General features: G+C 63.6%; 54 protein-coding genes (2 of these 54 only partly in view). 25 read left to right on the top strand and 29 right to left on the bottom strand.

Features of this window, described 5'->3' with window-relative positions; all coding sequences use genetic code 11:
* The 7 genes from NKJ77_RS12275 to NKJ77_RS12245 all read right to left on the bottom strand — a co-directional run.
* Positions 1 to 479: the 5' portion of a DUF1045 domain-containing protein gene (locus tag NKJ77_RS12275; RefSeq protein WP_352535270.1), read on the bottom strand. Its footprint begins 229 nt before the window's first position; only the first 479 of its 708 coding nucleotides appear in the window; it begins with the start codon at positions 477 to 479; its stop codon lies off the left edge, out of view.
* Between the two features lie 154 nt (positions 480 to 633).
* Entirely contained in the window at positions 634 to 1,446 is an 813-nt protein-coding gene (iolB, locus tag NKJ77_RS12270; RefSeq protein ID WP_352535269.1) for a 5-deoxy-glucuronate isomerase, read from the bottom strand.
* A 191-nt stretch (positions 1,447 to 1,637) separates the two neighbouring features.
* Complete coding sequence (locus NKJ77_RS12265; protein ID WP_023728866.1) at positions 1,638 to 1,886, bottom strand: hypothetical protein; 249 nt, start codon at positions 1,884 to 1,886, stop codon at positions 1,638 to 1,640.
* Between the two features lie 9 nt (positions 1,887 to 1,895).
* A complete protein-coding gene (gene iolE / locus NKJ77_RS12260; protein ID WP_023728865.1) occupies positions 1,896 to 2,813 on the bottom strand; it encodes a myo-inosose-2 dehydratase in 918 nt (305 codons plus the stop codon).
* Positions 2,814 to 2,957: 144 nt separating this feature from the next.
* Positions 2,958 to 4,808: a 3D-(3,5/4)-trihydroxycyclohexane-1,2-dione acylhydrolase (decyclizing) gene (gene iolD / locus NKJ77_RS12255; protein ID WP_352535268.1), complete on the bottom strand. Its 1,851-nt coding sequence runs from the start codon at positions 4,806 to 4,808 to the stop codon at positions 2,958 to 2,960.
* 33 nt (positions 4,809 to 4,841) lie between these two features.
* On the bottom strand, positions 4,842 to 6,776 hold the full coding sequence (locus tag NKJ77_RS12250; RefSeq protein WP_352535267.1) for a bifunctional 5-dehydro-2-deoxygluconokinase/5-dehydro-2-deoxyphosphogluconate aldolase: 1,935 nt from the start codon (positions 6,774 to 6,776) through the stop codon (positions 4,842 to 4,844).
* Between the two features lie 152 nt (positions 6,777 to 6,928).
* A complete protein-coding gene (locus NKJ77_RS12245) occupies positions 6,929 to 7,774 on the bottom strand; it encodes a MurR/RpiR family transcriptional regulator (protein WP_023672343.1) in 846 nt (281 codons plus the stop codon).
* A gap of 212 nt (positions 7,775 to 7,986) precedes the next feature.
* Between NKJ77_RS12245 and NKJ77_RS12240 the strand changes: the two genes are divergently transcribed.
* Positions 7,987 to 9,096 carry a Gfo/Idh/MocA family protein gene (locus tag NKJ77_RS12240; protein ID WP_023687403.1) on the top strand — a complete coding sequence of 370 codons (1,110 nt, stop codon included), beginning with the start codon at positions 7,987 to 7,989 and terminating at the stop codon, positions 9,094 to 9,096.
* A gap of 11 nt (positions 9,097 to 9,107) precedes the next feature.
* On the opposite strand, the gene NKJ77_RS12235 is transcribed toward NKJ77_RS12240, so the two are convergent.
* The gene (locus NKJ77_RS12235) at positions 9,108 to 9,806 is read right to left on the bottom strand and encodes a helix-turn-helix transcriptional regulator (protein ID WP_352535266.1); all 699 of its coding nucleotides are present in this window, start codon (positions 9,804 to 9,806) and stop codon (positions 9,108 to 9,110) included.
* A gap of 126 nt (positions 9,807 to 9,932) precedes the next feature.
* Between NKJ77_RS12235 and NKJ77_RS12230 the strand changes: the two genes are divergently transcribed.
* Positions 9,933 to 10,562, top strand: a complete 630-nt coding sequence (locus NKJ77_RS12230) for a LysE family translocator (RefSeq protein ID WP_023832673.1) — start codon at positions 9,933 to 9,935, stop codon at positions 10,560 to 10,562.
* A gap of 115 nt (positions 10,563 to 10,677) precedes the next feature.
* Here the strand turns inward: NKJ77_RS12230 and NKJ77_RS12225 are convergent, their stop codons facing one another.
* The 11 genes from NKJ77_RS12225 to NKJ77_RS12175 form a co-directional block, all read right to left on the bottom strand.
* Positions 10,678 to 11,193 carry an SRPBCC domain-containing protein gene (locus NKJ77_RS12225; RefSeq protein WP_023672339.1) on the bottom strand — a complete coding sequence of 172 codons (516 nt, stop codon included), beginning with the start codon at positions 11,191 to 11,193 and terminating at the stop codon, positions 10,678 to 10,680.
* Positions 11,171 to 11,530, bottom strand: a complete 360-nt coding sequence (locus NKJ77_RS12220) for an ArsR/SmtB family transcription factor (protein ID WP_352535265.1) — start codon at positions 11,528 to 11,530, stop codon at positions 11,171 to 11,173. Before NKJ77_RS12220 ends, NKJ77_RS12225 begins: the two co-directional genes overlap by 23 nt.
* A 73-nt stretch (positions 11,531 to 11,603) precedes the next feature.
* Positions 11,604 to 12,695 (bottom strand): 3-deoxy-7-phosphoheptulonate synthase, encoded by a 1,092-nt coding sequence (locus NKJ77_RS12215; protein WP_023732717.1) that lies wholly within the window; start codon positions 12,693 to 12,695, stop codon positions 11,604 to 11,606.
* 473 nt (positions 12,696 to 13,168) lie between these two features.
* Complete coding sequence (locus tag NKJ77_RS12210; RefSeq protein WP_352535264.1) at positions 13,169 to 13,591, bottom strand: type II toxin-antitoxin system VapC family toxin; 423 nt, start codon at positions 13,589 to 13,591, stop codon at positions 13,169 to 13,171.
* On the bottom strand, positions 13,588 to 13,851 hold the full coding sequence (locus NKJ77_RS12205) for a type II toxin-antitoxin system Phd/YefM family antitoxin (protein ID WP_023741275.1): 264 nt from the start codon (positions 13,849 to 13,851) through the stop codon (positions 13,588 to 13,590). Before NKJ77_RS12205 ends, NKJ77_RS12210 begins: the two co-directional genes overlap by 4 nt.
* Positions 13,852 to 13,923: 72 nt before the next feature.
* Positions 13,924 to 14,718 (bottom strand): SDR family oxidoreductase, encoded by a 795-nt coding sequence (locus NKJ77_RS12200; RefSeq protein ID WP_023752322.1) that lies wholly within the window; start codon positions 14,716 to 14,718, stop codon positions 13,924 to 13,926.
* Positions 14,719 to 14,748: 30 nt separating this feature from the next.
* A complete protein-coding gene (gene iolG / locus NKJ77_RS12195; RefSeq protein ID WP_023832667.1) occupies positions 14,749 to 15,744 on the bottom strand; it encodes an inositol 2-dehydrogenase in 996 nt (331 codons plus the stop codon).
* Between the two features lie 111 nt (positions 15,745 to 15,855).
* Positions 15,856 to 16,638 (bottom strand): ATP-binding cassette domain-containing protein, encoded by a 783-nt coding sequence (locus NKJ77_RS12190; protein WP_027049093.1) that lies wholly within the window; start codon positions 16,636 to 16,638, stop codon positions 15,856 to 15,858.
* 2 nt (positions 16,639 to 16,640) lie between these two features.
* A complete protein-coding gene (locus tag NKJ77_RS12185) occupies positions 16,641 to 17,717 on the bottom strand; it encodes an ABC transporter permease (protein WP_023684064.1) in 1,077 nt (358 codons plus the stop codon).
* 160 nt (positions 17,718 to 17,877) lie between these two features.
* A complete protein-coding gene (locus NKJ77_RS12180) occupies positions 17,878 to 18,819 on the bottom strand; it encodes a sugar ABC transporter substrate-binding protein (RefSeq protein ID WP_023832666.1) in 942 nt (313 codons plus the stop codon).
* Between the two features lie 372 nt (positions 18,820 to 19,191).
* Positions 19,192 to 20,223 (bottom strand): LacI family DNA-binding transcriptional regulator, encoded by a 1,032-nt coding sequence (locus tag NKJ77_RS12175; protein WP_023684066.1) that lies wholly within the window; start codon positions 20,221 to 20,223, stop codon positions 19,192 to 19,194.
* 174 nt (positions 20,224 to 20,397) lie between these two features.
* Between NKJ77_RS12175 and NKJ77_RS12170 the strand changes: the two genes are divergently transcribed.
* The 3 genes from NKJ77_RS12170 (at position 20,398) to NKJ77_RS12160 (ending at position 23,135) form a co-directional block, all read left to right on the top strand.
* On the top strand, positions 20,398 to 21,501 hold the full coding sequence (locus tag NKJ77_RS12170) for a fatty acid desaturase family protein (RefSeq protein WP_031195833.1): 1,104 nt from the start codon (positions 20,398 to 20,400) through the stop codon (positions 21,499 to 21,501).
* 85 nt (positions 21,502 to 21,586) lie between these two features.
* Positions 21,587 to 21,901 carry a MocE family 2Fe-2S type ferredoxin gene (locus NKJ77_RS12165; RefSeq protein WP_023672328.1) on the top strand — a complete coding sequence of 105 codons (315 nt, stop codon included), beginning with the start codon at positions 21,587 to 21,589 and terminating at the stop codon, positions 21,899 to 21,901.
* Positions 21,902 to 21,905: 4 nt separating this feature from the next.
* Positions 21,906 to 23,135 carry an NAD(P)/FAD-dependent oxidoreductase gene (locus NKJ77_RS12160; RefSeq protein ID WP_031195831.1) on the top strand — a complete coding sequence of 410 codons (1,230 nt, stop codon included), beginning with the start codon at positions 21,906 to 21,908 and terminating at the stop codon, positions 23,133 to 23,135.
* Positions 23,136 to 23,256: 121 nt separating this feature from the next.
* On the opposite strand, the gene NKJ77_RS12155 is transcribed toward NKJ77_RS12160, so the two are convergent.
* From NKJ77_RS12155 to hslV, 5 genes are all read right to left on the bottom strand, one after another.
* Positions 23,257 to 24,213, bottom strand: a complete 957-nt coding sequence (locus NKJ77_RS12155) for a DUF1402 family protein (protein ID WP_023739746.1) — start codon at positions 24,211 to 24,213, stop codon at positions 23,257 to 23,259.
* Positions 24,214 to 24,489: 276 nt separating this feature from the next.
* Positions 24,490 to 25,803, bottom strand: a complete 1,314-nt coding sequence (gene hslU, locus NKJ77_RS12150; RefSeq protein ID WP_023672325.1) for an ATP-dependent protease ATPase subunit HslU — start codon at positions 25,801 to 25,803, stop codon at positions 24,490 to 24,492.
* A 4-nt stretch (positions 25,804 to 25,807) separates the two neighbouring features.
* The gene (locus tag NKJ77_RS12145) at positions 25,808 to 26,407 is read right to left on the bottom strand and encodes a DUF2585 domain-containing protein (protein WP_023695986.1); all 600 of its coding nucleotides are present in this window, start codon (positions 26,405 to 26,407) and stop codon (positions 25,808 to 25,810) included.
* 4 nt (positions 26,408 to 26,411) lie between these two features.
* Positions 26,412 to 26,939, bottom strand: a complete 528-nt coding sequence (locus NKJ77_RS12140; protein WP_023832663.1) for a GNAT family N-acetyltransferase — start codon at positions 26,937 to 26,939, stop codon at positions 26,412 to 26,414.
* Positions 26,929 to 27,480 carry an ATP-dependent protease subunit HslV gene (gene hslV, locus NKJ77_RS12135; protein ID WP_023672322.1) on the bottom strand — a complete coding sequence of 184 codons (552 nt, stop codon included), beginning with the start codon at positions 27,478 to 27,480 and terminating at the stop codon, positions 26,929 to 26,931. The genes NKJ77_RS12140 and hslV overlap by 11 nt, the downstream gene beginning before the upstream one ends.
* 237 nt (positions 27,481 to 27,717) lie before the next feature.
* Between hslV and hisB the strand changes: the two genes are divergently transcribed.
* The 9 genes from hisB (at position 27,718) to coaA (ending at position 33,552) form a co-directional block, all read left to right on the top strand.
* Positions 27,718 to 28,317: an imidazoleglycerol-phosphate dehydratase HisB gene (gene hisB, locus NKJ77_RS12130; protein ID WP_023832661.1), complete on the top strand. Its 600-nt coding sequence runs from the start codon at positions 27,718 to 27,720 to the stop codon at positions 28,315 to 28,317.
* 4 nt (positions 28,318 to 28,321) lie between these two features.
* A complete protein-coding gene (locus NKJ77_RS12125; protein WP_023710437.1) occupies positions 28,322 to 28,798 on the top strand; it encodes a DUF2628 domain-containing protein in 477 nt (158 codons plus the stop codon).
* Position 28,799: 1 nt separating this feature from the next.
* Complete coding sequence (hisH, locus tag NKJ77_RS12120) at positions 28,800 to 29,450, top strand: imidazole glycerol phosphate synthase subunit HisH (protein ID WP_023832660.1); 651 nt, start codon at positions 28,800 to 28,802, stop codon at positions 29,448 to 29,450.
* A 1-nt stretch (position 29,451) separates the two neighbouring features.
* A complete protein-coding gene (locus NKJ77_RS12115) occupies positions 29,452 to 29,742 on the top strand; it encodes a DUF1330 domain-containing protein (RefSeq protein WP_023672318.1) in 291 nt (96 codons plus the stop codon).
* Between the two features lie 3 nt (positions 29,743 to 29,745).
* Positions 29,746 to 30,492 carry a 1-(5-phosphoribosyl)-5-[(5-phosphoribosylamino)methylideneamino]imidazole-4-carboxamide isomerase gene (gene hisA / locus NKJ77_RS12110; RefSeq protein WP_023832659.1) on the top strand — a complete coding sequence of 249 codons (747 nt, stop codon included), beginning with the start codon at positions 29,746 to 29,748 and terminating at the stop codon, positions 30,490 to 30,492.
* A complete protein-coding gene (locus NKJ77_RS12105) occupies positions 30,489 to 31,325 on the top strand; it encodes an arginase family protein (protein WP_352535263.1) in 837 nt (278 codons plus the stop codon). Before hisA ends, NKJ77_RS12105 begins: the two co-directional genes overlap by 4 nt.
* A complete protein-coding gene (hisF, locus tag NKJ77_RS12100) occupies positions 31,322 to 32,128 on the top strand; it encodes an imidazole glycerol phosphate synthase subunit HisF (protein WP_031195830.1) in 807 nt (268 codons plus the stop codon). The genes NKJ77_RS12105 and hisF overlap by 4 nt, the downstream gene beginning before the upstream one ends.
* Positions 32,129 to 32,136: 8 nt before the next feature.
* Entirely contained in the window at positions 32,137 to 32,460 is a 324-nt protein-coding gene (locus NKJ77_RS12095) for a phosphoribosyl-ATP diphosphatase (RefSeq protein ID WP_023681408.1), read from the top strand.
* A 132-nt stretch (positions 32,461 to 32,592) separates the two neighbouring features.
* Positions 32,593 to 33,552 carry a type I pantothenate kinase gene (gene coaA, locus NKJ77_RS12090; RefSeq protein WP_023672313.1) on the top strand — a complete coding sequence of 320 codons (960 nt, stop codon included), beginning with the start codon at positions 32,593 to 32,595 and terminating at the stop codon, positions 33,550 to 33,552.
* Here coaA and NKJ77_RS12085 read toward each other — a convergent pair.
* The 5 genes from NKJ77_RS12085 to NKJ77_RS12065 all read right to left on the bottom strand — a co-directional run bounded on the left by NKJ77_RS12085 (position 33,539) and on the right by NKJ77_RS12065 (position 38,830).
* Positions 33,539 to 34,678, bottom strand: coding sequence for a phosphatase PAP2 family protein (locus tag NKJ77_RS12085; RefSeq protein ID WP_023694619.1), 1,140 nt, complete (start codon positions 34,676 to 34,678; stop codon positions 33,539 to 33,541). The two genes, coaA and NKJ77_RS12085, sit on opposite strands and share 14 nt — an antisense overlap.
* Before the next feature lie 58 nt (positions 34,679 to 34,736).
* Complete coding sequence (locus NKJ77_RS12080; RefSeq protein WP_081730953.1) at positions 34,737 to 35,825, bottom strand: phosphatase PAP2 family protein; 1,089 nt, start codon at positions 35,823 to 35,825, stop codon at positions 34,737 to 34,739.
* Between the two features lie 79 nt (positions 35,826 to 35,904).
* Positions 35,905 to 36,543, bottom strand: coding sequence for an alpha-ketoglutarate-dependent dioxygenase AlkB family protein (locus NKJ77_RS12075; protein ID WP_031195824.1), 639 nt, complete (start codon positions 36,541 to 36,543; stop codon positions 35,905 to 35,907).
* 158 nt (positions 36,544 to 36,701) lie between these two features.
* Positions 36,702 to 37,136 (bottom strand): alternative ribosome rescue aminoacyl-tRNA hydrolase ArfB, encoded by a 435-nt coding sequence (gene arfB, locus NKJ77_RS12070; protein ID WP_023832656.1) that lies wholly within the window; start codon positions 37,134 to 37,136, stop codon positions 36,702 to 36,704.
* A gap of 86 nt (positions 37,137 to 37,222) precedes the next feature.
* On the bottom strand, positions 37,223 to 38,830 hold the full coding sequence (locus tag NKJ77_RS12065; protein WP_352535262.1) for a phosphoenolpyruvate carboxykinase: 1,608 nt from the start codon (positions 38,828 to 38,830) through the stop codon (positions 37,223 to 37,225).
* A gap of 346 nt (positions 38,831 to 39,176) precedes the next feature.
* Here NKJ77_RS12065 and NKJ77_RS12060 point away from each other — a divergent pair, with 346 nt between their 5' ends.
* The 11 genes from NKJ77_RS12060 to addA all read left to right on the top strand — a co-directional run.
* Entirely contained in the window at positions 39,177 to 39,878 is a 702-nt protein-coding gene (locus tag NKJ77_RS12060) for a response regulator transcription factor (protein ID WP_010912942.1), read from the top strand.
* An 85-nt stretch (positions 39,879 to 39,963) separates the two neighbouring features.
* Positions 39,964 to 41,745: a sensor histidine kinase gene (locus NKJ77_RS12055; protein ID WP_023672307.1), complete on the top strand. Its 1,782-nt coding sequence runs from the start codon at positions 39,964 to 39,966 to the stop codon at positions 41,743 to 41,745.
* A gap of 12 nt (positions 41,746 to 41,757) precedes the next feature.
* A complete protein-coding gene (locus tag NKJ77_RS12050; protein ID WP_023832654.1) occupies positions 41,758 to 42,219 on the top strand; it encodes an HPr kinase/phosphorylase in 462 nt (153 codons plus the stop codon).
* 164 nt (positions 42,220 to 42,383) lie between these two features.
* Entirely contained in the window at positions 42,384 to 42,785 is a 402-nt protein-coding gene (locus NKJ77_RS12045; protein ID WP_023672304.1) for a PTS sugar transporter subunit IIA, read from the top strand.
* A complete protein-coding gene (locus tag NKJ77_RS12040; protein ID WP_023672303.1) occupies positions 42,782 to 43,072 on the top strand; it encodes an HPr family phosphocarrier protein in 291 nt (96 codons plus the stop codon). The genes NKJ77_RS12045 and NKJ77_RS12040 overlap by 4 nt, the downstream gene beginning before the upstream one ends.
* Before the next feature lie 206 nt (positions 43,073 to 43,278).
* Positions 43,279 to 44,679 (top strand): adenosylhomocysteinase, encoded by a 1,401-nt coding sequence (gene ahcY / locus NKJ77_RS12035; protein WP_023681401.1) that lies wholly within the window; start codon positions 43,279 to 43,281, stop codon positions 44,677 to 44,679.
* Positions 44,680 to 44,987: 308 nt separating this feature from the next.
* Positions 44,988 to 47,552, top strand: coding sequence for a sensor histidine kinase (locus tag NKJ77_RS12030; protein ID WP_352535261.1), 2,565 nt, complete (start codon positions 44,988 to 44,990; stop codon positions 47,550 to 47,552).
* 8 nt (positions 47,553 to 47,560) lie between these two features.
* On the top strand, positions 47,561 to 49,072 hold the full coding sequence (tsaE, locus tag NKJ77_RS12025) for a tRNA (adenosine(37)-N6)-threonylcarbamoyltransferase complex ATPase subunit type 1 TsaE (RefSeq protein WP_023702076.1): 1,512 nt from the start codon (positions 47,561 to 47,563) through the stop codon (positions 49,070 to 49,072).
* Positions 49,073 to 49,086: 14 nt separating this feature from the next.
* Positions 49,087 to 49,791: a nucleotidyltransferase family protein gene (locus NKJ77_RS12020; RefSeq protein ID WP_352535275.1), complete on the top strand. Its 705-nt coding sequence runs from the start codon at positions 49,087 to 49,089 to the stop codon at positions 49,789 to 49,791.
* The gene (gene addB, locus NKJ77_RS12015) at positions 49,788 to 52,925 is read left to right on the top strand and encodes a double-strand break repair protein AddB (RefSeq protein WP_352535260.1); all 3,138 of its coding nucleotides are present in this window, start codon (positions 49,788 to 49,790) and stop codon (positions 52,923 to 52,925) included. The genes NKJ77_RS12020 and addB overlap by 4 nt, the downstream gene beginning before the upstream one ends.
* A protein-coding gene (gene addA / locus NKJ77_RS12010) for a double-strand break repair helicase AddA (protein WP_352535259.1) crosses the window boundary here: on the top strand, positions 52,922 to 55,953 show its 5' portion. Its footprint extends 490 nt past the window's final position; 3,032 of the gene's 3,522 nt are visible here — the first part of the coding sequence; the start codon lies at positions 52,922 to 52,924; its stop codon lies off the right edge, out of view. The genes addB and addA overlap by 4 nt, the downstream gene beginning before the upstream one ends.

The following is a 55,953-nucleotide window of genomic DNA, read 5'->3' as shown; positions in this document are numbered from 1 at the left end:
TAGCCCCACTGACAGAGATTGCGGAACTCGGCCGCCTTCAGCGAATCCGGGCTGCGCCGTTCGATTTCCGCTTCGGTGAGCGGCGCGCGAAAACGGTCGAAGCTAAGCACGACATCATCGGCGAAACGGTTGAGCGGCGGCAGCGGGCCTTCCGGCACCAAAGCGAAGAAACCATCGATCTGGCTGACGACCAGGCGCGGGATGGTGATGGTCGGCGTTGCTTCGGCAAAGGCGTCCAGCGCCGCGCGCAGCGAGCTTTCGGTTTCGTTGACCGCCAACCGGAAGGGCGCTTTCAGCGTCGCATGAAAACCGTAGCGCCGCGCCGATGCGGTGTGAAAGGCGACTTCGGCCGCCGAGAGCTCGCCCACCGCCTCGACGGGTCTGGCGGCGGCACCAAAGGGGTCGCGGCCCAGCCAGTTGGCGGCGATCCGCGCCAACGGCTCGTCCTGCCTTGGGGTGAAATAGATGGCGTAGCGCATCGAAAAAAATCCTCGTCAGCCCGCTGCCATAGGTGATTTCCATGACGGATTGACGAAGCTTATGCGGGTTTTCGAAGGCAAATCGACCCCATGGATCGTTAGCCGACGATTTTTTGCTGCTGGACCAACCGCTTCCGGCGCAAGCGAAGGCCGATCAGGCCTTCGTCAGCCACTCGTGCTCGGGCGCGTTGTGGAACTTCCACGTCCGCTTCGGCCCGGCCATGACGTTGAGGTAATAGAGGTCGTAGCCGTGGCAGGCGGCGCAGGGGTGATAGCCCTTGGGCACCAGCACAACATCGCCGTCCTCGATCGCCATGGCTTCGTCCAACTCGCGGGCGCCGGTCTTGTCGGCGTCGGTGTAGACGCGCTGGAAGGCAAAACCCTGCGGCGGGTTGAGGCGGTGGTAGTAGGTTTCCTCGAGATAGGATTCGGCAGGCAGATTGTCCTGGTCGTGCTTGTGCGGCGGGTAGCTCGATGTGTGGCCGCCGGGCGTGATGACCTCGACCACCAGCAGCGAGTCGGCCGGCTTACCCTCGGGCAATATGTTGGTGACGTAGCGCGTGTTGGTGCCTTTGCCCCGAGTCTCCTGGCCGAGGTCGTCGGGTGCGATGACGCGAACGGGCAAGCCGCCGCCCAGGCCCGGCGCCGAGCAAACCGCGAGCTCGAGATCGGTGTCGGCGGTGACCGACCAGTCCGAACCCTCCGGAATATAGACCGACCACGGCTTGCCCTCGAAGGGCGACATGCGCTCGCCGAGCAGGCCGAGTTCCTGGCCGCCCGCCTTTGCCGTGCCCTTGCCGGTGACGAACACCAGGCAGACTTCGCGATCCCGCGTCTTGCCGGATGCGGTCGCGCCCGGCTTCAGCCGGTGCAGGTCGAAGCCGACATAGGTCCATCCGGCGCTTTTGGGCGTGACATGGGCGACGCGGCCATGGCCCTTGTCGGCTTTGACGAGCAGTTTCGACATGTTTTGTCTCTCCTATCGCATGTCTTCGAGGTCGGCCTCTCAACTTCGTCATCCTAGGGCGAAGCAGGAGCGAAGCTCCGTCGCGAAGACCCTAGGATGACGAAGCGAGGGACGTTCCGGCCAATCATCGACGTAGGCGATACGCCAGGTGTCCAGTGTCCGACCCGCAAGCCTTCCGAGCCACGGCCGCTTCATTCCTTCGGTCCGGCGTCCGCCTTCGCTTCGCCGGTCTTCGGTCGATCAGGCGCAGCCTTGCTCTCCTCCACCGGCTTGTAAAGATAGAAGAACTGCCACACCGCGTAGGCGGCAAAGCCGAGCGCAATGATGCCCCAGAATGGGGTGCCGGAGGCGAATTCTATTCCGGCCCAGATCACGCAGACGGCGACGACGGCAACGCGCCGCCACAGCGGCCGGAAGAACGGGTGCTCGTAATCCTTCATCGGATCGCCTCAGGCATTGGGAAAACCCTGCGTTTCCACCGTGTAGCCGGCCGCCGTCATCACCCGCATCAATTCCTTGTGGCCGACCTGCGCCATCTTGAGCGGCGGGTTCTTCTTCGGGTCCTGCTCGGCCTCGACGACGAACCAGCCTTCATAGCCATGGTCGGCGAAGCGCTGCACGATGGCGCCGAAATCGAGCGAACCGTCGCCAGGCACCGTGAAGGCACCGAGCGCCACGGCGTCGAGAAAGGACTGCTTCGTGCGGTCGAGCCCGTCGATCACGCCCATGCGCACATCCTTCACATGGACATGGCTGATGCGCTTGTGGTGGTTGTCGATGGCGCGCAGCACGTCGCCACCGGCAAAGGCGAGATGCCCTGCATCGAGCAGCAACGGAATGCCTTCGCCGGAATGGCGCACGAAGGCATCGAGCTCCGGCTCGGTCTCGACCACCGCCGCCATGTGATGGTGATAGGACAGCGGCATGCCTTGCTCTGCGCACCATTCGCCGAACTCGGTGAGGCGCCTGGCATAGGCCCTCATCTCGTCGTTCGACAATTTCGGCTTGGTGGCGAGAGGCCTGGAGCGATCACCCTGGATCGAGCGGCCGACCTCGCCATAGACGATGCAAGGCGCATTCACCGCCTTGAACAGGTCGATCATCGGCTGGATGCGATCCTTGTTCTTGCCCATATCCTCATCGACCAGCGTGCCGGAGAACCAGCCGCCGCACAGCGTCACGTCGGCCTGCTTCAGGATCGGGAGCATGATTTCGGGGTCGTTTGGGAAACGCCGGCCCATTTCCATGCCGGTGAAGCCGGCAGAGCGCGACTGGCGCAGGCACTCTTCCAGCGAGACGTCGTCGCTGAGTTCGGCAAGATCATCGTTCCACCACGCAATGGGGGACATGCCCAGTTTGGCTTTCAAGTTTTAGCTCCGGTTTCTTGTTCACCCTCCCCCTTGTGGGGAGGGTCGCTGCGAAGCAGCGGGGTGGGGTGCGGCGCCAGCCCCCACCCGGACCTTCGGTCCGACCTCCCCACAAGGGGGAGGTAGGGGGCGGGTGCATGTACATCAATCACCGATTGTCTGCATCTGCCGCTTTTCGTCATAGGCCTTGCGGGCTGCGTTGACCTGCGGCCGTGCGGAGACTTCCGGCACCGCGACATCCCACCAATGGCCGCCGGCATCGGTGGAAATCAGCGGGTCGGTGTCGATGACCAGCACGGTGGTGCGGTCGTTGGTTTTCGACTTTTGCAGCGCGGTCTCCAGGCCGGTGATCGACGGCACCTTCTCGGCAATAGCGCCCATGCTCGCCGCATGCGCGGCGAAGTCGATGTCGGGCAGGATCTCGTGGCGCGCGTCCTTCAGGAGGTTGTTGAAGTTGGCGCCGCCGGTGGCCATCTGCAGCCGGTTGATGCAGCCATAACCCCTGTTGTCGAGCACCACGATGGTCAGCTTCAAGCCGAGCATCACCGACGTGGCGATTTCGGAATTCATCATGAGGTAGGAGCCGTCGCCGACCATGACGACGACCTCCTGGTCGGGCTTGGCCATCTTGGCGCCGAGCCCGCCGGCAATCTCGTAGCCCATGGTCGAGAAGCCATATTCGCCATGGTACGAGCCGGGCGCGCCTGCCTGCCAGAGCTTGTGCAACTCGCCCGGCAGGCCGCCCGACGCGTTCAGCAAGGTCACGCCGGATCCCAGCGCGCGCTGCACGGCGCCGATCACCTGCGCGTCCGACGGGAAGGCGGCGTTGGTCGACGCCGTCACCTTGGAGGCTTCGGCCTGCCAAGCCTTCTTGCCTTGGGTCGCATTGTCGGTCCATGTCGCCGGTGCTTTCCAGTTCCCCAGCGCAGCACCGAGTTCGGCGAGCCCTTCGGCCGCGTCGGCGACCAGCGGCAGCGCGCGGTGCTTGCCGGCGTCGAAAGGCTGCACGTTGAGGCCGATGATGGTCTTGCCGGAATTCTTGAACAGCGCCCACGAACCGGTGGTGAAATCCTGCAGGCGGGTGCCGATCGCCAGCACGACATCGGCTTCCTCGGCCAGCCGGTTGGCGGCCGACGTGCCGGTGACGCCGACCGCCGCCATGTTGAGCGGATGCGTGTCCGGCAGCGAGGATTTGCCGCCTTGCGTCTCGCAGACCGGAATGCCGGCGCTCTCGGCGAATTTCGCCAGTTCATCCGAAGCCTGCGAATACAGCACGCCGCCGCCGGCGATGATCAGCGGTTTTTTCGCACCCTTCAGTGCGGTGACCGCCGCCGCCAATTCATGGCGGTCCGGGCGCGGACGGCGCTGGTGCCAGACACGTTCGGCGAAAAAGCTCTCGGGATAGTCATAGGCCTCGGCCTGCACGTCCTGGCAGAGCGACAGCGTCACCGGGCCGCATTCCGCCGGATCGGTCAGCACCTGCATGGTCCGCGCCAATGCCGGGATGATCTGCTCGGGACGGGTGATGCGGTCGAAATAGCGCGACACCGGACGGAAGCAGTCATTGACCGTCGCGGTGCCGTCGGAAAAGTCCTCGGCCTGCTGCAGCACCGGATCGGGGATGCGGTTGGCGAAGACATCGCCCGGCAAAAACAGGACGGGCAACCTGTTTACGTGGGCGAGCGCCGCCGCCGTCACCATGTTGAGCGCACCGGGGCCGATCGAAGAGGTCGCGGCCATGAAGCGGCGGCGGAAATTGGCCTTGCCATAGGCGATCGCCGCATGCGCCATCGCCTGCTCATTGTGGGCGCGGAAGGTCGGCAATTCGTCGCGCAGCTGGTACATCGCCTCGCCGATGCCGGCGACATTGCCGTGACCGAAGATCGCCCAGACACCGCCGAAGATGGGCACTCGTCTGCCGTCGATCTCGGTCATCTGCTTGCTGAGAAAGCGGGTCAGCGCCTGCGCCATCGTCAGGCGGATTGTCTTGCTCATGGTGTTTTCCTCCGCAGTCCTCTTGCCGCGCCTTTATGCTGCTTTACGGCCACGCGCGGCAAGCCACGCTTCGGTCAACTGTTCGAAGCGCGCGGCCATGTCGGCGATAGCCTCGTCATCCGTCATCTTGCCCGCCAGCCATTGTTCGGCGGCGTGGACGAAGATGGTGCGGCCGACAGCAAAACCCTTGACGATCGGCGCCTTGGCGGTGGCGGCAAAGGCCGCTTCCAGTTCGTCCTGCGGCGCTTCGAGACCCAGCAGCACGACGCCACGACACCAGGGATCGTGCTTCAAGATCACCGCTTCGATCTTGGCCCAGGCGCCGGCCGACGCCTGCGGTTCGAGCTTCCACCAGTCCGGCTTGATGCCAAGCGCATAGAGTTCTTCCAGGGCGCGCGGGATGGTCGTTTCGTCGAGCTTGCCGTGCTTGCCGGCGATGATCTCGACCAGAAGCTCCCGGCCGACCTTCCGCGCGGCTTCGAACAGCGAGCGCAGCTTCTGCTGCTGCTCTTCCTTGAGCGCTGCCGGATCGTCGGGGTGATAGAAGCACAGGCATTTGATGCAGTGGTCGACCGGCCATTCCACCAGTTGCGAGCCGATGTCCTGCGAGAACTCGAAGCGCAGCGGCCGCGAGCCCGGCAGTTCGACGGGACGGCCGAGCCAGGCAAAGGGGTGGCGGGCGAATTCGAACATCGCTTCGCGGCCATGCTTCTCATCGATCAGCATGCCATAGCCGTCGCGGCCGGCGGCGACTTTTACCGCGGCCTTGACCGCCAGCACCTTGAAGTCGCGGATGCGCGCCGGGTCGGCGCCGGTCCTGGCGGCGACGTCCTCGAGCTGCACACGGTGGTCGCAGGCGAGCGCCATCATGGAGGGGATGTCGCGGCGGCGGGTCGTCGCCCAATGGATGTGGCTGATCGCCTCGTCCTTGCGCAAAGCGAGGTGCTTGCTGCCGTTCCTGAGGAAGAACTGCAGCTCCTCGAAGGTCGGATATTCCGGCGCGCAGAGCAGCCGCGACACGGCGAAGGCGCCGCAGGCATTGGCCCAGGTCGCCGCCGTTGCCAGGTTTTCGCCACCGAGCCAGCCGCGCAGAAAACCGGACATGAAGGCATCACCCGCGCCGAGCACATTGTAGATCTCGATCGGAAAGCCCTTGCCGACGATACCGTCTTCCAGATCGTCGCTGACCGGCCCGTCATAGACGATGCAGCCCATGGCGCCGCGCTTCAGTACGATGGTTGCCTTGGACAGCGCGCGGATCGTCTTCAGCGCGCTCAGGCAATCGTCGGCGCCCGAGGCGATCATGATCTCTTCCTCGGTGCCGACGATGAGGTCGCAATCGGGCAGCACCGTCTTCAGCTGGGCTGAGACGCGGTCGGATTTGACATAGCGCTCAAAACCTTCGGCATGGCCGGCGAGGCCCCAGAGGTTGGGGCGGTAGTCGATGTCGAACACCACCTTGCCGCCCCTGGCCTTGATGATGCGGATCGCCTTGCGCTGGGCGGCGTCGCTGTTGGGCCGGGAAAAATGCGTGCCGGTGACGACGATGGAACGGGCCGAGGCGATGAAGGCTTCATCGATGTCTTCTTCGGCGAGCGCCATGTCGGCGCAGTCGCTGCGATAAAAGATCATTGGCGAGACGCCTTCGCTCTCGACCGAAAGCAGCACCAGGGCCGTCAGCCGTTCCTGGTCGGTCTTGAGCCCATCGACATTGACGCCTTCGCGCCTGAGCTGCTCGCGGATGAAGCGGCCCATCTGCTCGTCGCCGACGCGGGTGAGCAGCGCCGAGCGCAGGCCTAGTCTCGCCGTGCCAACCGAGATGTTGGCCGGGCAGCCGCCGACCGATTTGGCGAAGGAGGTGATGTCCTCCAGCCGCGAGCCGATCTGCTGGCCGTAAAGGTCGACGGAAGCGCGACCGATGGTGATGACATCGAGCGTCGCCTGTTTGGCGTCCATGGCTTCGCTCATTGGAACCTCCCGTCGGTCTTGTTGTCTTGAGCAACGTAGTTGGGGGACACGCGCGAGCGGCAGCGTGGCGCCGGGAATATGAAATAATAATTCCAATCCATAGTCAATATGGAATGAGCATTCCTCCGCGAATTCGAGCGCCGGGCGCCGGCCTAGGCTTTGCGCTTCTTGCCCGTGCTGCGCCGCTTCTCGCCGACGCCGACGGTGAGCGCCATGGCCAGCGCCATGGTGGCCGACAGCGAGCGGAAGCCGGCGAAATCGGCCTCGGCGACTTCGAACCAAACCTTGGCGAACTGCGCTAGTGGCGAAAACGAACTGTCGGTGATGGCGACGATCGGCACGCCCTGTTCGGAAATGGTGCGGGCCTCCTCGATGGTGGCCGGCGCATAGGGCGAGAAACTGATGGCGATGACGGCGTCCGCCGGCGTGGCGAAGGCGACCATCTCGGCATTGAGGCCGGCGGCGGATTCGATCAGCTGGTTGCGGATCTTCAGTTTGCCCAGCGCATAGGCGATGTAGCTCGCCACCGGATAGGAGCGGCGCTTGGCCAGGACATAGATGGTCTCGGCCTTGGCCAGCAGCGCAATTGCGTCTTCCAGATGGGCCTCGTCCAGCGAGCGTGAGATGTCGTTGAGCGAAGTGCTGGCGGCGGCGACGAAGCCGTCGAAGATGGCGCGGTGTCCAGCACCCGCATCGGCCTTGGCGCGCAGCGCCTGAAGGCGTTCGTCATAAGAGGAATTGCGCTCGCGCAGCCGCTCGCGAAACACCTGCTGCAAGCTGGTGAAGCCGTCGAAGCCTAGTTGCTGGGCAAAGCGGATCAGGGTGGACGGCTGCACGCCCGCCGAAGCAGCGATGCTGGCGGCGGTGCCGAAGGCGATGTCATCGGGATTGTCGAGCGCATAGGCGGCGATCTGGGCGATGCGCTTGGGCAAGGTTTCACGGCGATCGAGGATCGTGGCGCGCAGCGTCTCGAAGTCGCGAGGTACCCGTTCGTCCATCGTCGCCCCGTCCAAGCTCATCTAGAACATGATGCCGAAAAGTGTGCAGCGGTTTTCGGACACATCATGCTCTCTTTAACTCAAGTGACGTCCTCTCTGCCCCATCATAGCGAGCCTGCGCAAGAAGGCCATAAAAAATGAGGCAGACATTCCATTCGGAGAAGAAATGGACTAATTCATCCATCGATCGCTTCAGGTATTGGGAGAAAGAAATGGTCGGCGTTGGTCTTATCGGCACGGGTTTCATGGGCAAATGCCACGCCATTGCGTGGAGCGCCGTCGGCGCCGTCTTTCCCGATGTCGCCAAGCCGAAGCTGGTCCATCTCGGCGAGGTCAACGAGGAGCTGGCCAAGCGCAAGGCCGGTGAGTTCGGCTTCGCCAAGGCGTCGGGCGACTGGCGTGCCGTCGTCAACGACCCCGAGGTCGATATCGTCTCGCTGACCACGCCCAATCAGTTCCATCCGGAGATGGCCATCGCTATTCTTGAAGCCGGCAAGCATCTGTGGTGCGAGAAGCCGATGGCGCCGAGCTTTGCCGAAGCAGCGGCGATGGCGGCCGCGGCGAAGAAGTCCGGCAAGGTCGCAGCGCTTGGCTACAACTACATACAGAGCCCGGCCATCCGCCACATCGGCGCGCTGCTCGAGGAAAAGATCATCGGCGAGGTCAACCATCTGCGCATCGAGATGGACGAGGACTTCATGGCCGACCCCGAAGCGCTGTTCTTCTGGAAGCATGAGGCCGCATCCGGCTATGGCGCGCTCGACGATTTCGCCGTGCATCCGCTGTCGCTGGTCTCGACGCTGTTCGGCCGCGTCGCAAAAGTCATCTGCGACATGGCCAAACCCTATGTCGACCGCAAGCTGGCCAGCGGCGGCCGCCGTGCGGTGGAGACCTACGACATCGCCAGCGTTTTGATGCATCTGGAAAACGGCATTGCCGGCACGCTGCTGGTCAACCGCTCGGCCTGGGGCCGCAAGGGCCGCATCGCCATACAGATTTTCGGCTCCAAGGGATCGATCCTGTTCGACCAGGAGCGGATGAACGAAATCCAGCTCTACGTCACCGCCGATCGCCCGACCGAACAGGGCTACCGCACCATATTGGTGGCGCCGCACCACAAGCCTTACGACGCCTTCCTCCCGGCGCCGGGCCATGGGCTCGGTTTCAACGACCTCAAGATCATCGAGTGCCACGAATTGCTGACGCGGCTTGCCGGCAAGCCGGCACGGGTCATCGAATTTGCCGAAGGGCTGGAGATCGAGCGCACCGTGCACGCGATGGCGAGGTCGTTCGAGGAAGAGCGCTGGGTGGATGTGCGGTAAACCCGCTCGCTTCAGCGGCCAGCGACAGCGTTCGCCTTCCAGCCACTGACCCAGACCTGGCGCAGGCGATCGCCTTCGCCTTTGAAGCGCAGCCCGGTCGCCCGGCAATCGGCGATGCGGTCGCTGCGGAAATTGCGGATCGCCTGGCGCAGTTCACACCAGGCGACGATGTTGGCGGTTTCTGAATAATAGATCAGCGCGATTGGACGGATCAGCCGCTCGGAGGCGCGGCCGATTTCGTCGCGATAGGACAGGTCGAGCTTTTCCTCGTCACGGATGGCGCGGCGCACAAGCGCCAGATCGATGGTGCCGATTGCCGGTGCAGCGAACCCCCAGACATGCAGTGCGTTGGCGTCGAACGCCTGGCGTAGTGGCGGCGGCACGGCGCCGGCGATCTTGGCGCTGACGCGCTTGGCCGCCTGCTTGAGTTCGCTGTCTCCCGTGCGCTCCAGCAGGGCGAGCGACAGGACGATCGCCTCCATCTCCTCGATTGAGAACATCAGCGGTGGCAGGTCGAAGCCGGGCCGCAATATATAGCCGATGCCACGCCCGCCTTCGATCGGCACGCGCATCGCCTGCAGTGCGGCGATGTCGCGATAGATCGAACGCATCGTGACTTCCAGCTGCCCGGCGATCATGGCCGCCGTCACCGGCTGCCGCGCCAGCCGCAGGATCTGGATAATCTCGAACAGCCGCGACGCCTTGCGCATTTCCTCTCCCTGATGAACGCTACTGACACATCCCCGTCAGTTGGGATGATTTATTGGACTGCCTATCGGGTTGAAAATCAACAAATTCCTCCACGGCACCCCAGCAGGAAGCGACAGGCAACTGACATGAGCTACGCGGAAAATCTCTGGCTGTTCTTTATCCTGCTGTCCGGCATCATCATCGTACCCGGGATGGACATGCTGTTCGTGCTTGCCAATGCGCTCACCGGCGGCCGCGACCGGGGCCTCGCCGCCACCGGTGGCATCATGGTCGGCGGCATCGTGCACACGCTGAACGGCGCCATCGGCGTCGGCCTGCTGATGCATTTCGTACCGATCCTGTACAAGCCGATAGCCGGCGCCGCCTACATGGCCTTCATCGGCATCTCGCTGATGCGCAGTTCCATCACCGTCGGCCACGACGGGCCCGCCGGCAGCCGTACGGCCTGGAAGGCCTTTCGCCAGGGACTGGTGACCTGCCTGATCAACCCGAAGGCCTATCTCTTCATATTTGCCGTCTATCCGCAGTTCCTGAAGCCGGATTACGGCCCGATCTGGATGCAGGCGACGGTCATGGGCTTGCTGACGATGCTGACGCAGGCCGCCATCTATGGCGGGCTCGCCATCACCGCCGGCCGCAGCCGCAATCTGCTGGTGGCCAATCCGCGGGCGACCGCTTTTGCGGGCCGGGCGGCCGGACTGCTGCTGTTTGCGGTCTCGGTGTTTACGGCATGGGAAGGGTTGAGGGCAGCGTGATCCCGATCAAGCGATGACGCCGCGTTTCTTCGCCTCGGTGCGGCGCTTGCGGATCACTGTCCCGGTCTTTTCGTCGTCGAGGGCGGCAGCTACCCCGTCCGCGAGACCGATGACGTCATGACCGCCTCACGCCCTCGCCCAAGACGACGAGAAGCTCGTCCAATTGCTCGAACGTCTCGCCCATCGCATCCGCCGCCCCGGTACCGGCCGCGTCGAGAGCCTCCTTCGAGGGATAGAGTTCGTGCATGACCAGCAGCGTCTTGCCACCCTTTTCCTCGAAGGTCAGCGTGGTGACGGGTCCACCGTCACCACCTTCCTCATTGGTCCAGACGAGGCGTGAGTGGGGTGTCACTTCGATATACCTGCCGAAGAATTCGTGAAGGTCCGAGGCGTCGTGGCCGAACACCAGGCGGTACGTGCCTCCGGTACGAGCATCCATCTCGCATGAACGCAGGAACATGCCCATCGACTTCGGCACCCACCACTGCTTGAACAGCTCGGGCTTGGTCCACGCCTCGAACACGATGCGCGCCGGACCGTTGACTGTTCGCGTGACGACCAGCTCCCGTTCGGACTTCCGTTCGACCGTGGTGCGGCTGTTCGTGGGCTCACTCTCGGTTCTTTGGCGCATCGGCTTTCTCCTTCCGTTTCAATTCCTCGACAACCTTGTCCAACTCGTTGAAGCGTGCGTCCCAGAGCAGGCGGTGCCGCTCGATCCAGGCCGCCTCTTCCGCCAGTCCGCGCAGGCCGAGCTTGCAGGTCCGCACGCGGCCAACCTTCTGCGTGGTGACGAGCCCCGCCTGCTCCAGGACGCCGACGTGCTTCTTCATGCCCGTGAGGGTCATGTGGAACTTTCCGGCAAGCTCGGTGATCGAAGCGTCTGCGCGTCCGAGCTGCTCCAGAACGCCACGCCGGGTGGCGTCCGAGAGCGCGGCGAACGAGGCATCCAAGTCGGCATACTGAACCATATGGTTCAGTATCTAGCAGACCGGTTGCCGGTGTGCAAGGGGAGCCGCAGCGCCCTTCCCGCATCGCCTCGTATCAGGCGGCGCCCGGCCGGTTCTCCATCATGGCGCGGCGGGCTGAGCGGCGCCATTCTACGGCGCCGGCGAGGCCGTGCAGCACCGTCTCTGTGGTCGCCCAGTCGATGCAGCCATCTGTGATGCTCTGGCCATAGACGAGCGGCTTGCCGGGCACGACATCCTGACGGCCGGCAACGAGATTGCTCTCGATCATGAGGCCGATGATGCGTTCGTCGCCCGCCGCGACCTGACCGGCGACATCCGCCGCCACCTTGGGCTGGTTCTCCGGCTTCTTGGCCGAGTTGGCGTGGCTGACGTCGATCATCAGCCGGGGTGCAACGCCGATGCGGGCGAGTTCGGCCGAGGCTGCCTCGACGCTCGCCGCATCGTAATTCGGCTGAACGCCGCCGCGCAGGATGACGTGGCAGTCCTCATTGCCGGTAGTAGTCGCAATGCCGCTGCGTCCGCCCTTGGTCACCGCCATGAAATGATGCGGCTGGGCGGCGGATTTCACCGCCTCGGCGGCGATCCTGAGATTGCCGTCGGTGCCGTTCTTGAAGCCGACCGGGCAGGACAGGCCGGAAGCCAGTTCGCGGTGGATCTGGCTCTCGGTGGTGCGCGCGCCGATGGCGCCCCAGGCGACGAGGTCGGCAATGTATTGCGGCGTCGTCATGTCGAGAAATTCGGTGGCCGAGGGCAGGCCGAGATTGTTGACCGCCGACAGCACGTTGCGCGCCATCCGCAGCCCCTTGTCGATGTTGAAGCTGCCGTCGAGATCGGGATCGTTGATAAGGCCCTTCCAGCCGACAGTCGTGCGCGGCTTTTCGAAATAGACCCGCATGACGATCTCCAACCGGTCGGACAGGGTCTCGCGCAGCGCCACTAGCCGGCTGGCATAGTCAACGGCCGCGACCGGGTCGTGGATCGAACACGGGCCGACGATGACAAGCAGCCGGTCGTCGGTGCCGTTCAAGATGGCATGGGTGGCGTTGCGTGATGCGCTCACGGTGCGCGTTGCCGTCAGCGTGCGCGGGATCTCCCGCATCACCTCGTCCGGCGTACTCAATTCTCGGATTTCCTTGACCCGAAGATCGTCTGTGGTGGTCAACACGGCTTTCTGCTCCTGTTTTTAGGAGACCTGCCGGCTGATACAAAAAAGCCGCCAGGTCTGGCGGCTGTTCGGACTTGTTGCTGCAATCTTCAGATCGAGCGCAATCCTCCCGCCGCCAGCGAGCTGCTAAAGTACCAATAGGTGGCGGTCAGGTTGATCATCAGGCGTCATATAGTCGATGCCGAGGCGCTTGTCACGTGGGGTATGCGGAGACAATTCGGGATGGGCCGAATCCTCGCGATTTCGTCATCCCTGGGCGGAGCAGGAGCGAAGCTCCGTCGCGGAGACCCTAGAATCATTCCGTGACATCGGTCGTGGAGTGCAGCGGTAGCGAATTCTGGACCATAGCAACGCTCTGGAGTCGCGGCATGGATCCTCGGGTCTGTGCTGCGTCGCTACGCTCCTTGCTCCGCCGGTGGATGACGAAGTGCCGGCGGTTTCGCCAATCGCCAACACGTATAACGCGGAGCGGCTCATGCGGTCCAGGGATCGAAGAGTTCAAGCCCTAAGCCTTCGAAATCTTTCGTATTGCGCGTTGCTAAGGTGAGCTCGTGCGCAATCGCAGTGGCTGCGATCAGGCCGTCCATCGACGATAGACCACGACCGCGGCGCTTGCCAAGACCCATCAGGTCGCCCCAGGCCAAGGCAACCGCATCGTTCACCGGCAAAACCCGCTGTTCGAAGCGCTGGGGCAGGTCCCGGGCGAGCCATTCGGCCAGCGCCTCGCGTTTGCGGCCCTCATCCATCAGAGAGACGCCGCGCCGGATCTCGGCGATCGACACTACGCTGATGAAGGAGCGGTCCTCATCAAGCTCGTCCAGCCAGCCCAGGACACGTGCGTCAGGCGCTGGCCTCGTCACCTCGGACAGGACATTCGTGTCGAGCAGCAGTCTCACAGCGGCAGGTCACGCGGTTCGTCGCGCTGACGTTCAAGCTCGAGATCGGCGCCGCGCAGCGGCGAGTCCAGCAGGAACTCGGCAAGCGTACCCTTGCGTGCGATCTTGCGCTGCCATTCCTCGGCCGAGACGACAACCACGCTTGGTTTGCCGTTCTTGGTGATCGTCTGCGGCGAGGACTGTGCGCGCTCGATGACCTCGGAGAGCCGGGCTTTTGCCCCGGCAACCGTCCAGTTGGTGTCTTTGGATGACGTTAGCATCGCATCCCTCGTGACTAGCCTGACTATCATGACTATGTGGGAATGGCGATGTTGCTACAACAGGGCTTGAAGCTACTCCGGCGAGGTCCCCGCGACGTTCTGGTCATAGTCGACCAGCGAGCCGGTCATGACGCCGGATTGCGGGCTGGCCATGTAGCTGATCAGCCGCGCCAGTTGGTCGGGCTTGACCAGTTGGCCCATCGGCTGGCCGGCCTCTGCCTTTGCCAGCCAGTCGTCGGAGGCGCCGTGCCATTTCTTCTGCACGATGTCCTCGCCCTCGGTGTCCATCCAGCCCGGCAGCACGGCGTTGCAGCGGACGCGGTTGAAACGATAGGCGTTGGCGACGTTCTTGGTCAGCGTCGCCAGCGCACCCTTGCTCGAGGAATAGGGCGCCAGGAAGGACTGGCCGCAATGCGCCGACATAGACAGCACGTTGACGATCGAGCCCGGCGCCTTCTTGTCCAGGAGATGGGCCACCACGCCCTGCATCAGGAAGAACGGGCCGCGCACGTTGGTCTGGAAAATCTGGTCGAAGGTCTCCTCGGAGGTTTCGACCAGCGACCCGCGCGCGGAGGTGGCTGCGGCGTTGACCAGCGCGTTGATGGTGCCGAAATGCGAGACGGCGGTGGCGACGGCGCGCTTGCAGTCGGCCACTTTCGAGACGTCGGCGCTGATGAAGATCGCGTCGACGCCGGCCTTGTTGAAGTGGGCGACCGCCTTGTCGCCCTTCTCCTGCGAACGGCCGATGAGCGCCAGCGCCTTGCAGCCCTCGTCGGCCAGCGCTTCGGCGACGGCAAAGCCGATGCCTTGCGCGCCGCCGGTGACGATGGCGCGCGTGTTCGAATTGCGATCGGCTGATGTGCTCATCGCTCTGCTCCTGTGCCTTGGTTCCGGTTCTTACTTGTCGAGGCGGACGGTCTTGCCCGATGTCGCCGACTTCAGCGCCGCATCGGCCAGTTTTAGCGCAACGAGGCCGTCGGCGCCGCTCGGCGATGCCTTTTTGCCCGACGTCGCGGCAGCGATGAAGGCGGCGATCTCGAGGGCGTAGGCGTCGAGATAGCGGGTCATGAAGAAATCGTGCAGCGGCGGGCGGGTATAGCCCTTCTCATTGGCGACCTCTATCGACACCGGCCGCTGGTTCTCGGCGGCGACCATGCCCTTGGAGCCATGCACCTCGATGCGCTGGTCGTAGCCATAGGTGGCGCGGCGCGAATTGGAGATGACGGCCTGCTTGCCGGACGCGGTTTCGAGGATGACGCTGACCGAATCGAAATCGCCGGCCTCACCGATCTTCTTGTCGACCAGAACCGAGGCATGGGCGCTGACCGCGACCACCTCTTCGCCGAGCAGGAAGCGCGCCATGTCGAAATCGTGGATGGTCATGTCGCGAAAAATGCCGCCCGAGCGCTTGATGTAGTCGACCGGCGGCGCGCCCGGGTCGCGCGAGGTGATGGTGACCATCTCGACCTTGCCGATGGCGCCGTCGTCGATCGCCTTGCGTACGGCGGCGAAGTGCGGATCGAAGCGGCGGTTGAAACCGACCATCAGCGTCGCCTTGGCCTTGTCGACCACGGCCAGGCATTTCTCGACGCGCTTGACGTCGAGGTCGATCGGCTTCTCGCAGAAGATCGCCTTGCCGGCCTTGGCGAAACGCTCAATCAGATCGGCATGGGTGTCGGTCGGCGTGCAGATGACCACGGCGTCGATGTCGTTGGCCTTCTCGATCGCGTCGATGGTGCGCTCTTCGGCGCCATAGGCGGTTGCCAACTCGGTCGCCGCCTTTTCAAAAGCGTCAGCAACGGCCACCAGTCTGGCCTGCGGGTTGGAGCCGACGGCGCGGGCATGGACCTTGCCGATGCGGCCGGCACCGAGGAGGGCGAAACGAACAGTCATGGGGTTTTCCTCTAGGGGGATGGGTTCGAGAGAGTTGTGTCTCCACCTTCCTTTTGAGAAAGGTGGCAAGATAATTTTCGAGCACGCCAGAAAACAGGATGACCATCCTGTTCAGGCCGCGAGTTCCGCCTCCCCGGTCTTGGCGCCGGTGATGTAGGAGACGATGTCGTTGCCGTCGGTGTTTTCCTTGCGCAGGTTGGCGACGATGCGGCCGCGCCGGAAGACGACGATACGGTCGCACAGGTCGAACACCTGGCGCATGTTGTGGCTGATCAGGATCAGCGGTTCGCCATTGTCCTTCAGCGTGCGGATGATGTTTTCGACCTGCGCGGTCTCCTGCACGCCAAGGGCTGCCGTCGGCTCGTCCATGATGATCAGCTTGGAGGCGAAGGTCGCCGTCCTGGCGATGGCAACGCACTGGCGCTGGCCGCCCGACATGTGGCGGATGGTGTTGGAGAGGTTGGGGATTTTCACTGCCGTGCGGATCAGCGCCGCCTCGGTCGCCTTGCGCATGTATTTGCGGTCGAGGATCGAGAACGGCCCGAGATTGAACAGCACCTTTTCGCGGCCGAGGAACAGGTTCGACGGCACGTCGAGATCGTCGGCCAGCGCCAGATTCTGGAACACGGTCTCGATGCCCGCCGTGCGCGCTTCGATCGGCCCGGCGAAATTCACTTCCCTGCCGTCGAACCAGATCTGGCCGCTGGTGCGCTGCTCGACGGCGGTGATCTGGCGCACGAAGGTGGATTTGCCGGCGCCATTGTCGCCCATGATGGCGACATGCTCGCCCTTGCGCAGCTCGAAATTCGCGCCTTCCAGCGCATGGACGCCGCCATAGCGTTTGGTCAGGTTTTCGGTCTTCAGGACGATGTCTGTCGTGGAGATATCTGGCATGGTCAAGCCCTCAATGCCCGCATGCGCTGGCGCCATTGGTCGAGAACGACCGCGCCGACGATGATCACGCCCTTGACCATCTCCTGATAGTAGGCGTCGAGGCGCAGGAAGGTGAAGCCGGAAATGATGACGCCGAAGATCAGCGAGCCGATCACGGTGCCGACGATCGAGCCGCGGCCGCCCGACAAAGAGACGCCGCCGATGACCGCCATGGCGATGGCGTCGAGCTCGTACATGACGCCCATGCCGGACTGCGCCGTCAGGTTCTTGGAGGAGAGCACGACGGCGGCCAGCGCGGCGAGGATGCCGGCAATGACATAGACGAGGATCTTGTGGTTGGCGATCTTGATACCGGACATGCGCGCGGCATCCTCGTTGGAGCCGATGGCGTAGCAATGCTTGCCGTAGCGTGTGTAGGTCATGATCAGCTGGAACAGCACCGCCAGCGACAGGAAGATGATGACCGGCATCAGCCCCTTGCCGATACCAGCGAAACTTTCGGTCGGAAACGAGATCGGCTGACCCTTGGACCACCATTTGGCGATGCCGCGCGCGGTCACCATCATGCCGAGCGTCGCGATAAACGGCGGAATGCGCGTGTATGCAATCAAGGAGCCGTTGACGAGACCGGCGAGCAGACCGCAGCCGATGGCGACCAGTACCGGCACGATCACCGGCAGGTCGGTCCAGCCTTGCGCCAGGAACATCGCCTTGGGGTTAGGGTTACCGTTGACCGTCGCCACCTGGGCAAAACTCATGGCGATCATGGCGGTGGCGCCGACGATCGAGCCCGAGGACAAGTCGATGCCGCCGCAAATGATCACCTGCGTGACGCCGATGGCGATGATGCCGACGATCGACACCTGCAGGATGATGATCTGCAGGCGGGCCTCATTGAAGATCCCGGCGACGTTGTCGCGCGTGTTGAACAGGAAGCTGTCGCCAAGAAAGATGCGGCCGATCAGTTCGAAGATGACGACCAGAATGACCAGCGCCAGGAAGACGTTGAATTCGGCCGGCCATGTCCGCCTCTTCGCGTCATAGCTGACCCCGCCGACGCCATGAGATGTCTGTGACATGCCTTGTCCTCCGTGAGGCCGCATTTGCCCTTCCGCCCCTCAGGGCGGTGGGGAAACGGGAGCGGCGCGGTTGCGCCGCTCTCTTGTTTGTTTGTCGCAATTCCGGACGGAAAACCGCTTCACATTTTTTCCTGGAATTGCTTACGCGTGAGTTGCCGGCTCAGTTCTTCTTCAGGAACTTGTCGATGTTGGCCGGCGTAACCAGCTGGAAGGGCACGTAGACCTTGTGCTCGACCTTCTCGCCCTTGGCGAGCTTCAGTGCCGCGTCGAGCGCGCCGGCGCCCTGGCCGGCCGCATCCTGGAACACGGTGGCATCGAGGTCGCCGGCCTGCATGGCGGCAAGCGCGTCCTGCGTGGCGTCGACCCCACCGACGACAACCGTCTTCATGTCGATGTTGGCGGCCTTCATCGCCTGGATGGCGCCGATGGCGCTTTCGTCATTGTTGGCGATGACGCCGTCGAACGGCTTGCCGGTCGACAGCCAGTTGGTCATCAGGTTCTGCGCTTCGTCGCGGTTCCAGTTCGAAGTCTGCTTGTCGATGATCTTGATGAAGCTGCACTCCGGCGTGGCGATCACCTCTTCGATGTCCTTGGTGCGCTGCACGGCGGCCTGGTTGGAAAGCTCGCCCATGATGACATAGACATTGGCTTCCTTCTTGCCGGCCTCGGTGAACAGGCGGCAGACTTCCTTGGTCTCGAGCGTGCCGGAATCGGCCTCGTTCGACGCGACGAAGGCCTGGTTGTCCGGCAGCGTGTCGACATTGACCGGCTGGCGGTTGACATAGACCAACGGGATCTTGGCGGCTGCGGCGGCGTCCGACATCGCCTGCGTGGCCGAGGTGTCGACCGGGTTGACGATGATGGCGTCGACGCCCGAGGCGGCGAAGTTCTTGATCTGGTCGAGCTGCTTGGCGACGTCGTTCTGCGCGTCCTCGACCTGCAGTTCCACGCCGCTCATGGCCTTGGCCTGCTCGATCATGCCGTTGCGCAGCACGGTGAGGAAGTTGTCGTCGAACTTGGCCATCGACACGCCGACCTTGGCGGCAAAAGCGGACGAACTCATCAGCGCCGCAAAGGCGACGCCCAAAATCAGTTTCTTCATTGTGTTTCTCCTCCACATTGGTGTCCGGCTGCACCGATCTACCCGGAATCCCCGATAGCCCGAGGAATCTCTCCCTGATGCCTTCCTGTTCCGTATGGCGTTTTGTCCAAGGGATGGAACGCCAGGCTCCCAGTTTGAAACAGATGTTCCGGAACGAAAGAACCAAAATACCAATCTGATGAAATATTTATTCCATTTTTTCGCGAGACGTCAAGAGCGATTCCTAAGTCGGAAAGCGGATTTTCGGTCGCCGCGCCGCAATTTCACGTCGAATCGAGGCCGACAGCGGCCCAGGCCGAGTCTGAAGGCAGAATCTGATAGATTCTATCATCGCCGGAGAGCCCGCGCCGAACGGGTCGGCGCGGCAACGCGTTAGATATTTTCCGGCAGATAGATGTCGAAGGGCAGAAAGGTCTGGCCCGGCGCGTTGGCGGCGCCGGCCTCGATGGAATGCGCCATCAGGTCGACAAGCTCGCGGCACAAGGCGGCGAGCGGCGTCGAGATCACCATTGTCAGGATGTTGTCGGCGAGTGCCGCGCGCGATTCGGCGTTGATCTCGTTGCAGACGACCACCGGCATGTTTGCGGGCTTCGCTGCGCGCAGCGCCGACACCGCGCCTTCCATGCCGCCGCCGGCGACATAGCAGCCGGCAAGATCCGGATACCGCACCAGGAGATCGATCATCGCATCGTGGGTGACCTGGTTGGCTTCCAGATTGACCAGCGTTTCCATCACCGTGAAGTCCGGCGCATGTTCGCGGAAGAAGGAGCGGAATCCGATCTCGCGCAGTTCATGGCCGTGGAAGCGATGACTGCCGACGAAAAGGGCGACCTTGCCGGGGTTCTTTGCCGCCCTGGCGATCATCCAGGCCGCGGTGCGACCGACCTTGCGATTGTCGAGGCCGACATATCCCTCACGGATGCCAGCGGCAAAGTCGGACAGCAGCGAGAAGACAGGTTGCCCCCTCGCTTTCAGCGACTCCACGACCGCCGTCAGCGTCGGATGGTCCGGACCGACAACGGCGATTGCTCTGGATTTCGCTGCCAGCTTGCGCATCTGGGCGGCGATCTCGTCGGCGGCTAGCGAGCTGGCGAAATCGATGGTGGCGACGCCGCGGAAGCGCTGCGATTGCGAGACCGCCATTTCTAGCTCCCTCGCGAAATCGCCGTAAAAAACATCATTGCCCCGCAGCAGCAGAAAGCCGAGGCGGTATTCCGGCAATTCCTGGCGCATGCGCCGCTTGATCAGCCCGGCGGCGTGGTAGCCGATGCCGGTCGCCGCCTCATAGACGCGGCGCGCGGTTTCCTCGCGCACCGGCAGCCGGTTGTTCAGCACCCTGTCGACAGTGGCGACGCTAACGCCGGAGATGCGCGCCAGATCGGTGATGGTTGGCCGTTTTGCCATGACTGTCCCGCATGAGTGCCTGCAACTGCTTACATCGTTCTGATGGAAAATGATAGAAACTATCTTTGTGATATTGAGACTATCACCGCATGGCGCTATTTTGCGCTCGGACACAAGCGCCTGTAATGGACATATCCGTCCTGACGGATGCTGTGGCCGACGGAGGCAGCCCCTATGGAAGCGACACTATCCACACCACCGTTTCGGCGCGACTACAGCCTGATGGGCCGCGATTCCAAGCTCGCCGTCGAGACCGGGCTGGCGGCGGCCGAGTGGTATCACACCGATATTCCTCGCAAGCAGATGAAGGAGCTGATGCAGCGCTCCGACGGGCCGGCGATCCGCGACACCGCGATCTGGCTGGCCGCGCTGATCCTGAGTGCCGCCGGCGGCGCCTGGTTCTGGGGCAGCTGGTGGTGCGTGCCGTTCTTCTTCGTCTATGGCGTGCTCTACGGCTCCTCCACCGACTCACGCTGGCACGAATGCGGCCACGGCACCGCCTTCCGCACCCAGTGGATGAACGACGCGGTTTACCAGATCGCCTGCTTCATGATCATGCGCAATCCGGTGACCTGGCGCTGGAGCCACACCCGCCACCACACCGACACCATCATCGTCGGCCGCGACCCGGAAATCTCCGTCATGCGGCCGCCGGATCTGTTCCGGGTCGCGCTTGGCTTTATCGGCGTGCTGGATGCCTGGCATGCGATGTCGGACATGCTGCGCAATGCCGCCGGCAATATCAGCGCGGCGGAAAAGACTTTTATCCCCGAACAGGAGCAGCCTAAGGCCATTCGCATCGCCCGCATCTGGACGGCGATCTATGCCGTGACGATCGCGCTGGCGCTTTATTTCGGTTCATGGCTGCCGCTGATGCTGGTCGGGCTGCCCCGGCTCTACGGCGCCTGGCATCATGTCATGGTCGGCCTGCTGCAGCATGGCGGGCTGGCGGAAAATGTCATCGACCACCGGCTGAACAGCCGCACCGTCTACATGAACCCGGTCAGCCGCTTCATCTACTGGAACATGAACTATCACGTCGAACACCACATGTTCCCGATGGTGCCCTATCATGCGCTGCCTAAACTGCATGCGCTGATCAAGCACGATCTGCCGGCGCCGACGCCGTCGATCCTGGCCGGCTACCGCGAGATGATCCCGGCCTTTTTGCGCCAGCTGCGCAACGAGGACTATTTCCTCAAGCGCGAACTGCCGCCAACGGCGCGGCCCTATCGCGAGGAACTCCACAACGACGCCGTCGCCGCCGCGGCGGAATGATCGCGCGATTAAGCTTTTGTTTTGTCGCAACTCCGAACGGAAAACCGCAACGCACTTTTCCTGGAATTGCTTTTGGGAGGAACACATGAGCGACTGGATCGAGGCCTGCGCCGCCGGCGACATCGACGAAGAAGATGTGATGCGCTTCGACCATGGCGGCCGCACCTTCGCCATCTATCGCAGCCCTGACGACGATTATTTCGCCACGGATGGCCTATGCACGCACGAAAAGGTGCATCTGGCCGACGGGCTGGTGATGGACGACATCATCGAGTGCCCCAAGCACAATGGCCGCTTCAATTACAAGACGGGGGCGGCACGGGGCGCGCCGGTTTGCGTCAATCTCGCCACCTATCCGGTAAAGGTCGAGGCCGGCAAAGTGCTGATCCAGATCGGATAGGACCATGCAGGCGGGAATGGTCATCATTGGCGCCGGCGAGTGCGGCGGGCGGGCAGCGCTGACACTGCGCGAGCTGGGCTATGACGGGCCGGTGACGCTGGTGGGTGACGAACCCCATCTGCCCTATGAGCGGCCGCCCCTGTCCAAGGACGCAATGACGAGCGACGCGGCCGAGATCAAGACGATCGCCAGCGACGAAATTCTGGCCGAGAAATCGATCCGGCATATCCATTCCGTTCAAGCGGTGGCGATCGACCGCCCGGCGCATATGGTGCGGCTGTCGGACGGTTCGGCCCTGCCCTACGACAAGCTGTTGCTGGCGACCGGCTCGACACCGCGCAAGCTGCCGATGCCGGGATTGGGGTCGCGCTGCGTCTACCTCCGCACCTTTGCCGACGCGCTGGCCATTCGTGCCCACCTCAGCCCGGCAAACCGCATCGCCATCATTGGTGGTGGCTTTATCGGCCTGGAGCTCGCCGCTTCGGCGCGCAAGCTCGGGGCCAGCGTCACGGTCATTGAGGCGCAGCCGCGCATCCTCATGCGCGGGGTGCCGGCGGAGATCGCTGAAATCATCCATCAGGCGCATGAGGCCGAAGGCGTGACCGTGCTCACCGGTCAGGGCATCGCTGATATCGCCGACGACGGCGCTGAGGTGCACATCATGCTCGCCGATGGGCAGGACATCGTCGCCGATCTCGCCGTCATCGGCATCGGCGCCGTGCCGGTGACCGGGCTTGCCGCGGAAGCGGGCCTGACCGTCGATAACGGCATCGCCGTCAATGGCGAACTCCAAACAATCGATCCCGACATCTTTGCCGCCGGCGACTGCTGCTCGTTTCCGCTCGCTGTCTATGCTGGCCGGCGGGTGCGGCTGGAAGCCTGGCGCAATGCGCAGGAACAGGGTGCGCTGGCCGCGAAGAACATGCTGGGTGCCCGCGAAGCGCATGCCGCGGTGCCATGGTTCTGGTCGGATCAGTATGGTTTGTCGCTGCAGATCGCCGGCCTTTCGGACGAGGGCCACACCGCGGTGCGTCGCGATCTCGGCGACGGCGCTTTTATTCTGTTTCACCTGGCCGAGGACGGCAGGCTGGTGGCGGCGAGCGGCATCGGTACGGGCAATGCCGTGGCGCGCGACATCAGGCTGGCCGAGATGCTGATCGCGAAACGGGCACAGCCGGCGCCGGAGGCGTTGGGGTCGCCGGATGTGAAGCTGAAGTCGTTGCTGGCAGCGTAAGTTTTACCCTTCCCCTTGTGGGGAGGGTCGCTGCGAAGCAGCGGGGCGGGGGTGCGGCACCGACCCCCACCCGGACCTTTGGTCCGACCTCCCCACAAGGGGGAGGTAAAGGGCCCCAGCCCTAAAACAGCGCCTTCAGCTCGTCCAGCTTGTCGTTGACCAGCCAGCCGTAATAATTCTCCTCGGGCAGTTTGACCGTCTCACCCGCGGCGCGGCGCTTGTCGTTCTCTGCTTTCAGCGCATAGGCGCGCTGCTCGGGATTGCCGACATTGTAGAGCGTGGCGGTCAGCCCCGGATTGCCTGAGATGTCGAAGCCGGCAATGTTTTTGTAGGCGTCGATCGACTTCCTGATCGTCGCTGCGACGTAGGGCAATGTCAGGTCCGGATCCATGATCGTCTTGTAGACCCCATTGGGATCGCCGACATCGAGCTCGGGCAGCCCCGACACCTTGTGCACGAGATCGCTCATCTGCAGCGCGGTCAGCGGGTTGAGCTGGCCGAGGCCAAAGGTCTGGCCGGCATAATAGGGCTGGAAGAAGGTGGCGCCGAAGCGGTCGTTGGGAAAGCTGGTGCCGCCGACGGTCTTGCCGCGGAAGGAGCGGTTCCACACCTGCTCGCGGCATTCCCACAGGTCGTAGCTGTCCGACATTGTGCACTTCTTGAATTCCGGCCGCTGCACGAAATCGGTGATGTCCTCACCGTCATAGGCGAAGGACAGCTTGCTGGAGAGGTAGGAGATCGCCTTGACGTAGTAGGTCTGCAGCCGGTCGTAGGCATCGACATTGTAGGTGTGCTCGCCGACGATGGCGCCGACGATGTGCAAGGGGTTGATGCCGTAAGCGGCAGCCGCCTTCCTGATCTTGGCGCGCAATTCGGCGTCGTTCTGCAACAGAGCGTAGACCTTGCGGTATTTGGCCTGGAAGGTGGTGTTGGTGGCCTGGGTGCGGCGGCTGGAGGCGCCCGGTATGTCAGGCTGCACGACATTGCGGTTGCCCGCCGGCACCAATGTCGCGGCGTCAGCCGCGAACAGCGTCGCCGCCAGCGTCAAGCCGAGAATGAGCAGGATCAGTTTTTTCATGCGCCGCCGCCTAGAGAATTGCCGCGCAAACTAGGTAAAGCTCCCGGTCGAGTCGAGAGCGCCCTTGCAGCCGGCAAGACGAAAGGTGGCCGCATGATACCATCCGGCCACACACGATGATGTTTGCCGGAAATTGGTGCCTAAGCATCGGCCCAAAAATCGAAACCGATTTTTGGAAAGTCCGATGCGTCGATTCAATACTGTTAGAGCGACCTTTGCGCGTCCAAAGGACGCGCGGCGCTCTAATACCGGCGCCGGATGAACCGGCGCCCTCGTTTAAAGGATGAATCGCGACAAATCTGTGTTTCGCGAGAGGTCGCCGACATGCTTTTCCACATAGGCGGCATCGATGGCGACGCTGGTGCCGTTGCGGTCGGGCGCGTCGTAGGAGATCTCGTCCAGCACGCGCTCCATCACCGTCTGCAGGCGTCTCGCTCCGATGTTTTCGACGCTAGCGTTGAGGTCGACAGCGATGCCGGCCAGCGAATCGATGGCATCGTCGGTGAAGGTGAGGTCGACGCCTTCGGTCTTCATCAGCGCGATATACTGCTTGATGAGGCTGGCCTCGGTCTCGGTGAGGATGCGAATGAAATCGTCCTTCTCCAGCGCCCGCAACTCGACACGGATCGGCAGGCGGCCCTGCAATTCCGGCAACAGGTCGGAGGGCTTGGAGACATGGAAGGCGCCCGAGGCGATGAACAGTATGTGGTCGGTCTTCAACGGTCCGTATTTGGTCGCCACCGTCGTGCCTTCGATCAGCGGCAGCAGGTCGCGCTGCACGCCTTCGCGCGAGACGCCGGCGCCCATGCCGCCTTCGCGCGAGGCGATCTTGTCGATCTCGTCGAGGAAGACGATGCCGTCATTTTCGGTCGCGTCGAGCGCCCGGCGCACCACCTCGTCCTGGTCGAGCAGCTTGTCGGACTCGTCGTTGACCAGCAGCGCGTAGGACTCCTTGACCGTCGTCTTGCGCGCCTTGGTCTTCTTGCCACCCATCGCCTTCGACAGCATGTCGTTGATGTTGAGCACGCCGATATTAGCGCCCGGCATGCCGGGGATCTCGAAGCCGGGCATGCCGCCGGTACCGGTGTCGGCAACCTCGATCTCGATCTCCTTGTCGTCGAGCTCGCCGTCGCGCAGCTTCTTGCGGAAGGAATCGCGGGTCGCCGGGCTCGCCGTCTTGCCGACCAGGGCTTCCAGCACGCGCTCCTCGGCATTGAGGTGCGCGCGCGCCTTCACGTCCTCGCGCATCTTCTCGCGCACCAGGCCGATGGCGATCTCGACCAGATCGCGGATGATCTGCTCGACATCGCGGCCGACATAGCCGACTTCGGTGAACTTGGTGGCCTCGACCTTGACGAAAGGCGCACCGGCGAGTCGCGCCAGGCGGCGCGAGATCTCGGTCTTGCCGACGCCGGTCGGGCCGATCATCAGGATGTTCTTCGGCATCACCTCTTCGCGCATCTGGCCTTCCAACTGCTGGCGGCGCCAGCGGTTGCGCAAGGCAATGGCCACGGCGCGCTTGGCGTCCTTCTGGCCGATGATGAAGCGGTCGAGTTCCGAAACGATTTCACGGGGAGAGAAGGTGGTCATATCACTAGATTCCACTTTGCCACTGCTTGATGGACTCGAACGGATGCAGCAGCATGATCACGTTGAGCGTCAGATTGTCCCGGATGAGGTAGCCGACACCCAGTTCGAAGATGAGGGCGAGGCCGACGATGCTCCATATAGGTAGCTTTCTGGCCATCACAAACCCCAGCACCATGGCCAGCGTGTCGGACACCGAATTGATGATGCTATCGCCATAGTAATCCAGCGAAATGGTGCCGGCGCGGTAGCGCTCGATGATGAACGGGCTGTTTTCCAGGAGTTCCCAGCCGCCCTCGATGACGACGGCGAAAGCCAGGCGCAGACCGATTGGCGAGCGCGGGAACAGGAACCAGGCCAAGGCGTAGAACAGGAAGCCGTGGATGATGTGCGAGAAGGTGTACCAGTCGGAAATATGCTGGGAATTCTCCGAACTGTTCACCACACCGTGCCAGAGTTTGACGTAACCGCAGGTGCAGATCGGCGTGCGGCCCATGCCATAAAGCGCACCGGCCTGGAAGATGAGCAGAGCGAGCACGAGCAGAAGCCCCATCCGCCAGCTGTCTTCGTAGGCCGAGTAATTTTTGGCAGTGCCCGGTGTCGCCATCAACTCATTCCCCTTCTTCCACGTCGCGCTCTTTGCCATCGACAGCCATCAGCACGGCGTCGCCATATCTAGAGTGCCTGCGATCAATGACGCGGAATCCGGCCTTTTCATAGGCGCGGATGGCACGGCCATTGCCGGGATGCGGATCGATTATGACGCGCGGCGCGCCTTCCTCGAACAGTTGCTCGACGAATTGCCTGACGATCGCCGAGCCATGACCTTTGCCAACCAGGTCAGGCACGCCGATCGACAGGTCGATGCCGAGCGTGCCGAACGGCTGGTCGGCATAGGGATGGTCCTCTTCCAGATGCGGATCGTAGCTCTGCAGATAGGCGATCGGCCTGCCGTCGAGCTCGACGATCAGCGGCTCTACAGAAATAGAGTCAATGTGCTCCCGGATTTCGGCGATTTCCGTCTCCGGATCGTCCCACCATTCGGCGACATGCGGCTCGGCCAGCCAGCCGGCGATCATCGGCAGGTCTTTTTCGGTAACCGGTCGAAAATCATAGAGCACCAGCGGGTTAGCCGGCATCGAGCGTTTCGACAACAAAGTTGTTGTTGGTATAGACGCAAATGTCGGAGGCGATCTGCATCGCCTTGCGGGCGATCTCCTCGGCATCCTTGTCGCTGTCCATCAGCGCGCGGGCAGCGGCCAGCGCATAGTTGCCGCCGGAACCGATGGCCATGACGCCGAATTCGGGCTCCAGTACGTCGCCGGTGCCGGTGAGCGCCAGCGAAACCGACTTGTCGGCCACCAGCATCATCGCTTCCAGCCGGCGCAGATAACGGTCGGTGCGCCAGTCCTTGGCGAGCTCGACGCAGGCGCGCGTCAACTGGTCGGGATATTGTTCGAGCTTGGCTTCGAGCCGCTCCAGAAGGGTGAAGGCGTCCGCCGTGGCGCCGGCGAAACCGGCAATGACATTGCCGCCCTTGCCGATGCGGCGCACCTTTTTGGCGTTGCCTTTCATGATGGTCTGGCCAAGGCTGACTTGGCCGTCGCCGGCGATCACCACCTTGTTGCCCTTGCGCACCGTCACGATGGTCGTGGCGTGCATGCTCAGTTCATTCGACATTTTTAGCTCCGATTCGCGCGATCCCGATAAGGCGATTGGCGCGCGGTACGAGTGATTTCGATCGGCCATATGTATGCATGGGGCGGGTGATTGCAAACGGCGTCCGCCTTGGCCGGTGGCTGTCCGCATCGCAACTGGCAATCGCCGGTTCATGCTGCTAGAAGGCACTCGTTTTCAAGCAAATGACAGCTTGGAACCCCGTCTTGAGTTTCGAACCCCTCAGCCAAGGACAAGGTCATGGCGTCCCGTTCCGCCGAAGTCAGCCGCAAGACCAAGGAAACCGAGATCAGTGTCTCGGTCCATGTCGACGGCACCGGAAAATCCGACATGTCGAGCGGCGTCGGCTTCTTCGACCATATGCTGGACCAGCTGTCGCGCCACTCGCTGATCGACATGACGGTGAAGGCGAAAGGCGACCTGCACATTGACGACCACCACACGGTCGAGGACACCGGCATTACGATCGGCCAGGCGCTGGCCAAGGCGCTGGGCGAGCGGCGCGGCATCATGCGCTATGCCTCTGTCGACCTTGCCATGGACGAGACGCTGACGCGGGCCGCGATCGACGTGTCGGGCCGTCCGTTCCTGGTCTGGAATGTCGCCTTCTCGTCCCCGAAGATCGGCACGTTCGACACCGAACTGGTGCGTGAATTCTTCCAGGCGCTGGCGCAGAATGCCGGTATCACGCTGCATGTCACCAATCATTATGGCGCCAACAATCACCATATTGCCGAGACCTGCTTCAAGGCGGTGGCGCGCGCGCTGCGTTTCGCACTGGAGCGCGACCCGCGCCAGCCGGAAGCGGTTCCCTCCACCAAGGGATCTCTGAAAGGGTAGGCTGATGGCCATCTATGTCGTGATGGAACCGCCAGGCCGCACCGAGGCGGCCGACGCAACCGTTTTGGTCCGCGACGGTTTTTCCTGGCTGGCTTTCCTGGTGGCGCCGCTGTGGCTCGCCTGGCACAGGCTGTGGATCGAGGCGGCGCTCGCCTTCGTCGCCATGGGGCTCATCTCGGTGCTCGGCCAATGGCTGGGACTGGACTGGGCCGGCTCCGCACTGTCTTTACTGGTCTCGCTCTATATCGGGCTGGAAGGCCAAGGGCTGCGGATCGCAGCGCTGCGCCGCCGCGGCTGGCATGAATGGGGCGTCGTCGAAGCCGACAATCCTGACGATGCCGACATCCGCCAGACACTGGACGCCGAGGCGCTTGCCGACGAGCCGGCGCCGCTGCCGCGCATCGTGCCGGACGCCAGCCTGGCCCGGCCGACGCAGACCGGGCTGACGCTGGGCCTGAGCCATACGCCGGGAAAAGCCTGAGATGCGGGTTGCCATCATCGATTACGGGTCGGGCAATCTGCGCTCGGCCACCAAGGCCTTCGAGCGCGCCGCGCATGAAGCCGGCATTGCCGCTGCCATTGAGCTAACCGCCGACGCCGAGCGGGTGCGCAGCGCCGACCGAATCGTTTTGCCCGGCGTCGGCGCCTATGCCGATTGCGCGGCGGGCCTGCGCGGCGTCGCCGGCATGTGGGAAGCGGTGGAAGAGGTAGCGATCGCCAAGGCGCGGCCGTTCCTCGGCATCTGCGTCGGCATGCAGCTGATGTCGCAGCGCGGCCTGGAAAAGACCGTGACCAAGGGCTTCGGCTGGATTGCCGGCGACGTCAAGGAGATCACGCCCGCCGATCCGGCACTGAAGATCCCGCAAATCGGCTGGAACACCATCGATCTGGAGCGCAAGCACCCGCTGTTTTCGGGTATTGCGACCGGGCCTAAGGGTCTGCACGCCTATTTCGTTCATTCCTACCATCTCGACGCGACAAGGCCGGACGAAGTGCTGGCCGTCGCCGATTATGGCGGCCCGGTAACGGCGGCGGTCGCGCACGGCAACCTTGCCGGCACGCAATTCCATCCGGAAAAGAGCCAGGCGCTCGGCCTGGCACTGATCACCAACTTCCTGCGCTGGAGGCCTTGAGATGAGCAAGAAGGGCTACTGGATGGCGATGGTCGATGTGACCGATCCGGAAAACTATCCGAAATACATCGCCGCCAACAAAGCGGCGTTCGACAAATACGGCGCGAAATTCCTGACGCGAGGCGGTCAGTCGTCAAGCCCGGAAGGGCCATCCGGCAATCGCCATGTGATCGTCGAGTTCGAAAGCTACGAGGTCGCGCTGGCTTGCTTCCATTCCCCCGAATACCAGGCAGCGCTGAAATTCCGGCGCGCTTATTCGACCTCGCATTTCGCCATTGTGGAAGGGGTCTGAACGGTGATCCTGTTTCCGGCCATCGACCTCAAGGACGGCAAGTGCGTGCGGCTGAAGCACGGCGATATGGCGACCGCGACCATCTACAATGACGACCCTGCGGCCCAGGCCAAGGCCTTCGAAGAGCAAGGGTTTGAATGGCTGCATGTCGTCGACCTCAACGGCGCCTTCAAGGGCCAGAGCGTCAACAACGCGGCGGTCGGCGCCATCCTCAAGGCGACGAAAAACCCGGTGCAGCTCGGCGGCGGCATCCGCACGCTGGCGCAGATCGAGGACTGGCTCGACCGCGGGCTGGCCCGCGTCATCCTCGGCACGGTGGCGGTGCGCGATCCCGACCTGGTCCGGGAAGCCTGCAAGGAATTTCCTGGAAAGATCGCCGTGGGCATCGACGCCAAGGGCGGCAAGGTGGCGGTCGAAGGCTGGGCCGAGGCCTCCAGCCTCGGCGTCATCGAACTGGCGCGGAAATTCGAAGGCGCCGGCGTTGCCGCCATCATCTACACCGATATCGACCGCGACGGCGTTCTGACCGGCATCAACTGGGATGCCACGATCGATCTCGCCGACGCCGTCTCGATCCCGGTCATCGCCTCGGGCGGGCTGGCTTCGATCGCCGACATCGTGCGCATGACCATGCCCGACGCGAAGAAACTGGAAGGCGCCATCTCCGGCCGCGCGCTCTATGACGGGCGTATCGACCCGGCCGAGGCGCTTGCGGTGCTGCAGGGCAAGGCGATGGAGACCCGGCCGTGAAAATCTCCATCATCCTGGCCTCCTATGACAGCGGCCACTATCACGGCGGCATGGGCCGAGGCCCGGATGCACTCATCGCCGGCGGGCTTGTCGACGCGCTGACGCTCTCCGGGCACGACGTCGTCGTCACCGATATCGGCAGGGTTGGCGACGAACAGCAGCGCGAGATCGCCACCGGCTTTGCCGTGTGCGGTGCCGTCTCCGGCGAGGTCCGCATCGCCATAGACCGCGGCCGGCTTCCCATCGTGCTGGCCGGCAATTGTCTGACATCGGCCGGTGCGGTTGCCGGCGAGGATGCCGATGCGATCATCTGGGCCGACCAGCATGGCGATCTCAACACCCCGGAGACGTCCATCTTCGGCTTTCTCGACGGCATGGCGCTGGCCACGGTTCTCGGCCTGTGCTGGAAGCCGATGGCCTCGGCCATCCCCGGCTTCCGGCCGATCGATCCGGCGCGCTGCGTGCTGGTCAACGCGCGCGATCTCGATCCGGCCGAAACGGAGCTGTTGAAGACGTTGCCGGTCATCCGCACCGAATGCCCGGACTGGGCGACGGCGAGCGGCAGGCTGAAGGCGCCGGAGGCGAAGCGGGTGCACCTGCATCTCGATCTCGACGTGCACGACCCCGGGGCGCTGCAGGCCAACCGCTACACCACGCCCGGCGGCCCGGAGCCGAAACAGCTGCGCCAGGCTGTCTGCGGCATGGCCGGCCTGCTGCCGATTTCCGGCATCACCATTTCCGCCTACGATCCGGCGTTCGATGCGCAGGCCGAGGTTCCGCCGCTGGTCGGCGAACTGCTCAGCGAGTTGCTGGCGACGATGGAGAAGGGCTGATGCTGAAGGCCCGAGTCATCCCTTGCCTTGACGTCAAGAACGGCCGCGTCGTCAAGGGCGTCAATTTCGTCGACCTCATCGATGCCGGTGATCCGGTCGAGGCGGCCAAAGCCTATGACTCGGCCGGCGCAGACGAGCTTTGCTTTCTCGATATCACCGCGTCGTCCGACAACCGTGAAACCATCTTCGACGTCGTCGCCCGCACCGCCGAACAATGCTTCATGCCGCTGACCGTCGGCGGCGGCGTGCGCCAGGTCGCCGATATCCGCAAACTGTTGCTGGCCGGCGCCGACAAGGTGTCGATCAACACTGCGGCGGTGAAGAATCCCGATTTCGTCGCCGAAGCCGCCGACAAGTTCGGCAACCAGTGTATTGTCGTCGCCATCGACGCCAAGAGGGTGTCGGCGCCCAAAGAGCCCGGCCGCTGGGAGATCTTCACCCACGGTGGCCGCGAAAAGACCGGCATCGATGCGGTCGAGTTCGCGCGAAAAATGGTTGATCGCGGCGCTGGCGAGATTCTTTTGACCTCGATGGACCGTGACGGCACCAAGGCCGGCTACGACATTGCGCTGACCCGCGCGATAGCCGATGCGGTTCGCGTGCCAGTCATCGCGTCGGGCGGCGTCGGCACGCTCGACCATCTGGTCGAGGGCATTCGCGACGGCCATGCCGGCGCCGTGCTCGCCGCCTCGATCTTCCATTTCGGCACTTACACGATTACGGAAGCCAAGGCGCATATGGCCGAGGCCGGGCTGCCGATGCGCCTGGACTATCCGGTTCAATCCACTCCACAAAGGCTGTAGGCTGCGCCATGGCTGAATTTTCGCTGTCCGATCTGGAAACGATCATTGGCGAACGCGCCCGTTCCGGCGACCCGGACTCGTGGACGGCAAAACTGTTCGCCAAAGGCATCGACAAGGCGGCGCAGAAGCTTGGTGAAGAGGCAGTCGAGACCGTCATTGCCGCCGTCAAGGGCGACGAGAAAGCCCTCGTTTCCGAAAGTGCCGATCTCATATATCATTGGCTCGTTGTGCTTGGCATGGCCGGCGTTTCGCTGGGCGAGGTGCTGAAGGAGCTTGAGGGCCGTACCGGCCGTTCGGGCGTCACTGAAAAGGCATCCCGGCCGAAAGGCTGACCGCGAGAGCCGGATGATTTCGGGCCGAGGCCTTAAATCTGAATCCGTCTTTAAATTGATAGAGGGAGCATGATGTCGCCCGAAAACCGCTTCACACTTTTCGGCCTCATGCTCTAGAGGGCAGGAAACTCGATGGACCAGCTCGCTCCGACCGAGAAATATTCCCCCTATCGTTTCTTCTCGGCCGAGCAATGGTCGAACTTCCGCGCCGACACGCCGATGACGCTGGGCGAAGACGAGATCAACCGTCTGCGCTCACTGAACGATCCGGTCGACCTGGAAGAAGTCAAGCGCATCTATCTGTCGCTCTCGCGGCTGCTTTCGGCGCATGTTGAGGCCAGCCAGCTGCTGTTTCGCCAGCGCCAGGCCTTCTTCAACGCGCTGGATGTGGTCAAGACACCGTTCATCATCGGCATTGCCGGTTCGGTTGCGGTCGGCAAATCGACCACGGCGCGCGTGCTGAAGGAGCTTCTGGCGCGCTGGCCGTCGAGCCCCAAGGTCGATCTCATCACTACCGACGGGTTCCTGCTGCCCAACAAGGTGTTGCGACGCGACAATCTGATGGAGCGCAAGGGCTTTCCCGACAGCTACGATGTCGGTGCGCTGCTGCGTTTCCTCTCGGGCATCAAGTCGGCGCAGCGCAATGTCCGCGCGCCCGTCTATTCGCATTTGACCTATGACGTCATTCCCGGCGAGTTCGTCACCATCGACCGGCCAGACATTCTGATCTTCGAAGGCATCAACGTTCTGCAACCCGGCAAATTGCCGAAGGACGGCAAGATCGTGCCGTTCCTGTCGGATTTCTTCGATTTCGCCATTTATATAGATGCCGACGAGAAGCTGATCCACCAATGGTACATCGCCCGCTTCATGCGCCTGCGCGAGACGGCCTTCCGCAATCCGGACTCCTTCTTCCACCGCTATTCGCAGCTTTCGGAAGACGCCGCGCGCGCCATTGCGGAAGGCTTGTGGGCCAACATCAACCTGAAAAACCTGCGCGAGAACATCGTGCCGACACGGGCGCGGGCCGACCTCATCCTGCGCAAGGGCGCCAATCATCTGGTCGAGGAAGTGGCGCTCAGGAAACTGTGACCGCCGCCTCCGGGCTGGTCGCGATATCGGCCGATTGCGTATCCTGCGCCGGTCGCCGGACATAGCGCCGGTCGGCCGGGACGAGTTTGCGCGCCGCGACATAGACAATCACCGAGACAGCAGCTGCGGCATAGCCGTCGATTGCATAGTGCCACGCCAGATAAACCGAGCTGACGGCAACAAAGGCCACATAGACAAACGCTACAGCGCCGAGACGGCGATTGTACTCCCATGCAAAAAGTGCGTTGAGCATCGCCAAGCCGACATGCACGCTGGGAAAGGCCGAGATGCCTGACGCGAAACCGGTCTGCCTGGCCTCATGAAGCCTCCACAAATATTGCTGGTAGGAAACAGCGGAATTGGAGGATTCGGCGCCGCGGGCCAGGAATGCGAGCTGTTCGCCAAACCGCGCCGTGTCGCCCGTGACCATCCCGTAAAACGCCGGACCAGCCGACAGGAACAGTCCAGCCAATATGTTGCCGACGACGATCCAAACCACCATGAAGCAGATGACATAGCGCGTTCGAACCGACGCCGTCCGGGGCGATGTCGCGACGAAGAACAAGGCGCCAAAATTGAGGACAAACCAGAATACGTTGTAATTCCACTCGATGGCAGCCCGCACGAAATCGTTTTTGGCCACCAGATAGAGCCAGCGCCACGGATCGGCGCCGAAATGCAGGAACGCATCGATGTCGGCATGCAGCACGTCAAATGGAAAGCCGTCCTGCCAGACCGGCATTCCGTTCTTCACCGAGGTGAATGTGCCTTGAAAGATCATGAGCGCCATGAGGAGGCATAGACCCGAGAGCGAATATGCCAGCCGCGATGTCGAGAACACATATTTCGCCGCCAGACGGCGCCTGATGTCGGTGCGATGTATAAGCAGGCTTATGTCAACAATAATGGCGAAGGTCGGCAGCATCAGGCCGTTCAACAATATCCACCGCCCGAAATATATCGAATACGCGCTGCGGTCGGCCGCGCCTATTGCATACAGAAAAACCAGTCCGGCCAATGTGTAGACGACGATGAACAGATAAACGCCTGAATCCCGGCGAATCAGCGGGATCGCTTGTTTGATGACTGCCCACAACTGACGGAAAACCACACTGCTCTTTGTCATTGTCCCGAGCCGACGTTGCAATGCCCGGGCACTTTATAAGGAAAATCTGTAGAATCGGTTAGTGCTGTGCGAGGACGCGCTCGCTCAAGAAAGTGTCGTCATTCGCCAGCCCCAATTTGCCACAGCCCCACCAGATGGCGAGCGCCGCGGCAATGCCGACAATTCCGTCCACGGCATAGTGCCACCCGAGGTGAATCGAGCCGAAGAACAACAAGACGCCAAAGGCCAGCATGGCGTGACCGAACCTGCGATCAATTGAGTACGCGACAGCCACAAACAGCGCCGCCTGCGCGTTGTGCATGCTGGGCATGGCCGAAATGCCACCGGGCAAATCGACACGGCCAGTATAGACCTCCCAAAGAAAATCCTGTGTCAAGGATGACGACAGCGGATAGATCGAGGCAACCTCGTCGAGATAGCGCATCAGATCGGCATATGGCGAGGGTGCGCCCGGCACCATTTCCGCAAAGTAACAAGGTCCTGCCGAGGAGAACAACGTTGCTATGACCAGGCCGATCAGGATCCACGAAATGACCGTCGCCCGCCAGTAGCGAAGGCGGATCCGCTCAGGCACGCGCGGACTGACAAGCAACCCCACCCAGAACAAGAACACCAGCAGCATCCACAGAGTGTACACTATGTCCAACAGGCGAGTTACCCAAGGCATGCCGACGACCGGCTGAATGATTTGCCACGCCTGATTCCCACCCAGGAGATTTGCATCCCAGTGGGAGAAAGTTTCGTCCCACTGGAAGGGGGCGACAATCGGAATCATCATTTTGTTGTAGAGGAATGCCGCCATGAAGAGAGCCAACACGACGCTAGCGCAGAAACCCCGCGCAAGGGTATTCGACATGCCTCCGAGGGAAGCGACCGCGATGCTGACTGGTGACCCATGGCGACCCTGAACGAGCGCGCAGGAACCAACCACGGCAACAAGGATAGAGCCCAGCAAAGGCAAAAAGCGCACAATTCGACCGGTATATTCAACAATATGGGGCAGGATCGAATCGCCCCTGATTGTCGCGATGAGAAAGGTCAACACGACAAATGCGAAGATCATTGCACTGCGGCGGCCCTCACGCGCGAGCCATGCGGGAAACCGGTCCACATGCGATGGACTTTGCACGATTTCAGAAGAAGCCATAGGAACGGCCCCAATCTTTTTGAGAACATTCCTTTGTGTCGCACCTATACTTTAACAAACAGTAAGTCGAAGAATACCTCTACTGCTCCAGGGTACGGTTGACCCGCCGCAGCGTCAAATTGATGCGGCCGCCATTCTTCAGCAGCGCCGAGGTCGACGGATAGATGCGGTCGACGCCGTGGAAGCAGAGCCGGCCTTCGCCGCCGAGCACGACGACGTCGCCGCTTTTCAGGCGGAACGATTTGGTACCGCCGTCGCGTGTGGCCCCCCTGCCCGTCACTTGGCCGACCCGGAACAGGCAATCATCGCCAAGTGACACCGAGACCACTGGGGCCGAGAAATCGGCTTCGTCGCGATCCTGGTGCAGACCCATTTTGGCGTCCTGCGTATAGAAATTGACCAGGCAGGCCTCCGGCGGATTCGGATAGGCGGCGACCTCCCGCCACAATTGCAGCAGCGCGTCCGGGATCGGCGGCCATGGCTCTCCGGTGAGTGGGTGCGTTGGCTGGTAGCGATAGCCCAGCTCCTTGTCGGTGACCCAGCCGAGCGAGCCGCAATTGGTCATGCGCACGCTCATCTCCTTGCCGGTCCGCGGCATCGCCGGCACGTACAGCGGCGCCCGCTGTACAATGGTCCTCACCTCTTCCACCAGCGCTTCCTGCGCCGCGCGGGACAGATAGCCGGGCATATGGCGGACGCCTTTGGGCAGAACGAGCATGACTTCGCCTCCGGTTGATACTGAAACCATGCCACCGCCAATCAGAAACAGCGACCCGAAAGCCACCGTTGTCGGTCTCCCTTTCTGTGGCAATGGTGAAACCTTGCGGCTGCGGCTCCGAAGGGAAGGCCGCTTTATGCACGCAGTCGGCACGGTCCTTAGTCGTTCTCTACCCGGCCGCGCAGCTTTTTGATCGTGCCGCGCCCTGCCTTGCTTTGCAGCCGCCGCTCCACCGAGCCTTTCGACGGCCTGGTCTTCTTGCGCGGCGGCGGCGGCGGTTCCGCGGCCTTGGCGACCAGCGCCGTCAGCCTTACCCGGGCATCGGCCCGGTTCTGCTCCTGGGTGCGGAAGCGGCCGGCCTCGATGACGATGACGCCGTCCTTGGTGGCGCGCTGGCCGGCGAGCTTGATCGTGCGCGCGCGCACGCGTTCGGACAGGCCAGCCGCATTGGCGGCGTCGAAGCGCAATTGGACGGCGGTCGCCACCTTGTTGACGTTCTGGCCGCCGGGACCCGACGAGCGGATGAAATCCTCGTGCAGGTCGCCCGGATGGATTACGGCTTCGTCTGATATGATGATGTCGTCGATAGGCATGCCGCAGTCATGGCGCGGCGGACCAAAAAAGAAAAGGCCCGATCGAGATCGCGCCTTTCAAGGATGCTTCGGTGAAGACGCCTCGACTATTCCGCAGCTTCCTGCAGGCGGGGTGCTGCGCCGAGCACGACGGCATCGACATGGCTCTCGAATTTCTCGAAGTTGACGGCGAACATGCCGACCAATCGCGCTGCCTGCCGGTCATAGGCTGCCTTGTCAGCCCAGGTCGAACGCGGGTCGAGAATGGCGCTGTCGACGCCAGGCACAGCAACCGGCACCTCGAAGCCGAAATTGGCGTCGGTGCGGAAACCGGACGCCTTCAACGAACCGTCAAGCGCTGCGGCCAGCAAGGCGCGCGTCGCCTTGATCGGCATGCGCTTGCCGGTGCCGTAGGCGCCGCCGGTCCAGCCGGTGTTGACCAGCCAGCAATCGGCGCCGTGGCGGGCGATCAGCTCGCGCAGCAGATTGCCGTATTCCTTGGGGTGGCGCGGCATGAACGGGGCGCCGAAGCAGGTCGAGAAGGTCGCTTCCGGCTCGGTAACGCCCTTCTCGGTGCCGGCCACCTTGGCGGTGTAGCCGGAGAGGAAGTGATACATCGCCTGCGCCGGGGTCAGCCGTGCGATCGGCGGCATGATGCCGAAGGCATCGGCGGTCAGCATGATGATGTTTTTCGGGTGGCTGGCCCGTCCGCTCTTCGAGGCATTGGGGATGAAATCCAGCGGATAGGCGCAGCGCGTGTTTTCGGTGAGCCGGCCGTCGTTGAAGTCCGGCACGCGGTCGGCGTCGAGCACGACATTTTCCAGCACCGTGCCGAAGCGCTGCGTGGTGGCGAAAATCTCCGGCTCGGCCTCGGCCGACAGCCGGATCGTCTTGGCGTAGCAGCCGCCTTCGAAGTTGAAGATGCCGTGCGGTCCCCAGCCGTGCTCGTCGTCGCCGATGAGCGTACGTGACGGATCGGCCGACAGCGTCGTCTTGCCCGTCCCGGAAAGCCCGAAGAAGATCGCCGCGTCGCCGGCCGGGCCCTCATTGGCCGAGCAGTGCATCGGCATGACGCCCTTTTCCGGCAGCAGATAGTTGAGCATGGTGAACACCGATTTCTTCATCTCGCCGGCATAGGAAGTGCCGCCGATGAGCACGATCTTGCGGGTGAGATCGACCGCAATCACCGTTTCGGTGCGGCTGCCGTGGCGGGCCGGATCGGCGCGGAAGGACGGCAGGTCGATGATCGTCATCTCCGGCACGAAATCCTCAAGCTCGGCGGCCTGCGGGCGGATCAAAAGATTGCGGATGAACAGCGAGTGCCAGGCGAATTCGGTGATGACCCGCGTCGGCAGCTTCAGCTCGGCATCGGCGCCGACGAGGTCCTGCACATAGAGATCGCTATTCGCGGCGTGGACAAGGAAATCGGCGAGCAGCATTTCGAACTGGCCCGCCGAAATCGCCTTGTTGTTGTCCCACCAGACATGGGGCTCGGTGGCGCCATCGCGGACGACAAACTTGTCCTTGGGCGAGCGGCCAGTGTGCTGGCCGGTCTCGGCAAGCAGCGCGCCGCCGGCGGTCAACCGGGCCTCGCCACGACGGATCGCTGCCTCATAAAGGGCGGCCGCACCAAAATTATAATGCACCGTGCCGGTGGTTTTCAGGCCGATACGATCGATCGCGCAAGCAGAATTGCGTTTGCCGACTTCCGACATCAAGGGTCCCTTCTTCTGGATTCGCCGCACTTTGCCGGCGCGTTTCCGGCGAGCCCGCGTTAGGGGCTGAGACGGTGAGAACCAGAAAACTCGAATGATATCAAATCATTAATCGATTTAAAAATTTTGAAAGTTGTTTAAATCGTTTATATGTGCAAAAAATCACGGTGGTTGCCCAAAGGATTGGCACACAGTGTTCGTCCAACCCGTGTAGAGGTTCCGATGGGGCCGCCGGCAAGCCGTCCGCGACAGCGGGTGGAGCCTGTGCCACATTTTGTACCTAATTTGTCCTGCAAAAGCCCCTTCTCTACGACAGAAGGGACAGCTCATGAGGGAGCCGCTTGAAATGGCAACAATCGCGCTTGTCGATGACGACCGCAACATTCTGACATCGGTGTCGATCGCCCTCGAGTCCGAGGGGTATCGCGTCGAGACCTACACGGATGGTGCGTCGGCGCTGGAAGGCCTGGCGGCGCGGCCGCCGAATCTCGCCATCCTCGACATCAAGATGCCGCGCATGGACGGCATGGAGCTGTTGCGCCGGATGCGGCAGAAGTCCGACCTGCCGGTGATCTTCCTGACCTCGAAGGACGATGAGATCGATGAGCTTTTCGGCCTCAAGATGGGCGCCGACGATTTCATCCGCAAACCGTTCTCGCAGCGCCTGCTGGTCGAGCGGGTGCGCGCCGTGCTGCGCCGCGCCAGCGCCCGCGAAGCTGCGGCAAAGGCGCCCAGCCAGCAGGCCCGTTCGCTGGAACGCGGCCAGCTCGTCATGGACCAGGAACGCCATACCTGCACCTGGAAGGGCGAGCCGGTGACGCTGACGGTCACCGAATTTCTCATCCTGCACTCGTTGGCGCAGCGCCCAGGCGTGGTAAAAAGCCGTGATGCGCTGATGGATTCCGCCTATGATGAGCAGGTCTATGTCGACGACCGCACCATCGATAGCCACATCAAGCGGCTGCGCAAGAAGTTCAAGGCCGTCGATGACGACTTCGAAATGATCGAAACCCTTTACGGAGTCGGATACCGGTTCCGCGAAGCTTGAGTTGATGCATGTCGCCCAAAAGTGGTCGCGGTTTTTGGGACGACGACATGCATAAAACCAAAGACTAGGCGGGAGCTGCTATTCGATGGCAGTGGATGTACAGCGGAGCAGACGAACGAGCGCTGTCAGGCGGTCGCGGATTCTGCCCGCATTCCTGTCGAGGTTGACGGTGCCGATGCGCCGCTTCCTCGGCCACCACATCTTTTCCAGCCTGACCCGGCGCATCCTGTTCCTCAACCTGGCCGGCCTCGCCGTGCTGGTCACCGGCATCCTCTATCTCAACACCTTCCGCGACGGGCTGATCGACGCCCGCGTCGAAAGCCTGATGACGCAGGGCGAGATCATCGCCGGCGCCATTGCCGCGTCGGCAACGGTCGAGACCGATTCGATCAGCATCGATCCGGAAAAACTGCTCGAACTGCAGGCCGGTGAAAGCCTGGGGCCGGGCTCAGACCAGCTCGACAATCTGGATTTCCCGATCAACCCCGAGCGCGTCGCGCCGGTGCTGCGGCGGCTGATTTCGCCGACGCGCACCCGGGCCCGCATCTATGACCGCGACGCCAATCTGCTGCTCGATTCGCGCCATCTCTACTCGCGCGGCCAGATCCTGCGCTACGACCTGCCTCCGGTCGAGGACGAGCAGCCGGATATGCTGGAGCGCGTGCAGAAATTCGTCTTCGACTTCTTCCGCAACAAGGACCTGCCCGTCTACCATGAGCAGCCCGGCGGCAACGGTGCGGCCTTCCCGGAAGTGGTCAAGGCGCTGACCGGCAGTCCGTCGACGATCGTGCGGGTGAGCGAACAGGGCGAGCAGATCGTTTCGGTGGCGGTGCCGATCCAGCGCTTCCGCGCCGTTCTCGGCGTGCTGATGCTGTCGACGGAAGGCGGCGACATCGACAAGATCGTCGCCGCCGAGCGCAAGGCTATTTTGCGCGTGTTCGGCATCGCCGCCCTGGTCACCGCCATCCTGTCGATGCTGCTCGCATCCACCATCGCCAATCCGCTGCGCCGGCTATCGGCGGCGGCAGTGCGGGTGCGGCGCGGCGTCAAGAGCCGCGAGGAGATCCCCGACTTTTCCGACCGCCAGGACGAGATCGGCAATTTGTCGGTCGCGGTGCGCGACATGACCAATGCGCTCTATGCCCGCATCGAGGCGATCGAAAGCTTCGCCGCCGATGTCTCGCACGAGCTGAAGAACCCGCTGACCTCGCTGCGCAGCGCGGTGGAGACCTTGCCGCTTGCCAAGAACGACAATTCACGCGGCAGGCTGATGGAGATCATCCAGCACGATGTCCGGCGTCTCGACCGGCTGATCACCGACATTTCCGATGCCTCGCGCCTAGACGCCGAACTGGCGCGTGAGGATGCCGCCACGGTCGATTTGAAGAAATTCATCACCGATCTCGTCGCCGTGTCGCGCGAAGCGACGCGCAACAAAAAGGCTGTCGAGATCGAATTCAAGGCCGCCAAGCTGCCGCAAGGCGTCAAAGGCTATTTCGTCACCGGCCATGATCTGAGGATCGGCCAGGTCATCACCAATCTGATCGAGAATGCCCGCTCCTTCGTGCCGGAGGACCACGGCCATATCGCCATTTCCCTGGCACGCTCCGGCAAGGTCAACATCGTCACCGTCGACGACAACGGCCCCGGAATCCGCGCCGACGCCATCGACCGCATCTTCGAGCGCTTCTACACCGACCGCCCGGCCGGCGAGGCGTTCGGCCAGAATTCGGGGCTTGGCCTGTCGATATCCAGGCAGATCGTCGAAGCCCATGGCGGCACGCTGACCGCCGAGAACATCCCCGGCACCAAGCCCGGCGACATCAAGGGCGCGCGCTTCGTCGTTACGCTGCCGGCCGAAGGCTGATCGCGGCTGCGCATGCCCGATCCCACCGCGGAACCCGAGAACATCCATGCCACCGCAGTCCTGATTGGCGAGCGGGGCGTCCTGATCACCGGGCCGTCCGGCTCGGGCAAGACAACGCTGGCGCTGGCGCTCATCGACCATTTCAGCCGGCTCGGGCTGTTTGCGCGGCTGATCGGCGACGACCAGCTGTTTGTCGCGGCGCGTTTCGGGCGGCTGGTCTGCCATGCGCCCGCCAGCATTGCCGGCCTCACAGAGGTGCCCGGGCTTGGTCCGAAGCCGCTTTTGTTCCAACCTGTGGGGGTCATCGACCTGGCAATCCGGATGGTTTCCGCAGACGCGATCGCGCGTTTCCAGGAAGAGTCGAGCGCGACCATTGCCGACTGTGTGGTGCCGCGCATCGACCTCGTTCAGCGCAACGTCACTGCGGCTTTGCCGGCGGTAATGGCGCGGCTGGCGATTGCGCCTTTCGTATGATCCGCCGCCGGTTTTTTGCTGCAATGCGTCAAATTGGCCATGGCCGACGCAATTTTGGGCTTGTCAACGCGCCGCGCGTCGACAAGATAGCGCTCCCGCCGCCTGGGATGGCCGGCGAGCATAAAAAGCGCCTGTGAAGCGGCGATGACGGGAGCCACCATAGAATGATCGGACTCGTGCTTGTAACGCACGGTCAACTGGCCGCCGAGTTCCGCCATGCCGTGGAACATGTCGTGGGGCCACAAGACAATTTCGAAACCGTGGCAATCGGCGCCGACGACGATATGGAGCAGCGTAGGCGCGATATCGTCGACGCCGTCGGCCGCGTCGACACCGGGACCGGCGTCATCGTTCTGACCGATATGTTCGGCGGCACGCCTTCCAACCTCGCCATTTCGGTGATGGAATCCGGTCGCACCGAGGTCATCGCCGGCATGAACCTGCCGATGCTGATCAAGCTGTCGTCGATCCGCAAGGGCGACAACATGGCGACCGCGCTCGACGAGGCGCAGGCCGCGGGGCGCAAATACATCAACGTCGCAAGTCAGCTGCTGAGCAGCAAATGAACGCGCTGTCGCCCGGTGAGATCGTGCGCGAGTTCCCGATCGTCAACCAGCGCGGCCTGCATGCGCGCGCCTCGGCGAAGTTCGTCCAGGTCGCCAGCGGCTTCGACGCCACCGTCCATGTCGAGAAGGATGGTCTCAAGGTCGGCGGCACCTCGATCATGGGGCTGATGATGCTGGCGGCGAGCCCCGGTTATTCGATCCGCGTCACCGCCAGCGGCGCTGAAGCCGCAGCGGCGATGGACGCGCTGGAGCAGCTGGTCGCCTCGCGCTTCGGCGAAGAGTGCTGAAGTTTTTGCTTTGGACGCCGTTGTCCCAAAACCGCCGGATACTTTTGGGCGGCATGCATCCCCGTAAACACATACGCGCATAAAGATTTCTTTATATCCCATTGTCGTCTTGGCGGCGATCTGCTAGTCAGGCCGGCATTCCGCGCCCTTCGACGCGCCGTGTGGCGCAGGCGCATTCTGAAGACAAATCACACCGGAGCACTGCCATGACAGGTAGCAAGGACTATGTGGTCGCCGACATCTCGCTTGCCGGCTGGGGCCGCAAGGAACTCGATATCGCCGAAACCGAAATGCCGGGCCTGATGGCCTGCCGCGAGGAATTCGGCGACAAGAAACCGTTGAAAGGTGCGCGCATCACCGGATCGCTGCACATGACCATCCAGACGGCGGTGCTGATCGAGACGCTGAAGGCGCTTGGCGCCGATATCCGCTGGGCCTCGTGCAACATCTTCTCGACCCAGGACCATGCGGCCGCGGCCATCGCCGAGGCCGGCATCCCGGTGTTCGCCGTCAAGGGCGAGTCGCTCGAGGAGTACTGGGACTACACCGACAGGATCTTCCAGTGGGCCGATGGCGGCCTCTCCAACATGATCCTCGATGATGGCGGCGACGCCACGATGTACATACTGATCGGCGCCCGCGCCGAAGCCGGCGAGGACGTGCTGTCCAACCCGCAGAGCGAGGAAGAGGAATACTTCTACGCCCAGGTCAAGAAGCGCCTGAAGGCTTCGCCCGGCTTTTTCACCAAGCAGAAGGAAGCCATCCGCGGCGTCACCGAAGAGACGACCACGGGTGTCAACCGACTCTACCAGCTGCAGAAGAAGGGCCTGCTGCCCTTCCCGGCGATCAACGTCAACGACTCGGTCACCAAGTCGAAGTTCGACAACAAATATGGCTGCAAGGAATCGCTGGTCGACGGCATCCGCCGCGGCACCGACACCATGATGGCCGGCAAGGTTGCGGTCGTCTGCGGCTATGGCGACGTCGGCAAGGGCTCGTCGGCTTCGCTCAAGGGCGCCGGCGCCCGCGTCAAGGTCACCGAAGTCGATCCGATCTGCGCGCTGCAGGCGGCGATGGACGGCTTTGAAGTCGTCACGCTGGAAGATGCCGCACCGACCGCCGACATCGTCATCACCACCACCGGCAACAAGGATGTGGTCACCCTCGACCACATGCGCTCGATGAAGGACATGGTGATCGTCGGCAATATTGGCCACTTCGACAATGAGATCCAGGTCGCGTCGCTGCGCAACCTGCAATGGACCAACGTCAAGCCGCAGGTCGACATGATAACCTTCCCGGACGGCAAGCGGATGATCCTGCTGTCCGAGGGGCGCCTGCTCAACCTCGGCAACGCGACCGGTCATCCGAGCTTCGTGATGTCGGCTTCGTTCACCAATCAGGTGCTGGCGCAGATCGAGCTCTACACCAAGCCCGGCCAGTACCAGAACCAGGTCTATGTGCTGCCCAAGCACCTCGACGAGAAGGTGGCGCGTCTGCATCTCGACAAGCTTGGAGCCCGCTTGACCGAACTTTCCGGCGAACAGGCCGCCTATATCGGCGTGACCCCGCAGGGTCCGTTCAAGCCGGAACACTACCGCTATTAGCCAAAGCGGCGTTTACCACTAGATATTGAAGCCGGGCGATTGACTTTTCGCCCGGCTTCTTTTTTGCGCGGATGATTCTTCACGCCGATTCCAGCACGCGCTATTGTGCTGATTCGTGGGCCGGGGACGAGGCCGGCGTACGCATCGAGAGCATGATTCGAACCGAAGGACCGCGTCAGCGAAAAGTGGGAAGCGGTTTTCGGAAAAGATCATGCCCTTTAGAAAAGAGTTAGGTCAGAAGGGCGTTTCCATCAAACGTGATCCTGATCTAGGCGGTCTTGCATTCAGGCGGCGAAGAGGACCAAGGCATGCCGGGGGAAAACCCGCCTCGCGCGGGATCGGCCGTTTCCGGCGGCCATGACGATTCCGATAGCAATGGCTCCGTCACGACAGGCGGTGGCCTGAAGAGGCGCGTTGGCGCCCGCACCGCCGGCTTTCTTGCCACCTCAGCTCTTGCCGGCCCGCTCACCTCGTTTGCCGCCCATGCCGAGCCGGCCATTGCGCAGAAGGCCGGACTGTCGGTCAGCGCGGTCGAAGTCATCCAGCTCGCCATGTTCGTCGGCGTCATGGGCGCGGCACTGGTCTCGGCCATCTTCCTGATCCGCGAAAGAGCCCGCACCTCGGCGCAGAATGTCGAACTCAGAGCCCGCATTGCCGACATCAATGCGGCGCTGCAGCGCTCCGAGGCGCTGCTCAATCTGCGTGACCAGCGCGTCATCGTCTGGGCGTCGGAGAACAAGAAGCCGGAGCTGATCGGCACGCTGCCGCTGGAAAGCGGTGCGCCGGACGACCGTGCAGCCTTCCTCGCCTTCGGCCGCTGGCTGATGCCGCGCTCGGCGGCGGCGCTCGAAAATGCCGTCGCTGGTCTGCGCGAGAAAGCGAAACCCTTTGATCTCGTGATCGAATCGCAGGCCGGGGCGCCGCTTGAAGTGCATGGCCGCAAGAGCGCCGCGCATGTGCTGGTGCGCTTCGTCTCGCTGTCGGAGACGCAGCGAAGCCAGGCCAGGCTGAAGATCGAGAACCAGCGGCTGGCCGCCGACTACGAGATGATGATCGGCCTGCTCGACGCCTTGCCGATGCCGGCCTGGCTGCGCGCCACCGACGGGCGGCTGAAATGGGTCAACCGTGCCTATGCCGGAGCGGTCGAGGCACCGAACGCCGAGACCGCGGTGCGCGAAGCCAAGGAATTCCTCGGCGCCCAAGCGCGCGAACAGATCGCCGCGCAGCACAAATCGCGCCCGATCTTCGAACAGACGCTGTCGACGGTGATCGAGGGCGACCGCCGGGTGTTCGCCGTCACCGACTTCGCCGGTGCCGACGGCTCGGCCGGTCTTGCCTGCGACACCAGCGCCACCGAAACCATTCGCGGCGAATATGAGCGCACGGTGCGCAGCCATGCCGACACGCTCGACCAGCTCAACACGGCGGTGGCGATCTTCGATGCCAACGAGAAGTTGCGCTTCTTCAACCAGGCGTTCCAGAAACTGTGGGGGCTGGACCCGGGCTTCCTGCACAGCGCGCCCGACAATGCGCTGCTGCTCGACCGGCTGCGCAGCGAAGGCAAGATCGCCGAGCAGCCGGAATGGCGGCGCTGGAAAGAAGGCCTGCTTGGCGCCTACCGCGCGGTGGAATCGCAAGAGCATTGGTGGCATCTGCCCGATGGCAAGACCATCCGCGTGGTGGCCAACCCGCAGCCGAAGGGCGGCGTGACCTGGGTGTTCGAGAACCTGACCGAGAAGATGGACCTCGAAAGCCGCTACCAGACGGCGGTGCGGGTCCAGGGCGAAACGCTCGACAATCTGGCCGAAGGCGTCGCGGTGTTCGGTCCCGATGGGCGGCTGCGCCTGTCGAACCCGGCCTTTGTCGCGCTGTGGGGACTGAGCCAGGATGTGATCAAGCCCAACGTCCATGTCTCGGCGATCCGCGATCTCAGCGACCAGCGCGCCGTCGACAGCCCGTGGGGCGGGTTCGTCGCCGCCATCACCGGTTTCGACGACGAGCGCCGCGACCGCCATGGCCAGACCGAACTGAAGAACGGCACAGTGCTCAGCTACGCCGTCATCCCGCTGCCCAACGGCCAGGTGATGATGACCTTTGTGGACGTCACCGACAGCGTCAATGTCGAGCGCGCGCTGAAGGACAAGAACGAAGCGCTGCAGAAATCCGACCAGCTGAAGAACGAGTTCGTGCAGCATGTCTCCTACGAGCTGCGCTCGCCGCTGACCAACATCATCGGCTTCACCGAGCTTCTGTCGCTGCCGGCGACCGGGCCGCTCAGCCCAAAGCAGCGCGAATATGTCGAGCATGTCGGCTCGTCATCCTCGGTGCTGCTCACCATCGTCAACGACATACTCGACCTCGCCACCGTCGACGCCGGCATCATGCAGCTCGACATTTCGGAAGTAAGCGTCGAGCGCACCATCGAGGCCGCGGCCGAACTGGTCGCCGACCGGCTGCAAGAGCATTCGATCAAGCTCCGGATCGACGCCGCTGCGGCGCCGAAGAGTTTTCACGGCGACGAGACCCGGGTTCGCCAGATCCTCTACAATCTGCTCAGCAACGCCGCCAATTACGCGCCGGAGGCGAGCACTATCACGCTTGCCTGCCGGCATTTGGAGCAAGGTGTGGAATTCTCCGTCCATGACAACGGCCCCGGCATGCCGCCGGACCTGCTCGATTCGGTGTTCCGCCGCTTCGAGCCGCGCACCAATGGCGGGCGCCGGCGCGGTGCGGGCTTAGGCCTGTCGATCGTCAAGAGCTTTGTCGAGCTGCACGGCGGCAGCGTGCGCATCGAGACCGGCAAGGACAAGGGCACCACCGTCATCTGCACCTTCCCCGATGCACCGTCGGGCATCCGCGCCGCGGCCGAGTAGCGCGCTCGATGACTGTTGTTGTGCTGGAGCGTTTTCTCGCCGACGAGGCTGCGACCGCAAGGCTCGGCGAAGACCTGGCCATGGCGCTGCGGCCGGGCGACGTGCTGGCGCTCAAGGGCGATCTCGGCGCCGGCAAGTCGACGCTGGCGCGGGCCCTGATCAGGGCGCTGGCCGATGATGCCGGCCTCGATGTGCCGAGCCCTACCTTCACCTTGGTGCAAAGCTACGACACGCGCATCCCCGTGCACCATTTCGATCTCTATCGCCTGTCCTCGGCCGGCGAGATGGACGAGCTGGGTTTCGACGAGGCGCTGCTGCAGGGCGCTGCCCTTGTCGAGTGGCCGGAACGGGCGGAGGCCGCTCTTCCGAGAACGTCGATCTGGATCGAACTCGTCCATCAGGACGAAGGACGATTGGCGAAACTATCGGGCCAAGGCGTTGCCTTCGAACGCGTGGCGCGATCGCTGGCGATGCGCGATTTCCTCAAAACGGCCGGTTGGGGCGACGCCGCGCGGCGCCATTTCGTCGGCGACGCCTCGGCGCGCTCTTACGAGATTGTTTCGCTCGCCGGCCTTGCGCCGCGCGTGCTGATGAATTCGCCAAGGCTGGTGCTGGGGCCGCCGGTGCGCGACGGCAAGCCCTATGCCGTGATCGCCCACACGGCGCAGTCGGTCACCGCTTTCGTCGCCATCGACAAGGCGCTGCTGGCGCAAGGTGTCAGTGTCCCAAAAATCCATGCCGAGGATCTCGAGCAAGGGTTTCTGCTGCTGGAGCATCTGGGCTCGGAAGGTTTTCTCGACGGCAATGGTGAGCCGGTGGCCGAGCGCTACGCGGCAGCAGCCGAATTGCTGGCCATGATGCATGGCAAGACCTGGCTGCCGCGCATGGAAGCCGTCCCAGGCGTCTTCCACGAGGTGCCGCCCTTCGATCGCGACGCCATGCTGATCGAAGCCGATCTCTTGGTCGATTGGTATGTGCCGATGGTGACCGGCAGCCCGGCAAGCGAGGCTTTACGCGCCGGCTATCACAGGGAATGGAACGCGGTTCTCGATCGGCTGGACACACAGGAATACACGCTGATGCTGCGCGACTTCCATTCGCCCAACATCATCTGGCGCGGTGACCGCAAAGGCCACGACCGGCTGGGCATCGTCGATGTCCAGGACGCGCTGATGGGTCCGGCGGCCTATGACGTTGCGTCGCTGGCCATGGATGCCCGCGTCACCGTTTCGCCCGATATCGAGCAGCGGACCGTGGACGCCTATGTCGCTGCGCGCCACGCCGCCGGCGGCTTCGATGAGGACGCCTTCCGCGCGGCCTATGCGATCATGGCGGCGCAGCGCAATTCGAAGATCCTCGGCATTTTCGTGCGGCTCGAAAAGCGCGACGGCAAGCCCTATTATCTCCGACACCTGCCGCGCATCCGCGATTATCTCAGGCGGGCGCTGGCGCACCCGGCGCTGGCTCAGTTGAAGGAGTTTTACATGGCACATGGCCTGCTGGAGGAACGGCTCCCGTGACCTTGACCACAGCGATGGTGCTGGCGGCTGGTCTTGGCAAGCGCATGCGGCCGATCACCGACACCATGCCGAAGCCGCTGGTGCGGATCGCCGGCAGGACCTTGCTCGACTGGGGGCTGGACAGTCTCGAAGCGGCCGGCGTCGAGAAAGCCATCGTCAACGTGCACTATCTGCCGGACCAGATCGTCGCCCATATCGCCCACAGGCGGGCGCCAAAGATCGTCATTTCCGACGAGCGCGACGCACTGCTGAATTCGGCGGGTGGCATCGTCAAGGCATTGCCGCTGCTGGGCAGCGACCCCTTCTACATCATCAACGCCGATACGTTCTGGATCGACAGCGGCCAGCCCAGCCTCGAGCGCCTTGCCCTTGCATGGGACGGCGCGAAAATGGATATTCTGCTGATGCTTACCGATCTCGACTCGGCCACCGGACACGGTGTCGGCACGGATTTCCTGATGGCGCCGGATGGCGGCCTGCGGCGCTCGAAAGGCGATCCGGCCGGGTTGATCTATGCCGGAGCGGCAATCGTCAATCCCGCCATCTTCAGGGATGCGCCGGCCGGGGCGCATTCGCTCAACACCTATTTCGACACGGCAATCGCCTCTGGCCGTCTGTTCGGCATGCAGATGCGCGGAAGCTGGATCACCGTCGGCACTCCCGACGCCATTCCGCAGGCGGAAGCGGCCGCCGCCGAAGCTCTCGCGAAGGTGGTATGAGCGGCGCGCGCCGCGTTCTTTCGATCCCGCCCGGAGCGCCATTCCTGCCGACTCTGGCCGAGGCCTTGCTGGCCGGACGGCTGGTGCCCGGCTTCCGGTTCGACGGCGATCCGCTGGCGCTGGCTGATGTCACCATCTATGTGCCGACACGGCGCGCGGCCCGTGCGCTGCGCGGCGCTTTTGTCGACGCGCTTTCGGGACCGGGGGGGAGCCGCCGTTCGGCGATCCTGCCGGTCATCCGCCCGCTCGGAGAGTTCGACGAGGACGAAGCCGCCTTCGACGCCGGCACGCCGACCGAGCTTGAAATGGCGCCGCCGATCGCAGCCATCGAACGCCTGCTGCTACTGGCGCCGCTGGTGCGGGCCTGGAAGCGCACCTTGCCGGCGCATGTCCTTGATATGTTCAACGAAGAGATCGTCGTGCCGGCCTCCGCCGCCGATGCGATCTGGCTGGCGCGCGACCTCGCCCGGCTGATGGACGAGATCGAAACCGAAGGCACGGACTGGACCAGGCTTGCCGATCTGGTCACCGGCAATCTTGCCGGATGGTGGCTTGTGACGCTCGATTTCCTCCGTATCGTCACCGAGGCCTGGCCGAAATTGCTGGAGGAGCGCGACCGCTCCAACCCGGCCGCGCACCGCAATGCGCTGATCCGGCGCGAGGCGAAGCGGCTGGAACGCAACCCGCCCAAAGGCCCGGTGATCGCCGCCGGCTCGACGGGCTCTATTCCCGCCACGGCCGAACTGCTTGCCACGGTCGCCAGCCTGCCCAACGGCGCCGTGGTGCTGCCCGGGCTCGATGGGATGCTGGACGAACCGTCTTTTGCCGCGATTGGGGCGCCCGGTGCGCGGCCGGCACTGCTTGGCCACCCGCAATACGGCATGGCCAAGCTGATCGGCAAGATTGGCGTGCTGCGTGGCGATGTCGAGGAAGTGGTCTCCGCCGAGCCCGCACTGGCGCTCCGCGCGGCCCTTGTCGGCGAGGCGCTGCGGCCGGCCGAGACCACGGAATTATGGGCCGAGACCCGCATATGCTTCAACGCCGTAGACATCGCCGAGGCCTTCGCCGACGTGACGCTGATCGAAGCCGCCAGCGAACGCGACGAGGCGGCGGCGATCGCCATCGCGCTGAAAACCGCCGTGGAACAGCCGGGACTAAGGGCAGCGCTCGTTACCGGCGACCGCGGGCTGGCGCGGCGCGTCTCGGCCGAGCTGTTGCGCTTCGGCGTGATCGCCGACGATTCCGGCGGCACGCCGCTCGCCAACACGCCTGCCGCCAGCCTGCTGCGGCTCACACTTCAAGCGGTATTCCGGCCCGGCGATCCCGTCGGCCTTTTGTCGCTGCTCAAGCATCCGCTGCTCGGGCTCGGACTTGAGCGCACAGGCGTGCGCCATGCCGCCGAGCTCATCGAACTCGTGGCGCTGCGCGGCGGCACCGGACGCCCCGACATCGCCTCTTTGCCAGCACTGTTCGAGGAGCGTCTCGCCGGGCTGCGCGGGGACAAGCGCCAGCCCTTCTGGTTTTCGCGCCTGAGCGTGCGCGGCATCGACAATGCCCGCGACATGCTGAGCCGGCTTGTGGCGGCGCTGGCGCCGCTGACTGCCTTTCGCGGTGAAGAGAATGCCGATCTCGTCGCGTTGACCAAAGCGAGCGTCGCCGCGCTGGAAAATCTCGGCCGCACGGCGGAGGGCAGCCTGGCTGAACTTTATGCCGGCGACGCCGGCGAGAAACTCGCCGAGCTGCTGCGCGGTGTGGTCGCCGCGTCTGCATCGTTCGACTTCCCGGCCGACGAATGGCCTGATGTGATGGACGCGCTGGTAGCACCGGAAACGGTCAAGCCGGGGCAAGGCACAGACCGCAACATCGCGATATGGGGCGCGCTGGAGGCACGGCTGCAGAGCGTCGACACGCTTGTCATTGGCGGGCTGAACGAAGGCGTGTGGCCACGCAAGCCGGAAAGCGATCGCTTCATGTCGCGGTTGATGAAGACCGGCATCGATCTCGAGCCGCCGGAGCGCCGTATCGGCCTTGCCGCCCACGACTTCCAGATGGCGATGGGGGCGAAAAAGGTGGTGCTGACGCGCTCCGCCCGAGCCGGCGACGCACCGGCGGTGCCGTCGCGCTGGCTGCAGCGCATCCTCACCTTCATCGGCAAGGATCCGGCGGCCGCATTGCGCGGGCGCGGCGACGAATTGCTTGCCTGGGCGCGCGCGCTCGATGCCGGCGAGCGGCAGCATTTCGCGCCGCGACCGCAGCCGAAACCGCCGCTGAGCATGCGGCCCACCCACTTCTCGGTGACCGCGATCGAGACGTTGCGACGCGACCCCTATGCGGTCTATGCAAGGCGTATTCTGAGCCTTCTGCCGCTCGAACCGGTGATCCGCGATCCCGGTGCGGCCGAGCGCGGCACGCTGTTTCATGACATCCTGCATCTGTTCTCGACAGAGGTGGCGGATCCCCGCGCGCCCGAAGCTCTGGAACGCCTCATCGCTGCCGGCCGGACCTGCTTTGCCGAGATCGCCCTGCCCGCCGACGTCGAGGCTGTGTGGTGGCCGCGCTTCGAAAAGCTTGCCGCCAACATCATCGAATGGGAGCGCGGCCGCGCTCCCGCCGTCGCCCGGCGGCATGCCGAGGAGCGCGCCGAAAAGACCGCTGTCGGCCGCACCGGCGTGACGCTGTCCGGCTATGCCGACCGCGTCGACCTTTTGGCCGGTGGCATGGCCGACATTCTCGACTACAAGACCGGCTCCTCGCCATCCAAGGCGCAGGCGCACACGCTGCTGGCGCCACAGCTGGCGCTCGAAGGGGCGCTGCTCCGGCGCGGCGCCTTCAAGGGGCTTGGCGCGCGCGAGCCCTCCCAGCTCGCATTCGTGCGGCTGAAGCCGAATGGCGAAGTGTTCGAGGAATCCATCCTCGACTACAACCGCCAGCCTCGGACCGCCGAAGACCTCGCCGAGGAGGCTTGGGCGCGGTTGGAAAAGCTGCTGGTCCACTATGCCGATCCGACGACCGGCTATCTGTCGCGGGCGCTGCCTTTTCGCGAGGGCGAGAGCGATGGCGATTACGACCATCTGGCGCGCGTGCTCGAATGGTCGGCCGGCGGCGACAGCGATGACGAGGCGGGGGAGGCATGAAAAAAGCCTATCCCATCCCCAGCGAAACCGCCGCCAGCCAGGCGCGCGCCTCCGACCCGAAGAACTCGGCCTGGGTGTCCGCCAATGCCGGCTCGGGCAAGACGCATGTGCTGGCCCAGCGCGTCATCCGGCTGCTGCTCAACGGCACCGATCCGTCGAAGATCCTGTGCCTGACCTATACGCGGGCGGCCGCCGCCAACATGTCGAACCGCGTGTTCTCGACCCTGTCGGAATGGACGGCGCTCGGCGATGCCGAGCTTGCCACAAAGATTGAGGCGGTGGACGGCCGCCGACCCGACCGCGACACGATGCGGCGGGCGCGCCGGCTGTTTGCCGAAGCGCTGGAAACGCCGGGCGGGCTGAAGATCCAGACCATCCACGCCTTCTGCGAATCGGTGCTGCACCAGTTTCCGCTGGAGGCCAACATCCCGGCGCATTTCGAAATGCTCGATCCGCAGATGGAGGCCTCGCTGTTTGCTGGCGCCCGCCGCGACATGATTTCGGGCACGTCAGCCGGAGACACCGGACTGGCCGAGGCCTTTGCCACCGTGCTGGAGCGCGGCGGCGAACACGGACTCGATGCGCTGCTCGCCGAAATCGTGCGCAAGCGCGACGGCATACGCGGCTTCATCGGTGCGGTCCGGCGCGACGGCGGCGGCTTTCAGGCCCTGTTCGACGAATTCCATTTTCGCCCCGGGCAGAGCGCCGAAGACATAGCGGCATCGGTATGGCCGCTGCCGGGTTTCCTGCCGGACTTCTTTGCAGTGTTCGCCAGTGCCGCCGAGGCCGCCGACGCCCGCACCGTGCTCAACAATCTCTTGCCCTATGCCCGCTTGGCCTTTGCCGAGACGGACCCGACCCGCCGGCTGCAGATGCTCGGCAAAGCCTTTCTCAAGGCCGATGGCGACCCCTATGATCCCTCAAAGTTGTTCAAGAAGGCGCTGCTCGGCCGGCTGCCCGACCTTCCCGAGCGCTATCTGGCGGCCGTCAAGGCGATAACAGAGGTCTCCGACCGGCTGGCGCTGTTCCGGATGCTGGAAGGCACGGTCGCGGCGTTGACCATAGCCGACTGGCTGATCGTGCGGTACGAGCGCCTGAAGCGCAGCCGCGGCTTTCTCGACTTCAACGACCTCATCACCCGCACCGTCAACCTTCTGGCGCGGCCGGATGCCGGACCCTGGGTGCAGTACAAGCTCGACCAGGGTATCGACCACATCCTGCTCGACGAGGCGCAGGACACCAGCCCCGACCAATGGGAGGTGGTGAAGCGGCTGGCGGAGGAGTTCTTTGCCGGCCACGGCCAGCGCGGCACGGCCAATCGCACGGTGTTTGCCGTCGGCGACGAAAAGCAGTCGATCTATTCCTTCCAGGGTGCCGCACCGGATTCCTTTGCCGACAGCCGGCTCTTGTTTTCCGGACGCGTGAACGCAGCCAATGCTTCGTTTGCCGACCTGAAACTGACCTGGTCGTTCCGTTCGACCGACGACGTGCTTGCCGCAGTCGACCGCGTCTTTGCCGATCCGGGCGTGCGGCGCGGCATCAGCCACGACCCCGATCCGCTCGACCACAAGGCGATCCGCAACGACGCGCCTGGCTATGTCGAGGTCTGGCCGTCGCTCGGCGCTGACGCCGTCGAGGAGCCCGACGACTGGACGTTGCCGGTCAATCATGCCAGCGCGCCGGCTGTGCGGGTGGCCGAGCACGTGGCTGCGACCATCCAGACCTGGCTCAAGGACCGCGAGATCATCGAGGGCAAGGGACGCAGGCTGAGGGCCGGCGACATTCTTGTGCTGGTGCGCAAGCGCGACCGCTTCGTCCATGCGCTGTCGCGCGCGCTGAAGGACCGCGATATTCCCGTCGCCGGCGCCGACCGGCTGAGCCTGCCCGGCCACATCGCGGTCAAGGACCTGATCGCACTCGGCCATTTCCTCATCCAGCCGCAGGATGACCTGTCGCTCGCCGCCGTGCTGCGCAGCCCGGTTTTCGACGTGTCGGAGGAGACGCTTTTTACGCTTGGCGCCGGACGGCCAGCCGGAACATCGCTGATCGCCTCACTACGCCAGCATGCTGGCGACAATACCGCGCTGACCGATGTCGTTGCCCGGCTCGACGGCTGGGCCAACGAGGCGGCGTTCCGGCCGGTGTTCGAATTCTACGCCGGGGTGCTGGCGCGCGACGGCCTGCGCAAGAAGATGATCGCCCGGCTTGGACCGGAAGCCGGCGACATCCTCGACGAATTCCTGAGTTTCTGCCTGGCCGAGGAACGCACCGGACTGCCGGGGCTGGAGGCCTTCCTGGCGACGCTGGAAAACACCGGCCCGGAGATCAAGCGCGAGATGGACCAGACGCGCGACGAGGTCCGCGTCATGACCGTGCACGCCGCCAAGGGCCTGGAAGCGCCTGTTGTCTTCCTGGTCGATGGCGGGTCGGCGCCGTTCAGCGACCAGCATCTGCCGCGGCTGATGCCGTTCGACGCTTCGGGCCGCAATTTCGACGGCAAGGGCTATCTCTGGCGCTCGGCCGCCGATGTCGCGAACGGCTTCTCCAAGGCGGCCTCGGCCAGGGCGCGGGAGCTTGCCGACGACGAATACCGCCGGCTGCTCTATGTCGGCATGACGCGCGCCGAGGACCGGCTGATCGTCTGCGGCTATCACGGCAAGCGTTCGCCGAGCACCGGCACCTGGCATTCGATTGTCAGCCGCGCGCTGCTTGCCGCGCCGGAAAGCACGGAGCGCCATCATCCCGCCAGCGGCGAGCCGGTGCATCGCTTCGTCATCACCAAGCTGCCGCCGGTGGCGCTGGCAGCCGCCGACGAGGCGCGGCTGCCGCAACCGCTTTTGCCGTTCTTGCCGGCAAACCTGTTTCGCCCTTTGCCGCCTTATGAAGAACTGCCGCGCCCGCTATCGCCCTCTGGCGCTTCGGCGCTGATCGACGAGGGCAAGGAGGCGGTCGTCGATACGCGTTCGCCGGTGCTGGACAGCGAAGCGGAGCCCGGTTTTGCCGTGATGCGCGGGCTGGCGCTGCACAA

Origin of the sequence: Mesorhizobium sp. M0052, from assembly GCF_040323255.1 — a bacterium.
GTDB lineage: Bacteria > Pseudomonadota > Alphaproteobacteria > Rhizobiales > Rhizobiaceae > Mesorhizobium.
Note: the sequence above shows the minus strand (reverse complement) of the source record. Positions and strands in the feature narration are given on the sequence as shown.

What these genes read in the sequence shown, in the direction of transcription:
- NKJ77_RS12205 (WP_023741275.1), bottom strand. Translation starts at nt 13,851, where the DNA reads ATGCTAACGTCATCCAAAGACACCAACTGGACGGTTGCCGGGGCAAAA.
- hslU (WP_023672325.1), bottom strand. Translation starts at nt 25,803, where the DNA reads ATGACCACCTTCTCTCCCCGTGAAATCGTTTCGGAACTCGACCGCTTC.
- arfB (WP_023832656.1), bottom strand. Translation starts at nt 37,136, where the DNA reads ATGCCTATCGACGACATCATCATATCAGACGAAGCCGTAATCCATCCG.
- NKJ77_RS12175 (WP_023684066.1), bottom strand. Translation starts at nt 20,223, where the DNA reads ATGGCAAAACGGCCAACCATCACCGATCTGGCGCGCATCTCCGGCGTT.
- NKJ77_RS12095 (WP_023681408.1), top strand. Translation starts at nt 32,137, where the DNA reads ATGGCTGAATTTTCGCTGTCCGATCTGGAAACGATCATTGGCGAACGC.
- NKJ77_RS12170 (WP_031195833.1), top strand. Translation starts at nt 20,398, where the DNA reads ATGGAAGCGACACTATCCACACCACCGTTTCGGCGCGACTACAGCCTG.
- NKJ77_RS12055 (WP_023672307.1), top strand. Translation starts at nt 39,964, where the DNA reads ATGGCAGTGGATGTACAGCGGAGCAGACGAACGAGCGCTGTCAGGCGG.
- NKJ77_RS12045 (WP_023672304.1), top strand. Translation starts at nt 42,384, where the DNA reads ATGATCGGACTCGTGCTTGTAACGCACGGTCAACTGGCCGCCGAGTTC.
- tsaE (WP_023702076.1), top strand. Translation starts at nt 47,561, where the DNA reads ATGACTGTTGTTGTGCTGGAGCGTTTTCTCGCCGACGAGGCTGCGACC.
- NKJ77_RS12115 (WP_023672318.1), top strand. Translation starts at nt 29,452, where the DNA reads ATGAGCAAGAAGGGCTACTGGATGGCGATGGTCGATGTGACCGATCCG.
- NKJ77_RS12020 (WP_352535275.1), top strand. Translation starts at nt 49,087, where the DNA reads ATGGTGCTGGCGGCTGGTCTTGGCAAGCGCATGCGGCCGATCACCGAC.
- NKJ77_RS12050 (WP_023832654.1), top strand. Translation starts at nt 41,758, where the DNA reads ATGCCCGATCCCACCGCGGAACCCGAGAACATCCATGCCACCGCAGTC.
- NKJ77_RS12075 (WP_031195824.1), bottom strand. Translation starts at nt 36,543, where the DNA reads ATGCTCGTTCTGCCCAAAGGCGTCCGCCATATGCCCGGCTATCTGTCC.
- NKJ77_RS12180 (WP_023832666.1), bottom strand. Translation starts at nt 18,819, where the DNA reads ATGAAGAAACTGATTTTGGGCGTCGCCTTTGCGGCGCTGATGAGTTCG.
- NKJ77_RS12125 (WP_023710437.1), top strand. Translation starts at nt 28,322, where the DNA reads ATGGCCATCTATGTCGTGATGGAACCGCCAGGCCGCACCGAGGCGGCC.
- NKJ77_RS12060 (WP_010912942.1), top strand. Translation starts at nt 39,177, where the DNA reads ATGGCAACAATCGCGCTTGTCGATGACGACCGCAACATTCTGACATCG.
- NKJ77_RS12145 (WP_023695986.1), bottom strand. Translation starts at nt 26,407, where the DNA reads ATGGCGACACCGGGCACTGCCAAAAATTACTCGGCCTACGAAGACAGC.
- hisH (WP_023832660.1), top strand. Translation starts at nt 28,800, where the DNA reads ATGCGGGTTGCCATCATCGATTACGGGTCGGGCAATCTGCGCTCGGCC.
- NKJ77_RS12040 (WP_023672303.1), top strand. Translation starts at nt 42,782, where the DNA reads ATGAACGCGCTGTCGCCCGGTGAGATCGTGCGCGAGTTCCCGATCGTC.
- NKJ77_RS12185 (WP_023684064.1), bottom strand. Translation starts at nt 17,717, where the DNA reads ATGTCACAGACATCTCATGGCGTCGGCGGGGTCAGCTATGACGCGAAG.
- iolB (WP_352535269.1), bottom strand. Translation starts at nt 1,446, where the DNA reads ATGTCGAAACTGCTCGTCAAAGCCGACAAGGGCCATGGCCGCGTCGCC.
- coaA (WP_023672313.1), top strand. Translation starts at nt 32,593, where the DNA reads ATGGACCAGCTCGCTCCGACCGAGAAATATTCCCCCTATCGTTTCTTC.
- NKJ77_RS12265 (WP_023728866.1), bottom strand. Translation starts at nt 1,886, where the DNA reads ATGAAGGATTACGAGCACCCGTTCTTCCGGCCGCTGTGGCGGCGCGTT.
- NKJ77_RS12200 (WP_023752322.1), bottom strand. Translation starts at nt 14,718, where the DNA reads ATGAGCACATCAGCCGATCGCAATTCGAACACGCGCGCCATCGTCACC.
- NKJ77_RS12065 (WP_352535262.1), bottom strand. Translation starts at nt 38,830, where the DNA reads ATGTCGGAAGTCGGCAAACGCAATTCTGCTTGCGCGATCGATCGTATC.
- NKJ77_RS12250 (WP_352535267.1), bottom strand. Translation starts at nt 6,776, where the DNA reads ATGAGCGAAGCCATGGACGCCAAACAGGCGACGCTCGATGTCATCACC.
- hisB (WP_023832661.1), top strand. Translation starts at nt 27,718, where the DNA reads ATGGCGTCCCGTTCCGCCGAAGTCAGCCGCAAGACCAAGGAAACCGAG.
- NKJ77_RS12190 (WP_027049093.1), bottom strand. Translation starts at nt 16,638, where the DNA reads ATGCCAGATATCTCCACGACAGACATCGTCCTGAAGACCGAAAACCTG.
- NKJ77_RS12225 (WP_023672339.1), bottom strand. Translation starts at nt 11,193, where the DNA reads ATGCGCCAAAGAACCGAGAGTGAGCCCACGAACAGCCGCACCACGGTC.
- NKJ77_RS12240 (WP_023687403.1), top strand. Translation starts at nt 7,987, where the DNA reads ATGGTCGGCGTTGGTCTTATCGGCACGGGTTTCATGGGCAAATGCCAC.
- iolD (WP_352535268.1), bottom strand. Translation starts at nt 4,808, where the DNA reads ATGAGCAAGACAATCCGCCTGACGATGGCGCAGGCGCTGACCCGCTTT.
- NKJ77_RS12155 (WP_023739746.1), bottom strand. Translation starts at nt 24,213, where the DNA reads ATGAAAAAACTGATCCTGCTCATTCTCGGCTTGACGCTGGCGGCGACG.
- NKJ77_RS12160 (WP_031195831.1), top strand. Translation starts at nt 21,906, where the DNA reads ATGCAGGCGGGAATGGTCATCATTGGCGCCGGCGAGTGCGGCGGGCGG.
- NKJ77_RS12245 (WP_023672343.1), bottom strand. Translation starts at nt 7,774, where the DNA reads ATGGACGAACGGGTACCTCGCGACTTCGAGACGCTGCGCGCCACGATC.
- NKJ77_RS12030 (WP_352535261.1), top strand. Translation starts at nt 44,988, where the DNA reads ATGCCGGGGGAAAACCCGCCTCGCGCGGGATCGGCCGTTTCCGGCGGC.
- NKJ77_RS12140 (WP_023832663.1), bottom strand. Translation starts at nt 26,939, where the DNA reads ATGCCGGCTAACCCGCTGGTGCTCTATGATTTTCGACCGGTTACCGAA.
- addB (WP_352535260.1), top strand. Translation starts at nt 49,788, where the DNA reads ATGAGCGGCGCGCGCCGCGTTCTTTCGATCCCGCCCGGAGCGCCATTC.
- NKJ77_RS12085 (WP_023694619.1), bottom strand. Translation starts at nt 34,678, where the DNA reads ATGACAAAGAGCAGTGTGGTTTTCCGTCAGTTGTGGGCAGTCATCAAA.
- NKJ77_RS12165 (WP_023672328.1), top strand. Translation starts at nt 21,587, where the DNA reads ATGAGCGACTGGATCGAGGCCTGCGCCGCCGGCGACATCGACGAAGAA.
- NKJ77_RS12080 (WP_081730953.1), bottom strand. Translation starts at nt 35,825, where the DNA reads ATGGCTTCTTCTGAAATCGTGCAAAGTCCATCGCATGTGGACCGGTTT.
- ahcY (WP_023681401.1), top strand. Translation starts at nt 43,279, where the DNA reads ATGACAGGTAGCAAGGACTATGTGGTCGCCGACATCTCGCTTGCCGGC.
- hslV (WP_023672322.1), bottom strand. Translation starts at nt 27,480, where the DNA reads ATGTCGAATGAACTGAGCATGCACGCCACGACCATCGTGACGGTGCGC.
- NKJ77_RS12235 (WP_352535266.1), bottom strand. Translation starts at nt 9,806, where the DNA reads ATGCGCAAGGCGTCGCGGCTGTTCGAGATTATCCAGATCCTGCGGCTG.
- NKJ77_RS12220 (WP_352535265.1), bottom strand. Translation starts at nt 11,530, where the DNA reads ATGGTTCAGTATGCCGACTTGGATGCCTCGTTCGCCGCGCTCTCGGAC.
- iolG (WP_023832667.1), bottom strand. Translation starts at nt 15,744, where the DNA reads ATGACTGTTCGTTTCGCCCTCCTCGGTGCCGGCCGCATCGGCAAGGTC.
- NKJ77_RS12230 (WP_023832673.1), top strand. Translation starts at nt 9,933, where the DNA reads ATGAGCTACGCGGAAAATCTCTGGCTGTTCTTTATCCTGCTGTCCGGC.